The organism is Rhodanobacter sp. PCA2 (assembly GCF_013620825.1).
Classification (GTDB): domain Bacteria; phylum Pseudomonadota; class Gammaproteobacteria; order Xanthomonadales; family Rhodanobacteraceae; genus Rhodanobacter_A.
The window spans coordinates 131,334-189,004 of record NZ_NJIC01000019.1 but is presented as its reverse complement, the minus strand read 5'-3'; the positions used below and the strand labels follow the sequence as shown (position 1 = coordinate 189,004).

Annotated in this window: 45 protein-coding genes (1 of these 45 only partly in view); 27 read left to right on the top strand and 18 right to left on the bottom strand. The window is 65.7% G+C overall.

The window, feature by feature from the left end:
- The 7 genes from PCA_RS07875 to PCA_RS07845 all read right to left on the bottom strand — a co-directional run.
- Positions 1–965 carry the 5' end (the start) of a M3 family metallopeptidase gene (locus PCA_RS07875; RefSeq protein ID WP_181302037.1) on the bottom strand. Its footprint begins 1,060 nt before the window's first position, so 965 of the gene's 2,025 nt are visible here — the first part of the coding sequence; its start codon is at positions 963–965; the stop codon falls past the left edge of the window.
- Positions 966–1,039: 74 nt separating this feature from the next.
- Positions 1,040–2,164 (bottom strand): PLP-dependent cysteine synthase family protein, encoded by a 1,125-nt coding sequence (locus PCA_RS07870; RefSeq protein WP_181302036.1) that lies wholly within the window; start codon positions 2,162–2,164, stop codon positions 1,040–1,042.
- Positions 2,164–4,947, bottom strand: coding sequence for a S9 family peptidase (locus PCA_RS07865; RefSeq protein ID WP_219918618.1), 2,784 nt, complete (start codon positions 4,945–4,947; stop codon positions 2,164–2,166). The genes PCA_RS07870 and PCA_RS07865 overlap by 1 nt, the downstream gene beginning before the upstream one ends.
- 120 nt (positions 4,948–5,067) lie before the next feature.
- Positions 5,068–5,961 carry a hypothetical protein gene (locus PCA_RS07860; RefSeq protein ID WP_219918616.1) on the bottom strand — a complete coding sequence of 298 codons (894 nt, stop codon included), beginning with the start codon at positions 5,959–5,961 and terminating at the stop codon, positions 5,068–5,070.
- Position 5,962: 1 nt separating this feature from the next.
- Positions 5,963–6,295 (bottom strand): thioredoxin, encoded by a 333-nt coding sequence (gene trxA, locus PCA_RS07855; protein WP_181302034.1) that lies wholly within the window; start codon positions 6,293–6,295, stop codon positions 5,963–5,965.
- A 67-nt stretch (positions 6,296–6,362) separates the two neighbouring features.
- On the bottom strand, positions 6,363–8,093 hold the full coding sequence (locus PCA_RS07850; protein WP_181302033.1) for an ABC transporter ATP-binding protein/permease: 1,731 nt from the start codon (positions 8,091–8,093) through the stop codon (positions 6,363–6,365).
- An 89-nt stretch (positions 8,094–8,182) separates the two neighbouring features.
- Positions 8,183–10,591, bottom strand: coding sequence for a TonB-dependent receptor (locus PCA_RS07845; protein WP_181302032.1), 2,409 nt, complete (start codon positions 10,589–10,591; stop codon positions 8,183–8,185).
- A 319-nt stretch (positions 10,592–10,910) separates the two neighbouring features.
- Here PCA_RS07845 and PCA_RS07840 point away from each other — a divergent pair, with 319 nt between their 5' ends.
- Complete coding sequence (locus tag PCA_RS07840) at positions 10,911–12,383, top strand: PLP-dependent aminotransferase family protein (protein ID WP_181302031.1); 1,473 nt, start codon at positions 10,911–10,913, stop codon at positions 12,381–12,383.
- A gap of 125 nt (positions 12,384–12,508) precedes the next feature.
- On the opposite strand, the gene PCA_RS07835 is transcribed toward PCA_RS07840, so the two are convergent.
- The gene (locus PCA_RS07835) at positions 12,509–13,783 is read right to left on the bottom strand and encodes a cytosine permease (RefSeq protein WP_181302030.1); all 1,275 of its coding nucleotides are present in this window, start codon (positions 13,781–13,783) and stop codon (positions 12,509–12,511) included.
- Between the two features lie 251 nt (positions 13,784–14,034).
- Here PCA_RS07835 and PCA_RS07830 point away from each other — a divergent pair, with 251 nt between their 5' ends.
- The 23 genes from PCA_RS07830 (at position 14,035) to PCA_RS07720 (ending at position 43,595) form a co-directional block, all read left to right on the top strand.
- Positions 14,035–16,722, top strand: a complete 2,688-nt coding sequence (locus tag PCA_RS07830; RefSeq protein ID WP_181302029.1) for a LuxR C-terminal-related transcriptional regulator — start codon at positions 14,035–14,037, stop codon at positions 16,720–16,722.
- A 215-nt stretch (positions 16,723–16,937) separates the two neighbouring features.
- The gene (locus tag PCA_RS07825) at positions 16,938–19,244 is read left to right on the top strand and encodes a TonB-dependent receptor (RefSeq protein WP_181302028.1); all 2,307 of its coding nucleotides are present in this window, start codon (positions 16,938–16,940) and stop codon (positions 19,242–19,244) included.
- A gap of 115 nt (positions 19,245–19,359) precedes the next feature.
- On the top strand, positions 19,360–21,447 hold the full coding sequence (locus tag PCA_RS07820) for a hydantoinase/oxoprolinase family protein (RefSeq protein ID WP_181302027.1): 2,088 nt from the start codon (positions 19,360–19,362) through the stop codon (positions 21,445–21,447).
- On the top strand, positions 21,444–23,114 hold the full coding sequence (locus tag PCA_RS07815; RefSeq protein ID WP_181302026.1) for a hydantoinase B/oxoprolinase family protein: 1,671 nt from the start codon (positions 21,444–21,446) through the stop codon (positions 23,112–23,114). Before PCA_RS07820 ends, PCA_RS07815 begins: the two co-directional genes overlap by 4 nt.
- Positions 23,114–23,896 (top strand): avidin/streptavidin family protein, encoded by a 783-nt coding sequence (locus PCA_RS07810; protein WP_181302025.1) that lies wholly within the window; start codon positions 23,114–23,116, stop codon positions 23,894–23,896. Before PCA_RS07815 ends, PCA_RS07810 begins: the two co-directional genes overlap by 1 nt.
- Positions 23,897–24,321: 425 nt before the next feature.
- Positions 24,322–24,855 carry a VC1465 family Xer recombination activation factor gene (locus tag PCA_RS07805; protein ID WP_255436727.1) on the top strand — a complete coding sequence of 178 codons (534 nt, stop codon included), beginning with the start codon at positions 24,322–24,324 and terminating at the stop codon, positions 24,853–24,855.
- Positions 24,856–25,174: 319 nt separating this feature from the next.
- Positions 25,175–27,706 (top strand): cation-translocating P-type ATPase, encoded by a 2,532-nt coding sequence (locus PCA_RS07800; protein WP_181302023.1) that lies wholly within the window; start codon positions 25,175–25,177, stop codon positions 27,704–27,706.
- Between the two features lie 367 nt (positions 27,707–28,073).
- Positions 28,074–30,383: an FdhF/YdeP family oxidoreductase gene (locus tag PCA_RS07795; protein WP_181302022.1), complete on the top strand. Its 2,310-nt coding sequence runs from the start codon at positions 28,074–28,076 to the stop codon at positions 30,381–30,383.
- 103 nt (positions 30,384–30,486) lie between these two features.
- A complete protein-coding gene (fdhD, locus tag PCA_RS07790) occupies positions 30,487–31,266 on the top strand; it encodes a formate dehydrogenase accessory sulfurtransferase FdhD (protein WP_255436726.1) in 780 nt (259 codons plus the stop codon).
- A 234-nt stretch (positions 31,267–31,500) separates the two neighbouring features.
- The gene (locus PCA_RS07785) at positions 31,501–32,526 is read left to right on the top strand and encodes a hypothetical protein (RefSeq protein WP_181302020.1); all 1,026 of its coding nucleotides are present in this window, start codon (positions 31,501–31,503) and stop codon (positions 32,524–32,526) included.
- Positions 32,526–32,723 carry a hypothetical protein gene (locus PCA_RS07780; RefSeq protein WP_181302019.1) on the top strand — a complete coding sequence of 66 codons (198 nt, stop codon included), beginning with the start codon at positions 32,526–32,528 and terminating at the stop codon, positions 32,721–32,723. The genes PCA_RS07785 and PCA_RS07780 overlap by 1 nt, the downstream gene beginning before the upstream one ends.
- A 5-nt stretch (positions 32,724–32,728) precedes the next feature.
- Entirely contained in the window at positions 32,729–32,950 is a 222-nt protein-coding gene (locus PCA_RS07775) for a hypothetical protein (protein ID WP_181302018.1), read from the top strand.
- A 15-nt stretch (positions 32,951–32,965) separates the two neighbouring features.
- The gene (locus PCA_RS07770) at positions 32,966–33,859 is read left to right on the top strand and encodes a NifU family protein (protein ID WP_181302017.1); all 894 of its coding nucleotides are present in this window, start codon (positions 32,966–32,968) and stop codon (positions 33,857–33,859) included.
- A 3-nt stretch (positions 33,860–33,862) separates the two neighbouring features.
- On the top strand, positions 33,863–35,050 hold the full coding sequence (locus PCA_RS07765; protein WP_181302016.1) for an NHL repeat-containing protein: 1,188 nt from the start codon (positions 33,863–33,865) through the stop codon (positions 35,048–35,050).
- The gene (gene hypF, locus PCA_RS07760; RefSeq protein WP_181302015.1) at positions 35,047–37,416 is read left to right on the top strand and encodes a carbamoyltransferase HypF; all 2,370 of its coding nucleotides are present in this window, start codon (positions 35,047–35,049) and stop codon (positions 37,414–37,416) included. The genes PCA_RS07765 and hypF overlap by 4 nt, the downstream gene beginning before the upstream one ends.
- Positions 37,417–37,428: 12 nt before the next feature.
- Positions 37,429–37,713: a HypC/HybG/HupF family hydrogenase formation chaperone gene (gene hypC / locus PCA_RS07755; protein ID WP_181302014.1), complete on the top strand. Its 285-nt coding sequence runs from the start codon at positions 37,429–37,431 to the stop codon at positions 37,711–37,713.
- The gene (locus PCA_RS07750) at positions 37,710–38,432 is read left to right on the top strand and encodes an SIS domain-containing protein (protein WP_181302013.1); all 723 of its coding nucleotides are present in this window, start codon (positions 37,710–37,712) and stop codon (positions 38,430–38,432) included. The genes hypC and PCA_RS07750 overlap by 4 nt, the downstream gene beginning before the upstream one ends.
- Positions 38,429–39,556 carry a hydrogenase formation protein HypD gene (gene hypD, locus PCA_RS07745; protein ID WP_181302012.1) on the top strand — a complete coding sequence of 376 codons (1,128 nt, stop codon included), beginning with the start codon at positions 38,429–38,431 and terminating at the stop codon, positions 39,554–39,556. Before PCA_RS07750 ends, hypD begins: the two co-directional genes overlap by 4 nt.
- Positions 39,553–40,611: a hydrogenase expression/formation protein HypE gene (gene hypE, locus PCA_RS07740; protein WP_181302011.1), complete on the top strand. Its 1,059-nt coding sequence runs from the start codon at positions 39,553–39,555 to the stop codon at positions 40,609–40,611. The genes hypD and hypE overlap by 4 nt, the downstream gene beginning before the upstream one ends.
- Positions 40,611–40,853: a hydrogenase maturation nickel metallochaperone HypA gene (locus PCA_RS07735; protein WP_181302010.1), complete on the top strand. Its 243-nt coding sequence runs from the start codon at positions 40,611–40,613 to the stop codon at positions 40,851–40,853. Before hypE ends, PCA_RS07735 begins: the two co-directional genes overlap by 1 nt.
- Positions 40,844–41,827 (top strand): hydrogenase nickel incorporation protein HypB, encoded by a 984-nt coding sequence (hypB, locus tag PCA_RS07730; protein ID WP_181302009.1) that lies wholly within the window; start codon positions 40,844–40,846, stop codon positions 41,825–41,827. Before PCA_RS07735 ends, hypB begins: the two co-directional genes overlap by 10 nt.
- Positions 41,827–43,374, top strand: coding sequence for a sigma-54 dependent transcriptional regulator (locus PCA_RS07725; protein WP_219918615.1), 1,548 nt, complete (start codon positions 41,827–41,829; stop codon positions 43,372–43,374). The genes hypB and PCA_RS07725 overlap by 1 nt, the downstream gene beginning before the upstream one ends.
- On the top strand, positions 43,371–43,595 hold the full coding sequence (locus PCA_RS07720) for a hypothetical protein (RefSeq protein WP_181302008.1): 225 nt from the start codon (positions 43,371–43,373) through the stop codon (positions 43,593–43,595). The genes PCA_RS07725 and PCA_RS07720 overlap by 4 nt, the downstream gene beginning before the upstream one ends.
- A gap of 167 nt (positions 43,596–43,762) precedes the next feature.
- On the opposite strand, the gene fba is transcribed toward PCA_RS07720, so the two are convergent.
- The 7 genes from fba to PCA_RS07685 form a co-directional block, all read right to left on the bottom strand.
- On the bottom strand, positions 43,763–44,776 hold the full coding sequence (fba, locus tag PCA_RS07715) for a class II fructose-bisphosphate aldolase (RefSeq protein ID WP_181302007.1): 1,014 nt from the start codon (positions 44,774–44,776) through the stop codon (positions 43,763–43,765).
- Positions 44,777–44,882: 106 nt separating this feature from the next.
- A complete protein-coding gene (gene tkt / locus PCA_RS07710) occupies positions 44,883–46,943 on the bottom strand; it encodes a transketolase (protein WP_181302006.1) in 2,061 nt (686 codons plus the stop codon).
- A 9-nt stretch (positions 46,944–46,952) separates the two neighbouring features.
- Entirely contained in the window at positions 46,953–47,828 is an 876-nt protein-coding gene (locus tag PCA_RS07705; protein WP_181302005.1) for a phosphoribulokinase, read from the bottom strand.
- Positions 47,828–48,919 carry a class 1 fructose-bisphosphatase gene (locus tag PCA_RS07700; protein WP_181302004.1) on the bottom strand — a complete coding sequence of 364 codons (1,092 nt, stop codon included), beginning with the start codon at positions 48,917–48,919 and terminating at the stop codon, positions 47,828–47,830. The genes PCA_RS07705 and PCA_RS07700 overlap by 1 nt, the downstream gene beginning before the upstream one ends.
- On the bottom strand, positions 48,916–49,851 hold the full coding sequence (gene cbbX / locus PCA_RS07695) for a CbbX protein (protein WP_181302003.1): 936 nt from the start codon (positions 49,849–49,851) through the stop codon (positions 48,916–48,918). The genes PCA_RS07700 and cbbX overlap by 4 nt, the downstream gene beginning before the upstream one ends.
- A gap of 9 nt (positions 49,852–49,860) precedes the next feature.
- A complete protein-coding gene (locus tag PCA_RS07690; RefSeq protein ID WP_181302002.1) occupies positions 49,861–50,277 on the bottom strand; it encodes a ribulose bisphosphate carboxylase small subunit in 417 nt (138 codons plus the stop codon).
- A gap of 14 nt (positions 50,278–50,291) precedes the next feature.
- Positions 50,292–51,791, bottom strand: coding sequence for a form I ribulose bisphosphate carboxylase large subunit (locus PCA_RS07685; RefSeq protein WP_181302001.1), 1,500 nt, complete (start codon positions 51,789–51,791; stop codon positions 50,292–50,294).
- 105 nt (positions 51,792–51,896) lie between these two features.
- Between PCA_RS07685 and PCA_RS07680 the strand changes: the two genes are divergently transcribed.
- From PCA_RS07680 to PCA_RS07670, 3 genes are all read left to right on the top strand, one after another.
- Positions 51,897–52,826 carry a LysR substrate-binding domain-containing protein gene (locus PCA_RS07680; protein ID WP_181302000.1) on the top strand — a complete coding sequence of 310 codons (930 nt, stop codon included), beginning with the start codon at positions 51,897–51,899 and terminating at the stop codon, positions 52,824–52,826.
- Positions 52,827–53,023: 197 nt separating this feature from the next.
- Entirely contained in the window at positions 53,024–55,102 is a 2,079-nt protein-coding gene (locus tag PCA_RS07675; RefSeq protein WP_219918613.1) for a TonB-dependent receptor, read from the top strand.
- 148 nt (positions 55,103–55,250) lie between these two features.
- Positions 55,251–56,450, top strand: coding sequence for a HoxN/HupN/NixA family nickel/cobalt transporter (locus PCA_RS07670; RefSeq protein WP_219918612.1), 1,200 nt, complete (start codon positions 55,251–55,253; stop codon positions 56,448–56,450).
- 68 nt (positions 56,451–56,518) lie between these two features.
- On the opposite strand, the gene PCA_RS07665 is transcribed toward PCA_RS07670, so the two are convergent.
- The 3 genes from PCA_RS07665 to PCA_RS07655 all read right to left on the bottom strand — a co-directional run.
- Positions 56,519–56,830: a hypothetical protein gene (locus PCA_RS07665; RefSeq protein WP_181301999.1), complete on the bottom strand. Its 312-nt coding sequence runs from the start codon at positions 56,828–56,830 to the stop codon at positions 56,519–56,521.
- A complete protein-coding gene (locus PCA_RS07660; RefSeq protein ID WP_181301998.1) occupies positions 56,827–57,288 on the bottom strand; it encodes a hydrogenase maturation protease in 462 nt (153 codons plus the stop codon). The genes PCA_RS07665 and PCA_RS07660 overlap by 4 nt, the downstream gene beginning before the upstream one ends.
- A gap of 94 nt (positions 57,289–57,382) precedes the next feature.
- On the bottom strand, positions 57,383–57,671 hold a 289-nt coding region (locus PCA_RS07655), incomplete at its 5' end, for a hypothetical protein (protein WP_219918611.1).

The window sequence follows — 57,671 nt, the reverse complement described above, 5'->3', positions numbered from 1 at the left end:
CCAAGCGCATCGCGCGCGAATGCCTCCAGCTCTCTCCGTTCGGCTTGTGCATAAGGAAGCGCGTGCACGGCCAGATCCTGCAGGAACGCCAGTACCTGTTCGGGGCTGTCGGCCATCTTGGTGGCCAGCGAACACTCCGCGTAAGTGGCAAAGCCCAGCAGCTTGGCCAGTTCCGTGCGGAGCGCGAGGATGCGTTCGATCAGCGGGCCGTTGTCGTGCTCGGCCGGCCCCAGGTCGGAGGCGCGCACGATGCTGGCCAGGTAGAGCGTGCGACGCAGCTCGCGGTTCTCGGCGTGCACCTGTACGGGCTGATAACAAGGCATCTGCAGGCCGAGCCTGTAGCTGCTGCGCCCTTCCCTTTCCGCCGCCGCACGGCAAGCGGCGATGACGTCGGCTGGCACGCCGGCCAGCTCGGCCTCGTCGTCGATGTAGAGGGCGTATGCATCGGTGGCGTCGAGCACGTGCTCGGCAAAGGTCGCCGACAACGTCGACAGCTCCTGACGGATGGCGCTGAAGCGCAGCTTGTCGGCGTCCGCCAGGGCAACGCCGCTGAGGCGGAAATCGCGCAGGACAAGCTCGACGACACGGCGGCGCACCGGGTCGAAACCTGCGTATTCCGGCGAACGCACCAGGGCCTGGTACTGGGCATGCAGGGCCTGGTTTTGCCCGTAGCGTGTCCAGAACGCCGTGAGCTTCGGCAGGTTCTCGTTGTAAGCCTGGCGCAACGCCGGCGTGTTGACCACGGACTGGAGATGATTGACCACACCCCAGGCGCGTCCAAGACGCTCGGTGGCCGCTTCCAGCGGCACCACCAGGTTGTCCCAGGCAACGGGCGCCACTGCTTCGGCACGGGTCATGGCCTCCGTGGCCTCGGCGATCAACTGCTCCACGGCCGGCGTGATGTGGTCTGGGGTCACCGCATCGAAATGGGGCAGGCCTGAGAAGTCGAGCAAGGGGTTGGTCATGGTGGTGCTTCGTCACTCGATGAATAAAAAAACCGGCGGCCACTGCCAACCGGCGTGGGGAAATCGCGCGGGGCTCAAAGCACGCCTGCAACCTGCAAGCCGCGCAGTGGATCGCCCTGCAACGCGCGCATCCACTGTGCATCGGCTGCATCGATGTCGATGCCCTGGCGCACATACCAGTCGGGGTCGTAGTAGCTGTGCGTGTAGCGGTCGCCGCTGTCGCAGAGGATGCTCACGACGGAGCCCATGCGGCCTTCTTCGTACATCTTCCGGGCCGCGAGCAGCACGCCGACGAACTGGGTGCCAGTGGAACCGCCGACCCGGCGGCCGAGCACGGCGCTGACGTGGCGCATGGCGGCCAGCGACAATGCATCGGGTACCTTGACCATCGCATCCACACAACCGGCGATGAAGCTCGGTTCGACGCGCGGGCGGCCGATTCCCTCGATGCGCGATCCTTGCTCCAGCACCAGCGACGGATCGGCCGCCCCGGCGCATTCGCTGCGGTAGTAGTCGAATAACACCGAGATTTCCGGATCTGCGCACAAAACCCTGGTCGGGTGGCCGCAATAGCGGACGTAGCGCCCCAGCGTGGTCGCGGTGCCCCCGGTGCCCGGGCTGCAGACAATCCAGTCGGGCACGGGATGCGGTTCCGCCGCCATCTGCCGGAAGATCGACTCGGCGATATTGTTGTTGGCGCGCCAATCGGTGGCCCGCTCGGCGTAGGTGAACTGGTCCATGAAGTGGCCGCCGGTATCCCGGGCCAACTGCTGCGAAACGCCGTAAAGATCGCGAGCGCGCTCGGTGAAGTGGCAGCGGCCTCCCTGGAATTCGATGGCGGCGATTTTCTCCGGCGATGTCGTGGCCGGCATCACCGCAATGAACGGCAACCCGAGCAGGCGCGCGAAGTAGGCTTCCGACACTGCCGTCGAACCGCTGGAAGCCTCGATCACTGGTGTGCCCTCGCGCAACCAGCCATTGGCCAGCGCGTACAGGAACAGCGAGCGCGCCAACCGGTGCTTGAGGCTGCCTGTGGGATGACTGGACTCATCCTTGAGGTAGACGTCGATGCCGGGATATCCCGACAGCGGAACGGGGATCAGATGCGTGTCGCCCGAACGGTTGAAGTCGGCCTTGATCCTCGCGATCGAGGCCGACTCCCACTCGCGTTGCCCGGCTGTGGAGACACCGGTCTGCATCACGCTGCCCTGCGCTCGTCGTCCTCGACGATCTTCAAGGACGTTCCAGGGAAATCCTCCGGCGACCATGGCTCCTCGCGGCCGCCCAGATGCCGGGCCAGGAAGCTTTCGCACAAGGCGTTGAACGACATGCGGTTGGCTTCGCGGATGAAACCATGGCCCTCGTCCGAGTACAGCGCGTAGGTCACCGGAATGTCGTTGCGCTTGAGCGCGGCCACCATCTGTTCGGCTTCGGCCTGCTTGACCCGCGGATCGTTGGCTCCCTGGGCGATCAGCAGGGGCGAACGCACCGAGGCGGCGCGATGGAGCGGCGAACGGTCATGCAGCAGCGCCCGCCCGGCCTCCGTTTCCGGATTGCCGATGGCGCGGTATTGCGCTGCTCGCGCCGCCTCCCAATAGGGAGGAATCGAGGCCAGCAGCGTTTCCAGATTGGACGGGCCGACGACGTCGATGCCGCACGCGTAGCGCTCGGGGTAGCGGGTCAGTGCCGACAGCACGGCGTAGCCGCCATAACTTCCGCCGAAGATCGCCAAGCGCGCCGGGTCGGCCAGGCCTCGATCGATGGCCCATTGGACGGCGTCTTCCAGATCCTCGTCCATCTTCCGGCCCCATTCGCCGTCCGCGGCGACGGCGAATGATTTTCCAAAACCCGTGGAGCCGCGGAAGTTGACGCTCATCACCGCGTAACCACGGTTGGCCAACCATTGATGCATGGTGTTGTAGCCGAAGCTGTCCCGTGCCCACGGTCCGCCATGCACGATGAGCACCAGGGGCAGCGGGCAACGAGACTGAAGTTCGCCCTCCTCCTGACCCACGGGCAGCGTCACGTACGACACCAGCTCCAGGCCATCCCGGGCCGGAATGACCGCGGATTGCATGCGCGCCAACGGCGCGCCCGCCAGCTCGGGGCGGAGATCGAGCAACTTCGTCAGCGCGCGATTGGAACGGTCATACAGATAAGCGGCGTTCGGGCGGATGTCCGACGAGGCATTGATCACCCAGAACATGTCGTCTTCCGTGCGGCTGCCACGGTGCCATTCGCCGATGTCCTGCGCATCCAGGTAATCGATGTCCGCGCGGATGCTCTCGTCGATCACGTGCAGCCTGTACCGGTCATACAGCACGCCATAGGCGAGCGGCCGATAATCGACGCGGTCGCTGAGCACGTCGCCGATATCGGCCTTGGCGTCCGTCGCCAGCACGGTCAGGTGACCGCTTTCGATGTTGATGGCTGTCAGCGCCGCCTTGTCGCAGCCGCGGCTGTCCCGGAAATAGAGCGTCTTGCCATCGGCACTGAAATGGGTGGGGCCGGAATTGCGCGCGTCGTCCGGTGAAAGCGAGATCCACTCCTCCCACTCGCCGTCCGCATTCCGGCACAGTAGCTCGCTGCCGCCATCGGGCATGCTCCGACCCGCCAGTCGTACCGAAAACTCCTCGTCGGCCATGTAACCCGAGAAACCGGGGTTCTGTTCGAGCAGCGTCAGTGCGCCGCTCTTCAGATCCAGCAGGTAGAGATCGGGATAGCGCGGGTCGCGCTGGTTGATGGTGACCAGTGCTTCGTCGCGCCGGACCCGGCTGATGCCCTGGATGCTGGTGCGCACGCCTGGTGCCGAGGGGCTGAGTTCACGCGCGATTCCGTTCGATGCGTCGACGCCGAAGAGCCGCCAGTTCTCGTCGCCGTCGCGATCCTGCGAATAGAGCAGGAGGCCAGGCACGTAGGTCCAGCTGAAGCCCTGCAGGCCGCGATGGCGGTCGAAGGTGAGCTGGCGGGCGTCACCCGGCGCATGGGCCGGCGCGGCCCAGATGTTCATCACGCCGCTGGCATTGGACAGCCACGCCAGCCACTGCCCATCGGGGCTTATGGCAATACCGGCGCGTGCCGGATTGGCGAACAGGTGTGCCCGGGGAATCAGCGGCGGTGCGCCCTCGCATGGTTCCCTGACCGCGCTCTCCAGGATGTTGCCCAGCTCGAGCCAACTCTCGATGGTTCGTTCCCTGGTTTGCGCGTGGTCCAGATCGATGTGCGACTTCAGGATGCTCCACTCATCGGGGTGCCGCCGCCTGAGCTCGGCAAAGACGTCGATGCGCGCACCGGAGTCGCCTGCCTCCGCCTTGGCCTCGCCGTAAACTTGGCTGAGTAGCGCCTGCATACGATCCCTGTCCGGGCCCTTCCATTCATTCCGGGCCTTCATTGCCGCCATCATGGCCATGGCCCAGCGATGGAAGGTGTCCGTCACCAGCGTCCGCGACGTCGCAGGGTCCCAGGCAGCTGCCTCGACGCACAAGGCGACCTCGGCGTCATACTCCGTCAACCCCGTGGTTTCGGCAAAGGCGGTCGTGTTGCGCCGGGCCTGACGCCATTGCGCAGGCGCGACCGCATCGCCCTTCAAGCGTTGCTGGTGCAGAGCGGCAACCTCGTGGATCACCTGGCGCAGTCGCGCATCCGTCACCACGGCTGCAGCTCCGAACTGTTTGCCATCGAGGAAGTCCAGCACGATGCGACTTGCCGCACGCTGCAGGTCGACGCCCACCGGCAGCGCCGCCATGATCTCGATACCTCTCCGGACTCCGTCTTCGATGGAAGGCGCCGCGATCAGGACGTGATCGATCGCGACGGCCAGCCACTTGGGCAGCCCGAAGTCGTCTTCCCATGCATCCAGGTCCTCGCCGCGCAGCGCGGTACCGACCAGGCTGCCGGCTTCGCCGGTCCAGCACGCCGAGCGTGCGACCCAATTGCCCGCCGCCTCGGCGGCACGAAGCCGCTCCATGATCTGCAGCTTCAAGGAAGGATCGTTTCGAAAGGAACGCATGTCCACGTCTATCTCCGCCAGATTCACGCCAATCCCGCCATCACGGCGCGCCGGCGGCGCTTCCGTGTTCGCTGTCGCTCTTTGCAACCGGGGTTACGCCGCCTTGACTGCCCCGCCCGCCTCGGTGGCAACACGCAGCAGAAGGTCGGTTATCTTTCGCCACTGCGCTCCGCGGCACGCATGCTCCAAGGCGATGTGCGCCTTCAGCTGCCGCGCCTCTTCGGGATGCTTTTCATCCAGCAGCTTGAATACATCGATGAACCCGGTGGCGCCCGCCGCCTTCGCATCGGCATGAAGACGGTCGAGCAGAGCCTTCATCCGTTCGTCGTCATGAGCGCACCAACCGGATTGGCGAGCCACTTCCGCATCGCTGGTCGCCTTGATCCAGACCCTGCCCGTATCGGACACCGCGGTTCGCGACGTCCGTGGATCCCATGTGGCGGCTTCGATGCAGGCACCAACGTCGGCATCGACACTGCCCCTTTCGACCGCGTCCGTCTGGGCTACCGCGCGCCGGCGCACCGCACGCCATTCGGCGGCATCCACGTCGCCTCCATCCGTGATGCGGCGGTGGAGCGATGAAACCGAGATCAGTGTTTCAGTCATCGCGTGCATCGAGACGATCGGCAACAAGCCACACGGCAGACCTTCCAGCAGTTCGATCACGACGCGGCTGCCGACGGTGCGCATATCGGCACCCACGGGAATCGCGTCAAGCAAAGCGATGCCGAACTCAAGGCCCGCTTTCAGGTCCGGCCCGGAGGCGAAGAGGTTGTCGATCGCGAGTGCCAGCCACTTCGGCAAACCGAACAGGCGCTCCCACTCGTCGAGGTTTTCCCCCTGCAGCAGGCTGCCGACCAAGCTGCCCGTACGCCCGTCCCAGTAAATCGGGCGCATTGCCCACGTGTCCGCTTTCTGCAGCGACAAGAGGCGCTCGAGTACTTGCCGCTTGCACAGGGCGTCGCCCAGATATGCCGGAGAATACATTTCAGCCTTCCACATATCGGTCCAGGAGCGCAGCTATGCGCGTCTTGGACACGAGGCCGAGGATGCGCTCCTTCTCCTCACCGTCCACGAACAGGATCATCGTCGGCAGGCCGCGGACGTTGTACCGACCAGAGGCCTCCTTGTTTTCGTCCGCGTTGATCTTGCGGATCCGGACGGCATCGACATAGTCGTCGGCAATGTCGTTGAGAACCGGGGCAAGCGCCTTGCAAGGCCCGCACCATTCGGCCCAGAAATCGACGAGTACGGGGCCGCTCGTCCCGGTAACTTCATCGTTGAACGTGCTGTCGGTGATGTTTTTTACGTGTTGGGACATGTCGCGATTCCTTGTGGTTCTTGGGGTGACGCCCGCAGCAACTGGACCAGCGGGTCGCTGCATGGGCTCAAGCCGTGGCAGTTGAATACGGCGACGAGGCCGTGTCGTCCGGTCGCTGGATGACCAGCACATGGTCATGGAAGGTTTCAAGCGCCTCGCGATGAGCGACGCTGATCACCGCACTGTTTGGCAGGCGCTCGATGAGCAGCGAGTACAACCGGCTTTCAGACTCTCCATCCAGCGCGCTGGTGGCCTCGTCGAGGAACACGAAGGCCGGCCGATGGAGAATGACTCTGGCGAACGCCAGGCGTTGCTGCTCCCCGCCGGACAACTTCTGCTGCCACCGGTCCTCCACATCGAGGACTCCTGCATAATGGCCAAGCAGGCATTCCTGGAGGGCGTGGCGGCATTCCTCATCGGAAAAACGGTCCGATTCGGACGGGTAACACAGAGCCGCTTTCAGCTTCCCGTACGGGATATAGCTCCGCTGGGGCAGGAACATCAGCGACGCCACTCCGGGCAGGCTCACCGTGCCGGAGCCATACGGCCACATGCCGGCGATGGCCCGGAGAAAGGTACTCTTGCCGACGCCCGACCTGCCCCGGATCAGCCATCGCTCGCCCTGCTTGATACGCAACGAGGGCACCTTGGCCATCAGCTCGCCATCGGGAAGCGCCAGCACGACCGGGCTGGTTTCGATTTCGCTGCCGGGATGTCGACGCACCTCGATGTTGCGAGGAAGGTGTTCCGCCCTGGAAAGCGCCCACGAGAAGTCCTGAAGCCGATGCCCCAGCGCCAGCCACTCGCTGAACGTGGTGTAGGCCTGCGTGAAGAAAGACAGCGCGCTCGTCAAACTGTTGAACGCACCGGTGATGCGCGTGACGTCCCCCAGCGTGATGGCGCCGATCAGGTAGCGCGGCAGTGCGGACAAGGTCGGCACCACCAGCCCTACGGCCTGCACGTAGGTGTCGCGGAAAAACATCATCCGGCCGGTGCAAAAGATGATGTCTTTCCAGTTGTGGAGAACGTCGCCGAAGTGCCCCCGCAGTTGCTGGCGTTCCCGCTCGCCGCCGCGATAGAAGGCGATTTGCTCGGAGTTTTCCCGCAACTGCATGCCCAGATAGCGGAAGTTTGCCTCCACCGTCTGCTTGTGCGACAGCAACCGGATCAACGCACGGCCGCTGTAGTGCGTAATCGTGAACGAGATGATCTGGTACAGGAACGCTATGTAGACCATGTACCCGGGGATGGATACATGCCAGCCGTGCACGGTGAACGACAATGTGCCCGAGAGTTGCCAAAGCACCACGGTGAACGAGATTATCGTGACAACGACATGGATCACGCCAAACGAAAGCGTCAAGGTATCCTGGATGAACATCTGGATATCCTGGGAGAGGCGCTGATCCGCATTGGTCAGCAAGCCCTCCCGCTCGATTTCGTAGTAGGCACCATGTTCCGCCCAGGCGTTCAGGTAGCGGTCGGTCATCCAGGCCCGCCACTCGAGATTCAACAGCTGCGACGCAACGTAATTCGTCAACGTCGCCACCACCCCCGCAACACCCACGCCGACCGTCGTGAGCAACACGGGCCACAGTTGCTCCCAGTCGCGTTTCACCATGGCGTCGACGACTTCGCCGGTAAGGCGATTCGCCCACACGGCCAGATAGACGCCGCCAAACGAGTAGGCCAGCAGACAGGCGACGAGCAGCCAGGATTTCCAGCTCCTGTTGGATACCCAGTAGGGGTAGATCAGCTGGAACAGTCGAGGGCGGTGGCCGCCAGCGTCGTTACTCATGCATCGGGTTTCCACATGTTTGCGCATGGCGGCAGCTCTTTGGCGGCCGCCACACGCTTCACCTGGGCCAGGACAAGGGTCACTTCAGGTCACTTCAGGAAGTCGTACTTGACCGTGAACATCATGGTGCGACCAGTATTCACCGGGATGTAGATCGGTGTGGTCGCCACACCGTAGAGCGTCCGATCGAACACGTTCTTGACACCCAGCGTGAACGACCAATGCTGCATCAACCGGTAGTACGCGCTCAGGTCCACACGGGCACCACCCGGCTCCTCGGGGGAGTCGCGCACGTAATCCGTATAGCTGCGGCTGTAGGCGGTAATGCCGCCGCCGATTCCAAACCCATGGAGAGGACCATCCGGAAAATCGTAGGTCGTCCACAAGTTGAAATGGTTTCGCGGCTCGCCGGCAATGATCTGTCCCGGTACTCCCACATTGGTGTAATTGCTATGCGTGAAGTTGGCAATCAGGTTCCAGCCTTTGGCCAGTTGCCCTTGCGCGTCCACCTCGAAGCCTCGCGTGCGTTGCCCCAGAATGAGCTGGTTGCAGCGCAGGGCGTTGTTGTACTTCAGAACGTTCTGCTGGGTGAGATTGAAGGCGCTTGAGGTCAACGAAAACAGTCCGTCCGATGACGACAATTTGACGCCGACTTCCTGGTTTCGCGAGGTTCTCGGAGGAGAGGCCAACCCGCCACCGCACAATTGCGTCGTCGTGAAGTTCGGGGCAAAACCCTGGGACCAGGCGCCATACACCGACACGTTCGGGGTGACGTTGTAAACGAGCCCAGCTCCTGGCGTGTTCTTGTAGATGGATTTTTGCGGCGTATTTCTGATCGAGTTGAATTGGACAAAATTGATTTGCACAGGTCCCTGCTGATAGTACGTACGCCGGAAATTCAGCATGGCGTGAAAATTGCCCCAGGTGACGAGATCCTGGGCGTACCATCCCAACTGCTTCTGCTGGATTTGATTGATGCTGTAAAGACTTGCCGCATCGCGCACCGGATGTGGGAAGTCGATCTGCTGTGGGGCATATGGTTGCCCGGCCAGGAAGGACGGAAACTGGTATTCGCTCTGGGTGTAGCTCATGGCTGTTGTGTTTACACCCGTCGACAACACATGTTGCAAAGCCCCCGTTCGGAAGGTGAAGCGCAAGTAGTTGTCGCTGCTCGTGACGCCATACCGGCTGCTGGAATTCGTGGGCAGGAAGGCCAGCGTCATGCTGGGTATGTCCAGCGGAAACTGAGCCTGCCAAACACTCAGATCCTGCTTGGTCAGATCACGGCTCACTCGGCTGACAACACTGAGCCAAGGGGTGAACTTGTGCTCCAGACTGTAAAACAGCGACCTTGTCTTGACTTCGATTCCGTTGCTCTTGTTTCCCAGAAGCATGGACGGAATGGGGCTTATCGAGTTTTGCAGCGCGAACGTATAGCGCCCGATCGGATCGAACTCGTCGTCGTAGGAAGCCCCAAGGATGAAATCGGTGCGGTCGTCCTTCCAGCGGATCTGGGGCATGAAGTAATTTTCGCGTCGGCCATCGAAGCCTGCATCGCTGGATGCTGCGCGCGTCCATGAACCCAGGACACGGCCACTCAACTTCTTGTCGCTGCTCAGCGCATCCGAAAAGTCCGCGCTGGCGGTCTTGTCGCCAAAGGTCCCATCCTGGAACGAAAGATTCGCGACGGGATCCGCGGACGGTTTTTTCGTCACGATGTTGACGGCGCCGCCCAGCGAATCGCCACCCGAGAGAATTGCCTGCGGCCCCTTCAGGACCTCCATGCGTTCCACACCCACGATATTCGTGTTGGTCGCGAACGGGCTGGCGATGCCATTGGACAGGCTGGTCACGGTCAGTCCACGAATACTCGCGCTTGCGGGCCCCTGAGAGGCTGCGGCCGACGTCTGCACCCCGCTCACATCCTGCAGGACATCCTGGATGCTGAGAGCCTGCTGGCTCCTCATGACGTCACTGGTGATGATCGTCATCGATTCCGGCGTGTCCATCAGGTCGGCACCACTGCGCGTGGCGGTGTCGGAGCGCGTAGCCTGAAATCCTGTTTCGGCCTCGTTCAAACTCGCAGTTACCGTAACGACGCCCAGGTTCTGGGCCTGCGGGACAAACACCACCCAGCCGCCGTTCGACCCCGAGGTCACGGTGACCCGACTGCCGGCAACCGCTTCCTGCAATGCCGCCGCCACGGTGTAGTTGCCATGCAGAGGCGGCGCCTGGATACCCTCCACATCGCCGGGATTGAACTGGACGGGCCGCCCGCTCTGCTGGCTGATGGCGCGCAAGGTGGTGGCGAGCGGCTCGGCGGGCAATGAAAAACGGAGCTTGACGTCATCGTGCCCCACGGTGGAACTCGGGGCCTCTGCAGCGGCAGCCTGCGTCGGCGCCGGGGCCATCATGCTGAGGAGCAACGTGGCACCGCACAGCGTGACCGCGGAATGCCGGACATGTTTTTGCCAGTGTATTGCTTTGCGATTGGACATAAATCCCCTCCCCTTGCTCGGTTCTTGTAGGAGCCTGGCTGTACCGGAGAATCGAACCGCGACCCGGTTCTTGCCGAGACCATCGATGCCCGGCGCCATGCGGGTACGCCCTCCGCGAGCGGCATGACAATCGGCGGGACCTGTCTGCGCAGGCCTCCACCGCAGGCATCGCCAAGCTAGCAGTTCATTTTTGCTTCAACCCGTACACTGTGGCAAAAATTTGACAACACTGTCTTGATGCATCGACCATGACACTTTCGAGCACTGACCAAGACAATTTCATGCATCGCCAGCTCTTTCCAGACAACATCGAGCAGCCATGAGAAAAAGCCGGAACAACGTATCCGACCGCACGCCTATGGCTCGAGGCGAGAACGGCAATCGCCCGGCCGTCCCGCTGACGGACAGGATCTTCACGCTGATCCAGCAGCAAATACAGAGCGGCAAGCTGCCACCCAGCAGCCGCCTTCCGTCGGTCCGACAGTTGGCCATCGACCATCAGGTCAGCAATGAAACGGCCCATCGCGCCTACGACAAGTTGGTGGCACACGGCTATGTCGAGCCACGTCGCGGATCGGGCTTCTATGTCAAGGCGGGATCGTCCGCAGGCAACCATCCCTCTGCCTCCCACTGGGCGCAGCAGACGGATGACGAATACGACTGGAGGAAATTGCTCTGGTCGGATTTGCCCTATGAACGAAGGCCGGGCTACGGCTTCTTGCCAGAGGCATGGATGGATCGGGCCACCTTGTCCAGCGCCCTGCGCAGCCTCACTCGCATACCTTCCCGCGCCCTGGCCGAATACGAATCACCGCGGGGCTACCTGCCGTTGCGGCAGCAATTGCAGGTCAAGCTGGCCGAACAGGGTATCCACACCCAGGTTGAACAAATCGTCACCACGGCCGGTGCAGCGGATGCCCTCCATCTGGTGCTGTGGTCGCACGTCAATAGCGCCCGCAACTATGTGCTGGTCGAGGACCCGGCGCCTCCCATGCATATCCAGCGGGCGCTGGCCAGTGGCCTGGAGATCGCCCGGGTCGCCCGCGAAAGCGACGGCCCGGACATCGAGGCCATGCGTGCGATATGCAGCAAGCACAGACCACGGGCCTTTCTATGCAGTTCGATACTGCAGAACCCCACCTCGACCAACCTTTCCCCGCACAAGGCATTCCAGATACTGAAGCTGGCGGACGAGTTCGACTTCATCGTCATCGACGACGACACGTATGGCGACCTCCTTTCCCCCGTGGAAGCCAACCTTGCCGCCCGACTGGCGACCCTGGACCAGCTGAAGCGCGTGATCCATATAGGCAGTTTCTCGAAGACGGTGGCCCCCGGCCTGCGCGTCGGCTTCATTGCCGCCAGCCCCGGGCACATCGAGCGCATCGCGCTCTACAAGTCCGCCGGGCCGATCAGCAGCACTTCGCTGAGCGAACGTGTCATCCACCAGATACTTTCGCAGGGAAAATATCGACACCATTGCGAGTCCTTGCGTGCCCGGCTTCTCGATATCAGGGGGCAGGCGATGGCGCAGCTCGTCGGCGCCGGATGCACATTCGACTCTCCCCCGGCGGCGGGCATGTACCTGTGGGGTTCGCTTGGCGATGGTGTGGATGCCACGGCCATGGCAAAAATCATGCTCGACGCGGGTTACCTCATGGCCCCGGGAATATTTTTCACCTTCACCGAAGCCGCTCGCTCCTATATGCGTTTCAACATCCCTGCCACTTTCCAAAGCCCGGCGGTGGGCGCGCTTCGTGACGCCATACGCGTTTACCGACGAAACCGTTGATTCGGTGCGCGCCGGGAGCAACCAACTTGGCGGCCTGGAGCGCCATCATCATCCCGTGCCACGACATTCCGCCGTGATCCGATGCGGAGGGTTGCACGTACTCGCATGGACCAAGCCTGCAGAACCTAGTCGTTGGAACCACGCCGTACAAGTAGCCTGCCTATACCCATCGCCATCAGGGTGCCCAGGATGGCATCAAGTGTCGCGATGCCTGTTGCTTCAAACACATGATGTTCGCCGCCAAGCCCGATGGCGCTGCCGACGATCCATGCAGTGATCGATACACCGGTTTCCAGTGAACTTCTATTCCACACGGAACCATGTCGGCCCGCCCAAAGCACATCAAAGCACTGCACCGTGGCGACAGGTGGAAGTGTCACGCTCAGCAACTGCAGGAACGGCATGAAGTGGCGGTCGATATGCAGCAAGGCCAGTAACGCCCCAAGGCTCCCCGCCCCGACCACTACCCAGTTCATCTTCAGTCGTGGAAGCAGGTTCGCCAACGACAGGCTTCCTGAATACAGACAGGCCGCCGCTCCCATCCAGGCGCCCAGAAAAAGCAACAAAAGAGCTGGCAGGCCGATCCCCATGGATATCAATGCGACGCTGAAATCCGGCTGGTTCAATGCGGCGGCGGGAACCGCCGACAGGAACAGGCTGATCGGATAAACCAGGCCAAGGGCCCACAACACCGCCAAGGCTGCTCTGGACGGCGAACGAACGAATCGACCGTAGTCGGGCTGGATGACGATACCCACGATGTACGAGCCCACCACGGCCGACACCGCTTCGCCGAAGGTCAGCGAGCCGGATCCGTGGTCGAGACCTGCAGGACCGAGCGCATGCCACGTCATTGCGACACCGACAAGCAGCAGTACAACCGTGAGCACGACAACGACCTGCCCCAATCGTTCCAGGCCGCTTACGCCCTTCAGCACCACCAACGTAATCAGGAAACTCAGCGGTATCGAGATGCAGGGTGCGGCTACATCCCAGCCAAGCATGTGCCGCACCAATTCCGAAGCTGCCGCCCCAAGCTGGCTGACGATGACCGCGAACCAGCCGATCAGGGAAAGCGCAACCACCAGCCGGACGGCCTGGGCGCCCCATGCCCCGAAGGTGTGCCGCACCAGCAAGGCAAACGAGAGGCGTGTGCGTGATCCCACGTAGACGCTGATCGCGCCGAGCACTCCGCTGATCAGCGACCCGGCGATGAAAGCCCATAAAGCACGGAGCAACCCCAAGCCGTGGGCAACCTCTGACGCCAGGATGAAAACCGTCAGGCCACTGCAACTGCCGGCCACGATGTAGAACACCTGGCGGGCCGGCCCCGTCGCCTCATCCGGCACGATGTCGCGCGCAAAATCCTGTTCTGGAGCAGCGGACGCGGATTTACTCATGAAGTCTCCCCTGTATCCCCACATGCCGCATGGGCTTGGCTCCGCCCCGTGCAAGCGTGAAACGAAACGAGCCACGAAGGTAGTTCGGACAATGCCCAGGACAAAGTCCGTCCGAGGGTGAGCGTTCAACCGCACGTCCGGGCCACCCACCCAAAAGGGTAGGTACATGCAGTGCCCTTTCCAGTTGTTTCGACCTTGACCAGGTGTTACATAAACGTTGCGCCTATATGTCTGTAGGAGGGGGGAAGGTCATGAAGTCACCCATGCCGACAACAAGCATTCTTTCGATCGGCAAATTCGAGCCGCCCAGCCAGAGGGTGGCCCTCACTCCCCGCCTGGCACTGCTCGATCGCCTTCAAGCCTGGCGCGAATATGCCCTCACGCTCGTTATATCGCCGCCCGGTTTCGGCAAAACCACCCTGCTGACCCAGTGGCACGAGCAACTGAACCTTCAACGCGATGTGGTCGCGGCTTGGCTCACGCTCAGCGAGGATGGCGTCGAACCGGCCCGGTTCCTGGCCGACATGATCCTTTCCCTGCAACGCGCCGGGCTGGATGTCGGGGAACTGGAATCCATCGCCGAAAACGGCTTGCTGGAAGCCTCTGCCAAGGCGGTGCTTTCCAGCCTGATGGGCCAGATCGTCACCAGCAAATCGGCCGTCATCCTGATTCTTGACGATTACCAACTGGCGCAGTCCAACGGAACCAACGAAATCATCGAGACCATGCTGCGTCATGGCGCGCACAACCTGCACCTGGCGATCAGTTCGCGCGATCCGCCTTCGATTCACCTATCCACACTCATTGCACGTGGCGTAGTCCAGACCATCAGTGCGTCGGATCTGATGCTGTCGCTGGACGAGTCGGCCGTCTTGTTTGCAGGACTGCTGTCGGCCGATGAACATGCTTCCCTGTACGCACGCAGCGAAGGCTGGGCTGTCGTCTCGCAACTGGCGCGCATCTGGATGCAGCACCAGGCCGACCGCGAACACTCGCTCAACGATTTCAGCGGTCGTCATGTGGACGTCGCCAATTACTTGAGCGAGCAGGTCTTGCAGGATCTTCCGCAAGCGCTGCAGGACTTCCTGACGGATGCGTCCGTGTTCGAGCGGTTTTGCGCCGCATTGCTGGACGAGGTGCGCGAGTGCAATGACAGCGCCAGGCTGCTGAACCAGCTAAACCACTTGGATGCCCTGCTCATCCCGCTCGATCACAAGCGCAAATGGTTCCGGTTCCATCCCCTGTTCGGGGATTTCCTGCGAAACCATCTACGCATGCACAGACCCGAACGCATGTCGCCGCTTCGGCTTCGTGCGTCACAGTGGTTCCTTCGCCAGGGCGATCTGCTTGAAGCGGTGAGGCAAGCCGTCCATGCCAAAAGCCTGGCGTCCGCCGTTGAGTTGATCGATCAAGCGGGTAGCTGGCAGTTGATCATGAGTCACGGCATCGGCTTCGTGAGCAACTTGCTGCAACTGTTTCCTCCATCGACCATCGACCAGTACCCCTTGCTGCTTATCGTCAAGGCGTATCTGTGCATCAAGCGCGGTGAGTGGTCGGAGGTACACCGCTGCCTGGACCTTGCGCGCGCAACCATGGTTTCGGACGAGAGCAGCACCCGGAACGCCTACACCATCATCAATGCCTTGCGGCAAGGCTATTGCGATGAATCGGACAACCGCGCGCAGATCGAAAAGCTCGACTGTTTTACCCGCTCTCTGGACGCCAGCGACCGTGTGACCCGTGCCACGGCTTATGCGGTATGCGCCGTCTGCGCCATTGCCCTCGCCGAATTTTCGTTGGGCGAGCGCTACAGCCAGGATGGCATCTCGGACATGCGTGCAGGCAATTGCATTGTCGGCATCACCTATTGCCTGTTCCACCTTGGCCAGAGCTTTTATTACCGGGGCGACTGGAAGCGCGCCGAAAGCGTTTTCGCCGAATCGCTGGAAATGGCCGAGGCCAACTTCGGCAAGGACAGCATGCTCAAGGCCGTGGCCGGCAGCCTGATGGCCAAGCTGCTCTACGACCGCAATCGCCTGACCGAAGCCAGTGCGTTGATCGATGCCTCACTGGATGTGATCGAACACCAGGATGGCTGGTTCGACATCTACGCACTGGCGTGCGAAACATCCGTGCGCATCGCATTCGCGGAACAGGGCCACAAGGCGGGCATCGCCAAGCTTCAGCACGTACGAACCTACGCGAAGTTGCGTGATTTGCGCGAACTGGAGTACCTGGTCGACGCCTGGCAATACGAATACGAAGTTGCCGAGCATGATGGACCGTCCTCGACTTGCGCCAAGACGTGGCCGGAAGGACACTTCCCGGACAAGCAGGGCAGCGATTGGCGTTTGCGCCACGCATGGGCCATTGCCAGGATCAGGCGCGCGTTGGCCAGTGCGCAGTACTCGCGGGCCTTGCAATGGGCCGAAAGCGAACTGGCCTCGTGCACCGCACACGGGCGACGCGCCCATGCCGCCATGTTCCATGCGCTGTCGGCACTGGCCCTGAAGGGACGCGGAGAGTTGCCGCAGGCAATGAGGCGTTTTATCGAAGCCCTCGGTTTCGCGGCTGAAGCCCAGGCCACTCGCATGTTTTTCCAGCTTGGCCCGGCCATCGAATCCTTGATTCGGGACTTGCTCGGCGATACGAGGAACCTGCCGCTCATCGACCCGCGACGCGAATTTCTCCTTCGAGTGCAACGCGAGCTGCACGCCGATCAAGACGCCGAGACAGGACACCTGAGCCACCGCGAGTTCGAGGTGCTTCGAGAGCTTTACCGCGGGCATTCGAACAAATCGATCGGCCGCATGCTTGGCCTCTCGGAAAACACGGTGAAATTCCATCTGAAGCAGATCTACCGCAAGCTCAACGTCGATTCGCGTACCGCCGCCCTGTCCGAAGCGCGGCGATTGTCGTTGCAGCCGGACGCCGATTGATTCGTTCCACAGACGTTTCCCGCCACCAGCGTAGTGGCGGCGGTCTGCTGCGCGCATCCATTTCCGACACTTGCCCCGGTCCTACCCACCCGATTGGGTATGCGCCAGTCGTGCGCAGAGGGGCCCTACCCCCCATGGCTGTGGACGAAGTGCTGCAAGCGTCATAAACCTGAAAGGGAGCAAGACACCGTCTTACCAACCACGGAGGCACCGCGATGACCCGATTGGCCCGGCCTGATGGCTCCCGATGCTCGCCCGCATCGCCCTGGCGAAAGCTGACCTGCCTGAGTGTCAGCGTTGCCGTGGGATTGTATGGCATGCCGTTCTTCGCCTCCGCACAGGAAACAGCGACGAACTCGGACACGCCTGCGAACCAGGCGCCGCCCCCTCCCGCACAAGGCACGCAGACCAAGGCATCGAAGAAAAAAAATGCCGTGACCCTCACCGAGGTCACCGTGACGGCGCGCCAGCGCTCCGAATCCATCAAGGACGTACCGATTGCGATCACGGCGTTCACCGATCAGCAGATCGAGGATGCGGGCATTCAATCGCCAGCGGATTTCGTGCAGCTGACGCCCAACGTGAGCATGGTGCAATCGCAGAACGCGGGCACCGACTTTCTCACGATTCGCGGCATCACCCAGGTACGCAACGGCGACCCGCCGGTGGCTACCGTGGTGGACGGCGTGCAACAAGTCAGCCCCAACCAGTTCAACCAGGACCTTTACGACCTCGACAGCATCGAGGTGCTGAAAGGCCCACAAGGCGCGCTCTACGGCCGCAACGCACTGGGCGGCGCGATTCTGATCAATACCAAGCTGCCTTCCGATACTCCTGCCGGCTGGATCCAGGTTGGTGTTGGCAACGGCCACTATCGAGACGGGGCTTTCAGCTTCAGCGGCCCGATCGGCAACGGCAAGGTGCGCTATCTGCTGTCGGGCATCGACAACTTCCTCGGCGGCCTGATCCAGAATGATTACCTGCACAGGCCCGTGGACAACGCACGTAACCGGGGACTTCGCCTGCGCGTGCTGGCCGATGTCACCGACCACTTCACGCTCGATACGCAGGCCAGCAGCTCCCGCACGATCGGCGGCTCCCTGAACTACGTGTACCAGCCGCTCTACGGCGTCGACGACGTCAACAACACCTCGATTCCGATCACGGCCAACAACAAGGGCTATGACATCCGGACCATCGATCATTTCTCGATCAAGGGCGACTACCAGACCAGCGCGGGTACCTTGACTGCCATCGCTGCACTGGATCACATCAACGAGTATTCCGACGGGGACAACTTCCCCTACACGCCGGCCATTTCCGCGAATTCACCGTTGGGCCCGGGAACTGATGGCACACAAGCCCAGTACCTGGACACCAACGCCAGGCAGGTCGAACTGCGATTCACTTCGCCCTCGGACGAGCCCCTGCGCTGGATCGCGGGAACTTCGTTCCTTCATACGGACAGCTATCTGTCCAACACCATCGGCCTGGATCTTGGCCGCGGCATCATTCGCGTCAAGAAGACGCCGGCACCCGCCAACAGCCGGAATCCGACTTCATCCTTCCTCGCCGATCGCGCCAGCGAGAACAACTCGTCGATTTTCGGACAGGTGGCCTACGACATCACCCCGAAGCTGGAAGCGGATCTGGCGTGGCGCTACGACCGCTTCCAGCTCACCCAACGCGATGTCTCCATGCCCCAATTCGACCCCTTTGCCGGGCAGGTCCGCCATGGCACATTCAGCAAGTCGCAACCCAAATTCACCCTTACCTACAAGGCGAACACGGACTTCACCTTCTACGGAAGCTGGGGTGTGGGGTTCCGCAGCGGCGGGTTCAACCAGAACGGTACCGGTGCGGATGCGGCAAGCGTGGGGTTGATCGGCGTCAGCGATCTTTACCAGCCTGAAACGGCCAAGAGTGCCGAACTGGGGTTCAAGAGCTCGCTGGACGACAATCGGCTGCAAATCAACGGCAGCATGTTTGACACCCGGGATCGCAATCAACTGTATTTCGTCTTCGTCGGGGCGCTTGGCGCGCAGGTGCTGACCAACATCGACAAGGTGGATCTGCGTGGCTACGAACTGGATGCCAAGTTCCGCGTCCTCGACGACCTGACCGTGTATGGCGCTTATGGCTATACGCATAGTCAGATCAAAAAGTTCGGGCTCGATCCGAGCAACGTGGGCAATGCAGCCCCCTACATCCCGCGCTACACCTCGAACATCGGCTTCCAATACTCGCCAGCATTGGGCAGCCGCCTCAATGGCCTGTTGCGCCTGGACTACGAAGTCATCGGTCCCCAGTTCTGGGATCCGGGGAATACCACCGAACGCAAGGCTGTCGACCTGCTCAACCTGCGACTCGGCGTGGAAAGCTGGGATGGCAAATGGACCGCGACGCTCTGGGCAAAGAACGCCACCAACTCACGCTACAACGCCGAGTACGTACTGGGTGGCTTCACGCAGATCGCCGAGCCACGCAGCTACGGCATCGACTTCCGCTACAACCTGTACTGATGCCTTTCTTTCGTAGGGACGTCGATTCGATCGTCCCCCGACTGCGGCGGCACCCTCCCCTCGATGTTTTCCCCGAGGCCATGGATGGCCATCTTTACCTTTCCCGGAATCGCCCATGAGTTCGAAAGCATCCCTGCGCGTTGCAACCGACATCGGTGGCACATTCACTGATCTGGTCTGTTTCTATACCGACGAAGCCAGTGGCGCGCAGCACATCGTGACCGCCAAGGTCGATACCACTCCGCCTCAATTCGAACGCGGCGTACTCAATGTGATGCGGAAGGCCAACGTTTCCATGCCGGACGTGGTCTTTCATGCGCACGGAACGACCGTTGTCATCAACGCGCTGACTGAACGAAAAGGCGAGAAGGTCGCCCTTGTCACGACCGAAGGCTTCCGCGATTCGCTCGAAATCGCACGCGGCAACAGGCCGGATTTCTTCAATCTTTCCTACCGCAAACCCGAGCCCTTCGTACCCCGCCATCTGCGCCGGGAAATCCCGGGACGACTGGCGCCTGACGGACACGAACGCGCGCCGCTCGATCTCAGTGTCCTGCCCGGGATCCTCGACGACTTTCGCAAGGAACAGGTGCAAGCCATTGCCGTGTGCCTGTTGCATGCCTATGCCAACCCTGTCCACGAACAGCGTGTACTCGAAGAGGTGCGTCGGCTCTGGCCGGAAGTGCCATTGGTGGCCTCGCACCAGATCACCCGCGAGTGGCGCGAATACGAACGTACCAGCACGACGGTCTTTTCCGCCTACGTGCAGCCGACGGCCGCCCGCTACCTGACCGGTCTGAAAAGCGGATTGCTCGCCGACGGTTTCGGCGGGCAGCTCTACGTCATGCAGTCCAACTGCGGCGTGGACTCCATCGAGCACGCCATGGAGACTCCCATCACGATGGTCGAGTCCGGGCCGGCCAGCGGCTTCTGGGGCGCGGCGGAACTGGGGTTGCTGATCGGCGAACCCAATGTACTTGCATTGGACATCGGCGGCACGACGGCCAAATGCAGCCTCATCGAGAATGGCCAGGTCAAGATCATGACCGACTACTGGATCGAACGCAGCGGGCAATCGGCCGGCTATCCGATCATGGTTCCCGTGGTCGATCTGGTCGAAATCGGCAACGGCGGCGGCAGCATCGCCTGGCTCGATTCCTTCGGCAAAATGCACGTGGGGCCGAAGTCGGCGGGTTCGGTGCCGGGTCCGGCGGCCTACGGCAATGGCGGCACCCAGGCGACGACCACGGATGCCAACGTACTGCTGCGCCGGATCAATCCGGAATTCTTCTGTGGCGGCGCCATTGCCGCCGACCTCGCCGCCGTGGATCGCGCGCTGGCCCCTCTGGCGGCCGGCCTGCAAATGACCCCGGTTGAAGTGGCACGGGGCATCGTGCGCATCGCCAACAACAACATGGTGAACGCGCTGAAGCTCGTTTCGATGAATCGCGGCCACGATCCGCGCGATTTCGTGCTGGTGGCATTCGGCGGCGGCGGCCCGATGCATGCGGCAGCGCTGGCGGCCGAACTCAACATACGCAAGGTCGTCATTCCCCGAGCAGCGGATGTGTTCAGCGCGTGGGGCATGCTGATGAGCGGGCTGCGCCGCGATTACTTCATCAGCCATCTGGAAAGCCTGGATGCGTCGCACGCCCCCACGATCGACCGGTTGGTCGTGGAAAACGAGAAGGCCGCACTCGAACAACTCGGCAAGGAAGGCGTCCCGCCAACCCAAGTACGGTTCCTGCGCTACGCCAAGCTCCGCTACGAGAATCAGGAGCACCACGTCGAAGTGATCATGCCCGCAAGGGCTTTCGATGCCGCCGGCGTCGACGAGATCAGCAAGGCATTCCATGTCGCTTACGAACACGAGTACACCTATCAACTGAACGCCGCCATCGAGTTCGTCGGCCTGCATATCGTCGCCTTCGCCGACATCGGCAAGCTGACGCCGGGGCGGCTACCTGCCACGGGCCGATCGTTGACCGATGCGCTGAAGGGAACACGCAGGGTCGATTTCGACACGCAAGGCGTCCACGATGCGGGCATCTACGACGGTCTGCTGCTCGAACCGGACATGCGTTTCGATGGCCCTGCGGTGATCGAGACCCCCGGCACCACCATCTTGATCCATCCGGGCAACCGTGTGTCCATCGACGATTACGGCAATGTGCACATCGACATCGAGGGAGCTGCGTCATGAACCGGGCCGCCGACACAATCACTTTGGAAATCATTCAGAGCTCGCTGCAAGCCATCTCCGACGAAATGTTCGCCGCGATGCGCAAGACGGCGATGAGCGCCATCATCTATGAAGTGCTGGACATGGGCACTTGCATCACCGATGGCCAAGGCAATCTGGCCTCCAGCGGTGCGGGCATCCCCGGTTTCGTGGGCGTTCTCGACAAGGCCGTCAAAAGCATCCTGGCGCTGCACGCCAAGCCCGGCGACATTCTTCCCGGCGACATCTTCATCACCAACGATCCCTATTTCGGCGGTGTTACCCACCTGAACGACAACGTGTTGCTGATGCCGGTTTTCGCCGACGACGAGCTGATCGCCTGGGCCGCCAACATCGCGCACTGGAACGATGTCGGTGGTGCGGCGCCCGGCTCGTTCTCGCCGGACGCGAAAGAGATCTTTCAGGAAGGCATTCGCCTTCCCGCCGTGAAGCTATTCGAACGAGGGGATCTGATTCGCCCCGTATTCGACATCATCAAGACCAACAGCCGCCTGCCCGACTTTCTCGAAGGGGACCTATGGGCCGGCGTGGCCGCCGCACGCATCGGCGCGCGGCGCATCGCGGAACTGGTTGCGAAGTACGGCAAGCCCATTTTCCTCGAAGCAATGAAGCACTTCATGGATTACGGCGAACAGGTCGCCCTGGAAGGTCTGAAAGCCCTGCCGAAGGGGCGCTTCACCATCGAAGAGGCGCAAGACAATGGCATGACCTACAAGGCCACCATCGACATCAGGGATGACAGCTTTGTCGTCGACCTGACCGACAACCCGCCGCAAGACAACGGGCCGAACAACTGCAGCCAGGATGACAGCCTGGTATCCGTCCAGATGATGTTCAAGAACATCACCGATCCGTATGGCGTTACCAATGGCGGCACGTTCCGTCCGATCCAGTTGAAAACCCGGGAAGGTACCGTGTTTCATGCCAAGCCACCGGCGGCCATCGGCATCTACTACGAGGTAGGCATGCGTTTGTATGACCTGCTGTGGCGCTGTCTCGCTCCCCATATGGGCGACACGCTGCCAAGCGGCCACTTTTCAAGTATCTGCGGCACCGTCATCGGTGGCGTGCATCCGGACACGGGACGGCATTTCACCATCGTCGAGCCTGAAATCGGCGGCTGGGGCGGCAGCCACGATGCCGACGGCAACAGCGCCATGTTCAGTGCCATGCATGGGGAAACTTTCAACTGCCCCGCAGAAATCGCCGAAACGCGCTACGGCCTCTACGTGGATCGACTCGCCCTCAACGACGAGCCGGGCGGTGAAGGTCAGCACCGCGGCGGCAAGGGCATCGTGCTCGATTACAGGGTACGCAGCGACGGTTGCTTCCTGACGGCTTCGTACTCGCGCAACAAGCATCATCCCTGGGGCTTGCAAGGCGGCAGGGAAGGTTCCTCGAACTACGTGCGCGTGATCCGGGCCAACGGTGAGACCCGGGACTTCGCCGTAGTCACCTCGCTGGAGGTCAATCGAGACGACGTCATTCGTATCGTCACGGCCAACGGCGGCGGCTATGGCGACCCAGCCAAGCGATCGCGAGAAGCCATCGTCTCCGACCTCAAGAACGGTTACCTCGATGCTCGCCGGGCGGCTGATGTTTACGGCTACCGCCACGAGGCAGGCTGATGGTCAGTGAAACCACGTGGCGAAACGAATACGGGTCGCTCATGCGCCTTCGCGAAGGCACCGATGGATGTGTGCGGGGGCTTTACCGTTCCACGACCGGATCCAGCGGCGATTATCACGTCACCGGGTTCATCGAGCCCGCCGCGATCGACGGTAACCATGCCCGTGCACTGTCCCTGGGCATCAGTTGGCGAGCCATTGATGGCGATGATGAAGAACCCGGTTCGCAATGGGTGTCCGGGCTGAGCGGGCAGCTTCTGCACACGCCGCAAGGCCCTCGCCTGCTGTTGATGCACAACCTGGTCGTCTCGACTCATGCCCCTGCACCGAAAGGTACCGGGTTTCACCTGGACAAGTTGCAATACGAACCAACGGGAGAATCCCTTCCCCTTCTTTCGTTGTCCGCAAACGGGACAGCCATCGACCCGACGCACTTGCTTGGCGGAGCATGGGTTTCTACGCACGACGATTCGTTGCGACTTGAATTATCCGTCACGAAGGAAGGGGAGGTCCTGGGCGCCATGACAGAAGGCGATGCCGAGCCCGGCCCTATTCGGGGCTATGCCGACGCACTGGCGTCGAACAATACCCCCACCTTGCACGGCGTGAGTCTCACCGGCTGGTCTGCACAAAGGCGATGCGCGTACAGCCTTGCGGGTTGGCTGACAGTCGAAGGAACCGAACTTTGTCTGCTCGATTTGAGCAGCTCTGCCACGAATCATGGCAGCCGCTATTTGCAAACCCAGGCGCAAGGCATGCGATTCCGACGTCTCCGTACCTGAGGTATGTCTGGTTGATCGACTGCCTGCCCGTCATTCCTGGGGAAGCAGGAATCCAGTGCCTTCGCGAAGGCAGCCGGGGTGAAGGTCGGGACGATCCGCTTCTACCAGCACAAGGGATTGCGTCGCGACGTCTAGAAGGTCCGGAAAAAGTGAAGCGCCAGACCTGAGCGCAACCATCGCGGCGACTTGTCGATCGCGGCTGCGAGTTTGGGGTGGTTTGTTGGCTGGACCTGCATTTCAGCGGCAGGTTGTCCGCTTGGCGTGAAAAATGCGGCGGGTTGTCGGTCTGTAGTCTGTACGTCAACTCGCCGCGTCATATCGAAATATCTATTTATATTCAATTACCTAGAAATTCGGCAGTTTCACATCGTCAGACACCTGCAAGCGTCTGAACACAAAGGCACTGGATTCCTGCGTTCGCAGGAATGACGAGCAGGCAACCGATTAATCAGACATTCCCCAAAGCACGGGCCAGCCGTCGCCGGGTCCGCACCTGGTACGTCTCCGCCGAGGGCTTCCGGGAACTCCGGCGCAGCTGCTTCTTGAGCCTCAAGGCGTGCGCCAAGTTCCTGGGCGTCTCGGTGCGGACGGTGCAGCATTGGGACACTGGCCGTTGCCGGGTGCCGTGGTCAGCGGTCCGGCTGCTGCGCCTGCACCGGCTGGGCGACGTGGGCGCGCTGCATGATCGCTGGGCCGGTTGGATCGTCAACAGCCGCACCGGCGAGCTGATTAGTCCCAGCGGCTACAGCTTCCAGCCTGGGCGGCTGGCGAACTGGACCGTCGTCTATGCCGAGGCACGGCTCTGGCACGAGGAATACGAGCGGCGCGCGGCTGGGGGTGTGGGGGCCTTGGCCCCCGCGAGGCCGCAGGCCGTGACGCTTCAACCCGAAGTCTGGAAGGCGGAGGTGACCACCGAGGCTTTGCCCTCCCCTCCGCCGGAGCCACTCCCCGCCGAGTAGATGTTGACCAAAGTCAACCGGACCTGGGAGGGGCCGACCTATAGTCGCGGGCACGCCGCAAGCGCGGCATGCATGTCCACCTGCCTTGCATGCGCGAGCCTGCAGTTCTCGTGGCTGGTGTGGCATGACCCGGCTGCTGCCGGGCGACGAGACACGGAAGGTGTTGTTGCAAGATGAGGTGCCGGTGCCGGTTTGCCACTGATCGACGCGGCGCGAGCACTCGACGCACCACGTTGCCTGTTCGCCGCCCCACTCGGCGACGAACGCGAGGCCTGCAAGCTTGTGCGAGCCTGGTGTGCACCAGGCTGAAGGACATGACATGAGTGTGTCGAAGCCGCCTCGCCCCGCCGCCCGGTTTGGGCTGGACCCCGCCGAAGCCGCACGTCGACTGGCCGAGCATGGCCCGAACCTGTTGCCGAGCAGCGCCCCGAAGACGCTTTGGGCGATCATCGGCGGCGTACTGCTCGAGCCGATGTTCCTCATGCTGCTGGTCGCAGGCGGCCTGTACCTGGCGCTGGGCGACCGCGCCGAGGCAGCATTCCTGCTGTCGTTCGTGTTCGTCGTCATCGGCATCACGCTGGCGCAGGAGCGCAAGACCCAGCGGGCGCTGGAATCGCTGCGCGAGTTGTCCGCGCCACGCGCGCTGGTGATCCGCGGTGGCGAGGAAGTCCGTATCCCCGGGCGCGAGGTGGTGGTCGGCGACCTGCTGGTGCTGCACGAGGGCGACCGCATCGCCGCCGATGCGCTGCTGCTGGACGGTCACCTGGACGTCGACGAATCGCTGCTGACCGGCGAGGCGGTGCCGGTGACCAAACTCCCCGGCGAAGACGCCGGCCAGCTGTTCGCCAGCACCGTGGCGACCAAGGGCGTCGGCGTCGCCGAGGTCCGTGCCATCGCCGGCGCCACCGCGGTCGGCCGCATCGGCCAGGCGCTGGCCGATGCCGTCGAGCCCGTGTCCGGCCTGCAGCAGGCTTCACGCCGGCTGATTCGCAACCTCACCGTCGGCGGCCTGCTGCTGGCCACGGCCTACGCCCTGCTCGGCTGGCTGTGGGACGGCCACGGCCTGCTGGAGAGTGTGCTGGCCGGCATCGCGCTGACCATGGCGATCCTGCCCGAAGAGATCCCGGTGATCCTCACGGTGTTCCTCGCACTGGGCGCGTGGCGGATCTCCAAACACAAGGTGCTGACCCGCCGCGTGCCGGCGGTGGAAGCGCTGGGCGCGATCTCGGTGCTGGCGGTCGACAAGACCGGCACGCTGACGCAGAACCGCATGCAGGTGGCCGAGCTGCGCCTGGTCGACGACAGCTGCCACGACGAGGAGGCCGCCGAACTGCCTGAGCCGTTCCACGAACTGGTCGAGTTCGCCATGCTGGCCACACCGGCCGACCCATTCGACCCGATGGAGAAGGCGATCCAGCGGTTTGGCCTGCACTGGCTCACCGACACCGGGCACGTGCACGCCGAGTGGTCGCCGGAATTCGAATATGCACTGTCGCCGGAGATCCTGGCGATGACCCGCGTGTTCCGCGGCGACGCGCGCGACGCGCACCTGCTGGCGACCAAGGGCGCGCCCGAGGCGGTGATCGATCTGTGCCACCTCGAGGCCGCCGACGCCGCGGCCATCCTGCGCCAGGTCGAGGCGATGGCCGAGCGCGGCCTGCGCGTGCTCGGCGTGGCCCGCGGCGAATGGCAAGGCGAAACGTGGCCGCGCAGCCAGCACGATTTCGACTTCCGCTTCCTTGGCCTGGTCGGCTTCGTCGACCCGCCGCGTCCGGAAGTGCCGGCGGCGATCGCCGAATGCCGCGGCGCCGGCGTGCGCATCGTCATGATGACCGGCGACCACCCCGCCACCGCGCGCGCGATCGCCCGCCAGGCAGGCCTGAGCGAACGCGCCGAGGTAATCACCGGCGCGGAGATGGCCTTGCTGGACGACGCCGCGCTGCGTGAGCGCCTGCGCCGCGTCGACCTGTGCGCGCGGCTCAAGCCCGAGCAGAAGCTGCGCCTGGTGCAACTGCTGCGAGAAGACGGCGAGGTGGTGGCGATGACCGGCGACGGCGTCAACGACGCGCCCGCGTTGAAGGCCGCCGACGTCGGCGTGGCGATGGGCGAGCGCGGCACCGACGTGGCGCGCGAGGCGGCCGCGCTGGTGCTGCTGGACGACAGCTTCGCCAGCATCGTCGGCGCGATCCGCCAGGGCCGGCGCATCTACGACAACATCACCAAGGCCACCCGCTTCGTGTTTGCCGTGCACATGCCGATCATCGCGCTGGCGCTGGTGCCTACCCTGCTGCACTGGCCGGTGCTGCTGATGCCGGTACATATCGTGCTGCTGGAGCTCTTGATCGACCCGGCCTGCTCGGTGGTGTTCGAGGCCGAGCCCGCCGGCGGCGACATCATGCGGCGGCCGCCGCGCGCGCCGTCGGAGTCGCCGTTCGCCGCCGCCAACCTGCGCCATGCGGTGGCCCAGGGACTCGGCATCGCCGCCATCCTGCTGCTCGGCTACAGCGCGCTGCTCGGCCATGGCCTCGACGCCGCGCAAAGCCGTGGCGCGGTGTTCATCGCGCTGGTGCTTGGCCTGTTCCTGCTGACCCTGGCCAACCGCGACCTGTCCCGCCCCGCACTGGCCCGCCTGCCGGCGAAGAACCCCTGGCTGGTGCGGATGTTCGGCGGCGTGGCGCTCATGCTGGCGGCGGTGCTTGGGGTGCCGTTCCTGCGCGGCGTGATGGGCCTGGCAATGCCGGGCGCGACCGCGCTGCTCGTCGGCGCCGGGATGCTGGTCGCCGCCATCGTCTGGCTGGAACTGCTGCGTCGCACGGCGCGCGGAAGCCCGCGCCAGACAGCCATGCCCTGAAGCCCGCGCCCGCATCGGGTGCCGCGAACGACCGGATCGGCGTACAGCGCCCCCGGTGCCGCCCCCGCGCGGCGAGCTGGTCGGCGAGAACGGCTACGGGTTCCAGCCGGGGCGGCTGGCCTTGCGGTCCATGCCGAGCAACCGTTTCAGGCGAGCGTTCTCCGCCTCCGGTTCCCTCAGTCGGCGGGCATCGGATACACCGCATATTGCGGGCGCGTCGCCCTCATGCAGGACCGTGATGGTCTGCTTTTCGATGAATCACTTCTTCATGAATTCTTCTTGCCGGTTGGGGTATAGAACTCAGCCTGCAAGTGGCTGCACGTTTCGGCTTGCGAACCTCACCACGCTGACGACGGGTCAATTCATCATGGCTGACAAGGAGATCCCCGGCATCCACCCCTACGATCAACCTGCGGGTGGTTGGGGTGCGCTACGCGCCACGGCCAAGGCAGTCTTCGAACAGATGAACGCTCCGGAGGCGGCGGTCACGCTGTTCCGGACCAACAAGCCCTACGCCCTGCGCTCCAAACGTCCCGAGGGGTTCGATTGTCCCGGCTGCGCGTGGCCCGACAAAAAGCACACTTCCACCTTCCAGTTCTGCGAGAACGGCGCCAAGGCCGTCACTTGGGAGGCGACCAGGAAACGCGTTCCGCCGGAATTCTTCGCTGCCCACACCGTGACCGAACTGCTGGGCTGGAGCGACTACCAGCTCGAGGACGAAGGGCGCCTGACCCACCCGATGGCCTACAACGCGGAGAAGGACATCTACGAAGCGGTCGACTGGGACGTGGCCGTGGCGCGCATCGGCGAGATCCTGCGTAACCAGGCGGATCCGGACACGGTCGAGTTCTACACCTCGGGCCGCGCTTCCAACGAGGCCGCGTTCCTCTATCAGCTGTTCGCCCGCGAATATGGCACGAACAATTTTCCGGACTGTTCGAACATGTGCCACGAGGCCACCAGCGTGGGCCTGCCGCAGGCTATCGGCATCGGCAAGGGCACGGTCTCGCTGGACGACTTCGACCACTGTGAGCTCATCATCGCGATGGGGCACAACCCCGGCACCAATCATCCCCGGATGATGGGCACGCTCCAGGAAGTGGCCCGCCGCGGCGCGCCTATCATCGTGTTCAATCCGCTCAAAGAGCGCGCGCTGGAACGCTTCACCGATCCCCAGAACCCGGTGGAGATGGCCACGTTCGGTTCGACACCCATCGCGTCCACCTACCTGCAGGTCAGGATCGGCGGCGACGCGGCCGCGCTCAAGGGGGTCATGAAGTCGCTGCTGGAAATGGACGATGCCAGCGCGCCCGGCTCCGGCGTACTCGACCATGCGTTCATCGCCGAGCACACCCGTGGTTTCGAGGAGTTGGCCGCCGACGTGAGGGCGACCTCCTGGCAGGACATCGAAGCCAGGTCCGGCCTGCCGATGCAGGCATTGCGGGATGTCGCCGCCGCATACGCCAAGTCGAATGCCACCATCATCACCTACGGCATGGGGCTGACGCAGCACCACCAGGGCACGCAGAACGTGCAGCAGGTCGCCAACCTGCTGCTGATGCGCGGCAATTTCGGCAAGCCGGGCGCAGGCATCTGTCCACTGCGTGGCCACTCCAACGTGCAGGGCGATCGCACCGTCGGCATCACCGAAAAGCCGGGTGCCGACATGCTCCGGCGCATCGAGGAGACCTTCGGCTTCAAGCCGCCGGACACGCACGGCCATGATGCCGTCGCAGCCATGCAGGCGATCAGCGAGGGGCGGTCGAAGGTGCTGATCTGCCTGGGTGGCAACCTCGCCGTCGCCATGCCGGACCCGCAGCGCTGTTTCCCGGGCATGCGCGGCCTGGAGCTGTCGGTGCATATCGGCACCAAGCTCAACCGCTCGCACCTGCTCACAGGCAAGCACTCCTTCATCCTGCCCTGCCTGGGGCGCACGGAACGCGACCTGCAGGCAGGCGGCCCGCAAGCCGTGACGGTGGAAGACTCGATGTCGATGGTTCATGCATCGCTGGGCAAGCTGCCCCCGGCCTCGCCGCACCTGCGTTCGGAGCCGGCGATCATCGCGGGCATGGCCGCAGCCACCCTGCCCCACAGCAAGGTGCCGTGGATGAAGTTCATCGAGGACTACGACCTCATCCGCGACGCCATCGAGGCCGTCTTCCCGAACTTCGCGCAATACAACGAACGCATCCTCGTCCCGGGCGGTTTCAGGTTGCCGCTGCCGCCCACGGAGCGGATCTGGAACACGCCGTCAGGCAAGGCGGAATTCCTGCGCATGAAAGGGTTGGACGAAGATCCCCTGCCCGCCGACCCGACGATCCTGACGCTGACCACCGTACGCAGCCACGACCAGTACAACACCACCATCTACGGCCTCGACGACCGCTACCGCAGCGTCTTCGGGCGACGCGACGTGGTGTTCATGAACAAGGACGACCTGGCCGAACGCGGCATCGAGCCCGGCGACGAAATCCTCGTCGAAACGGCCATCGGCCAGGGGCCGGAGCGCCAACTGGCCAAGGTCATCGCCGTTGCATACAGCATCGCCAGGGGATCCGTGGCGACCTACTACCCCGAAGCCAACTGCCTGGTGCCGCTCGACTACAACGACCAGGCCAGCGGAACGCCATCGTACAAATCCATTCCCGTGCGTATCGTGCGTGCACATGCGGAATGACGATTGCTCGAGCACGAATACGGGCAAGGCGCCGGAAATGGCCTCGATGAGTCCCGATGCGTTGCCTTCCGGGTCCGTTTCATCCGGCTATGTCGGCCGCCGCATGGAGCGATGGCGCCAGGGGCATGGCGAACAGGTCGAGGATTGCATCGCCGAGGAAATGCCCATCGCCATGCAGTACAACGGCGTGTCCTTCGCGGTGATGATGGCAACGCCGCGCGATCTGGAGGACTTCGCGCTCGGCTTTTCGCTCAGCGAACGGCTGGTCGCCGAGCCGGCGCAACTTGAATCCATCGTGCAGGCCGAACTGCTCGAAGGCATCCGCCTCTCCATCACGGTGGCTCCCGCTGCTCCCGCTGCACGTCTCGACGGCGCGACCCAGCGCCTGCTGCCCGGGCGCGGAAGCTGTGGCATCTGCGGCGCGCGCGAGCTGGAGGATGCGGTGCGCCAACCCGAGCGCATCCGGCACGCCGCCACGTTCCGTACCGGAGCGCTGGAACGCGCCCTGGCCCAGTTGCAGGCCAGGCAGCCGATGAATGCCGCCACCGGTGCCATGCATGCCGCCGTCTGGGCCGACGCCGAGGGCAACGTGATGCTGGTGCGCGAGGACGTAGGCCGGCACAACGCACTCGACAAGCTGATCGGCGCCATGGTCCGCGCAGGCATGGCGCCTGGCTCCGGCATGTTGTTGCTGACCAGCCGCGCCAGCTACGAAATGGTCGCCAAGGCAGCCTGTGCCGGCATCGGTTTCATGGCGGCGATTTCCGCACCCACGGCACTGGCCGTGGAATTGGCGCGCAGCGCCGGCGTATGCCTGGTCGGCTTCGCCCGGCCGGGTAGCCACAACATCTACACGCATCCTGAGCGGCTGGTTTCCGGGTAGACGATGGACCATCGGCGTCGGCGCCGTCGATGCGGTCTGCTCCACACCGTTCGATCGCCTTCGGCGCGATGGTCAGCCCACCAGTGTGCCGGCTGGCAGGACGGCGGATTCCCTGCACGCATGCAAACAACATTTGCAATGGCGCAACGCGGGTTGACAACCCGCAGGCCCGGTAAGAGGGTCGCCCCCTAGATGCCGCCTGTCCGGGCGGCACTGCAGAAGCAGGGGCCGCCGATGCTGGTGCAATCCTCAGATGAAACCTCTCGCGGGCTGGCCGACGCCGAGGTGCGCGCTGCCCTGGCGGCGGCCGAAGACCCTTCCGTCGACCCGGTCGAACGTGCCGAGATGCTGGTGGAGATCGCCCGCGGCCTGCAGCTGAAACCGCGGAATCCGCAGCAGTTGCACGATGCCGTGACTCTGTACCGGCGTGCGCGGGCGCTGGTGCCGGAGGGCGAGAGCCTCCTGGCGGCACGCACCCTCGCCCGCGAGGGCACCGCCCACCAGGCCCTGCCCGACGGCGGCGCCGGATCGCTGCAGGACGCCCTCGCCTGCTTCGAGGCGGCGCGGCCGGTACTGGACGAACTCGGCCTGCCGGAAGAGACCGCCGAGGTCGACCTGAACCTGGGGCTGGTCGCGCAGTCGCTGGCCGCTGCCGGGCTGGCGCGCATCCAGGACGCGATTTCGTACTACCACCGCGCACTGAAAGTGTTCAGCGAAACCGCGTTTCCGCGGGAACACGCGGTCGTCCACAACAACCTGGCGATCATCTATCTGTCGTTGCCGGCCAGCGACAAGGCCGGCGAATTGCGCGAGGCGATGGCGGTGCAGTCGTTCGAGCAGGTGCTGAAGGTGGTGAACCTGGTTGACCACCCGGTCGAATACGCGATGGCGCAGAACAACCTCGGCAACGCCCTGCAGTACGCACCGGGCGGCAACCGCATCGCCAACTTGCTGCGCGCGGTCGAGGCCTACGACGAGGCGCTGAAAGTGCGCAGCTCGCGCGACACGCCGGCCGAGTACGCCAACACCATCGCCAACAAGGCGAATGCGCTGGCCAACCTGCCCGACGATCCAGCCGACCCGCTTTCCGGCCAGCAGCGCAACCTGCGCGAAGCGCGGGCGCTGTACCGCGAGGCACAGGCACTGTTCGTCGAACGCGGCCTGCCCGGCCACGCCGACGCGGTCGCCGACGCGCTGGCCATGCTCGGCGACGACGCTGGCCACACACCCGACTCCACTGCACTCCAAGGAATCCAATGATGGCATCCACCCTGCTGCTGTTCCCGCTCGTCACCATCCTGTTCGGCGCCGTCGGCGGCGCGCTCGGCGGCCTCAAGCTGGCCGGAGCCGAACTGGGCAAGGAACTTGCCTCGCTGATGGGCGCGTTCTACGGGCTGGTCGCCGCGGTTCCGGCCGCGCTGGTCGCCGCCATCGTCCTCCATCTGGTTCGGAGCTGACCGCCATGTTCGACATGTTCCTCAACTCGGCCAAGCTGTTCCTGCGCGGCAAGCTTTTCCAGAACTCCAGCCAGGTGCTGAAGCAGTGGCTGGTCGGGCTGGCGATCACCCTGGCCGTGCTGCTCGCGCTGGCGTTGCTGGTCAACCCGCTGATCGCGGCGATCAGCGGCGGCCTGCTGGGCGGCGCGCTGATGCCGTACCTGTTCAAGGACCTCAAGTACCGCTGATCGGATATCGCCGACATGCCAGCAGACGCCAGTATCCAGACGACCCCGGACAACGCCGCCGAACGGCTGGCGAAGCTGGCCAGCGACGTAGCGATGCTGGAGGCGATCGGAGCGGCATGGCCGCCGGATCAGCAGGCGACGCTCGCCCGCCTGAAGGACGCGATCGAGGCGCTGCACCGCGAGGCGCTGCTGCGCATCGTGCAGGGCTTGCGCGAGGACCCTGCCGCCGCGCAGCAATTGCGCAAGGTCGTGCAGGATCCGCTGGTGTTCGGCGTGCTGCGCCTGCACGGGCTGGTGCGCGATCCGCTCGAGTCGCGGGTGCGCGCGGCGCTGGAGTCGGTGGCGCCGTTCCTCGCCGAGCACGGCGGCGGCGTCCAGCTGGTCGCGATCAAGCCGCCGGATACGGTCGAAGTGCGCCTGACCGGCGCCTGCAACGGCTGCCCCGCCGCCGGCATGACCCTGCACCAGGGCGTGGAGAAGGCGATCCGGGAGTACGCGCCGGAGATCACCCGGATCGCCGCGGTCAAGGGCGCCGAACCGGCGAACGACGGCAAGAAGATCCCGCTGCACTTCGTCAGCCCGTTCGCGAGGGAAAACGACGGCGGCTTCGTCGACGCCTGCGCGCTCGACGAGTTGCCGCTCGGCGTTGCGACCGCGCTCGCCGTCTCCGGCCGCGAGGTGCTGTTCTGGCGCGACCACGACAGCGTCAGCTGCGTGGACAACGCCTGTGCCCACCTCGGCATGCCGCTGGATGGCGGCGAGGTGGTCGATGGCATGATCGAATGCCCGCACCACGGCTTCCAGTACCGGCTCGACACCGGCGAATGCCTGACCGTGCCTGAAGTGCAGCTGGTGGTGCACGCGGTGCGCGTACGCGACGGTCGCGTCGCGGTGAAGCTGGAGGCCTAGCGTATGAACGCGCAGGTGTTTCATGTTTCGCTGGCGCGGCAACGCGAACGGACGGCGGCGCCGGAGGCATTGGCGCGTGGTGGCGCACGCGTGATGCTCGGCGCGCGCGCCGAGACGCTGGACGACATCCTGCTCGCGACGGCGTCGATCGTGCCGGCGGCGGATACGCTGTTCGGCCCGCGCGGCGCCACGATCACCCGCGACGGCGCGCTGTGGGTCTGCGACACCGGCCACCATCGCCTGCTCGGCTGGCCTTCGCTGCCGGATCGGGACGGCGAGGCGGCGACCTGGCTGTTCGGGCAGCCGGACTTCGACCGCGAAGGCCGCAACGCGAACGGGCCGGTGTCCGCGCAGACATTGAACGTGCCGACCGGGATCTGCGCGGTGGGCGACGGGCTGGCCGTCGCGGACGCATGGAACCATCGCGTGTTGATCTGGCTGCGCTCGCCGGCTTCGAGTCATCAGGCGCCGGACGTCGTGCTCGGGCAGGCGGATCTCGATTCGGGCGGGATCAATCGCGGCTGCGACGGTCCCGCCGCCGACACCTTGTACTGGCCGTACGGCGTGCATTTCGACGGCGAACGCCTGTGGGTGGCCGACACCGGCAACCGCCGCGTGCTGCGCTGGGACCGGGTGCCGGAGCGCAACGGCCAAGCGGCCGACGGCGTGCTCGGGCAACCCGACTTTCTCCATCGCGACGAGAACGCCGGCGGGATCGATGCCGGCAGCCTGCGCTGGCCGCACGCGATCGCGCACTGGAACGGCGGACTGGCCGTCGCGGATGCCGGCAACAACCGCGTGCTGTTCTGGCGCGACGCCGCACCGCGCGACCATGCGCCGGCCGACATCGTGATCGGCCAGCGCGACGCACAGGCCGTCGACCACAACCGCGGCGAATACTGGCCGACCGCAGGCAGTTTCAACATGCCCTATGCCGCCGCCGTGCACCGCGGCCGGCTGCTGGTGGGCGACACCGCGAACTCGCGCATCCTGCGCTACGACGCGCCGGACGACGCCGAAGCCCTGGCGCTTGCCGGGCAGTTCTCGTTCGCCGACAAGGGCGACAACCGCTGGCAGCCGGCAACGCGCGAATCGATCTGCTGGCCGTACAACCTGTCGGTGCACGGCGACCTGTGCGTGATCGCCGATTCGGGGAACAACCGCGTGCTGCTGTGGGAGATCGCCGGATGAGCCCGCAATCGGTTGCCGTCGCGAATGCCGAAGGCCTGCGCCTGAATGTCCGCGGCATCGTCCAGGGGGTGGGCTTCCGCCCGGCGACGCTGCGGCTGGCGCGCGATCACCATGTCACCGGCACGGTACGCAACGAAGGCACCGCCGTCGTCATCGAAGCCTTTGCCGCGACCGACGACCTCGCCGCCTTCGTCGACGCGGTGCGCTCGCTGCACCGCGGCGGCGCCCGTGTCGACGCATTGCAGACCGAGCCCCTGCCCGGCGCCGGTGCGCCGGCCGATTTCCGCGTCGTCGCCAGCACCTCGGCGCAACCCGGCCTCGGCATCGCCCCCGACCTCGCGGCCTGCCCGGACTGCGTCGCGGAAACGCTGGACCCGTTCTCGCGCCGCTATCGCTATCCGTTCACCGCGTGCACCGACTGCGGCCCGCGCCTGTCGGTGTTCGTGCACACGCCATACGACCGCAACAACACCACGCTCGCCGCTTTTCCGTTGTGCAAGGACTGCGCGAAGGAATACGCCGACATCGACGACCGCCGCTTCCACGCCGAAGCGACGGCCTGCCACGCCTGCGGCCCGCGGGCGACGTTGCGGCGCATGGACGGCAAGGCCTTCGCGCTGGACGCGCTGAGCTTCCTCGACGAGGTCGATGCAGCGACCTCGCTGCTCGGCAAGGGCGAAACGGTCGTGGTGAAGGGCCTGGGCGGCTACCAGCTTGCCTGCGACGCGGCGAACGAGGCGGCCGTCGCGAAGCTGCGCGCGACCAAGCACCGCGAAGCCAAACCGTTCGCGCTGATGGTCAAGGACCTCGACATGCTGCGCGAGTACTGCGTCATCGACGGGGAATCCGAAGCCGCATTGACCAGTCCGCAGGCGCCGATCGTGCTGCTGCCGCGCCGCGACGACGCGCCGCCGCTGGCGTCCGGCATCGCACCGGGCCTGTCGACGCTCGGCGTGATGCTGCCGAACACACCGCTGCACCACCTGCTGATGCGCCGCCGCCGCGCGCCCATCGTGCTGACCAGCGGCAACCTCAGCGACGAGCCGCAGGCGATCGACGCCGAACAGGTCGCGTCGCGGCTGTCGCACTGCGCCGACTGGGTGCTGGACCACAACCGCCCGATCGCCCGCCGCGTCGACGACTCGGTCGGTCGCGTGGTCGCCGGCGGGTTCCGCGTGATGCGCCGCGCCCGCGGCTATGCGCCGGCGCCGCTGCTGCTGCCGCGGGGCTTCGACGCCAGGACGCAGGTGCTGGCGCTGGGCGGCGACCTGAAGAACACCTTCGCCCTGCTCCGCGACGGCCAGTGCGTGCTGTCGCAGCACATCGGCGACCTGCACGACGCCGCATGCCATGCCGACTGGGAACGCGCGCTGGCCGATTACCTCGGCTATTACGACTTCGAACCCGACCTGGTCGCCTGCGACCTGCACCCCCAGTACGCCAGCACGCAGCTGGCCGAACGCCGATACGCGTCGCGCCGCGTGTCCGTGGGACACCACCACGCGCACATCGCCGCCTGCCTCGGCGAGCATGGCTGGCCGCGCGACGGCGGCAAGGTCCTGGGCATCGCGCTGGACGGCCTCGGCATGGGCGAAGACGGCGAACTGTGGGGCGGCGAGTTCCTGCATTGCGACTATGCCGAATGCACCCGCGTCGGCACGCTGAAGCCGGTGGCGCTGATCGGCGGCGACCTCGCCTCGCGCGAGCCGTGGCGCAACACCTACGCGCACATCATGGCCGAGATGGGGTGGGCGCGGTTCGCCATGAACTTCTCCGGGCTGGAGCTCTGCCGTTTCCTCGAATCCAGGCCGCGCGACCTGCTTTCCGCGATGATCGGGAACCGCGCCAACGCGCCGCTGGCCAGCAGCGCCGGGCGCCTGTTCGATGCCGTCGCCGCGGCGATCGGCATCTGCCGCGAACGGGTTGCCTACGAGGGCGAGGCGGCGATCCGGATGGAGGCGACGATCCGCGACGAGCACCTGGCCGAGGATGGCGAACTCGACTACCCGTTCCAGATCCCGCGCCTCGACAAGGGCAAGGGGCTGCCGTACATCGAGCCGCTGGCGATGTGGCAGGCGTTGCTCGGCGACATGGTCCTCGGCACGCCGGCGGCGCTGATGGCCGCGCGCTTCCACCGCGGTTTCGCCAACGCGGTGGCGATGATGGCAAGCAAGTTCGTCGACGAACTGGGCTACGACACCGTGGCCCTGTCCGGCGGCGTGTTCCAGAACAAGGTGCTGGCCGAGCGCGTGGTCGCCTGCCTGCGGGAGCGCGGCCTGCGCGCGCTCCTGCCCGGCCGGCTGCCGGCCAACGATGGCGGGCTGGCGTTCGGGCAGGCGCTGATCGCGCTGGCCAGAAACAACTAGGAGGGGGTGGACATGTGCCTTGGAATCCCGGGACAGATCGCGGAAGTCACCAACACGGAAGCGAAACTCGCGCTGGTGGACGTGCTCGGCGTGCGTCGCGAGGTCAACATCGCCTGCGTGATCCGCGACGGCGAGACAGCGGAGGACGTCGTCGGCGCGTGGGTGCTGGTCCACGTCGGCTTCGCGATGAGCCGGATCGACGAGAAGGAAGCACAAATCACCCTCGATCTGCTGCACGCGCTCGGCGAGGCTCAGGCCGAGGCGGCGGCGCTACGTGGAGTGGAGGCAACGACATGAACACGACTTCCGGACAACTCGCTTCGTTCTATCCGCACCTGGCCCCGCACGCCACGCCGGATCCGCACGCGATCGACGCCGCGCTGCTCGACTCGGTGCGGCAGAAATCCGGCGAAAGCCTCGTCGTGAAGCAGGCCTTCTTCGAGGCCCACGGCGCCGACGTGGTCCGCGCCGCGCACATCGTCGCCGATTGCTACCGCAACGGCGGCCGCCTGTTCACCCTCGGCAACGGCGGCTCGAGTTGCGACGCCGCGCATATCGCGGTCGAGTTCTCGCACCCGGTCACCGCCGGCCGGCCGGCGCTGCCGGCGCAGAACCTGGCGCAGGACATGGCGATGATCACCGCGGTCGGCAACGACGTCGGCATCGACAACATCTACGAACGCCAGGTGCTGGGCCTCGTCAGCAACGGCGACTGCGCCATCGGCGTGTCGACCAGCGGCAACTCGCGCAACGTGCTGCGCGGGCTGGAGGCGGCAAAGCAGCTCGGCGCCGGCACCATCGCGCTGACCGGAAGCGACGGCGGCGAGATGGCGCGCGCCGGCTACGTCGACCTGTGCCTGTGCGTGGGCAGCGACAGCATCCATCGCATCCAGGAAACCCATGTGGCGATCTACCACATCCTCTGGGACCTGGTGCACACGCTGCTCGCCAGCGATCGCGGGCCGGCCGGGGGCGCGGCGGCGCGAACCGAAGCGCAAGACGGAGGTGCGGCATGAAATTCGTCGACGAATTCCGCGACCCTTCGACCGCGAAGGCGTTGCTGCGCGAAGTCACCGCCTGCCTGGACCAGCTCGGCGCGACCGAGCAGAACCCGGTGCAGGTGATGGAAGTCTGCGGCGGCCACACCCATTCGATCTTCCGCTATGCGCTGAAGGACCTGGTGCCGAAGTCGCTGGAATTCGTCCACGGCCCCGGCTGCCCGGTCTGCGTGCTGCCGATGGGCCGCGTCGACGACTGCATCGCGATCGCGCAGCGGCCGGAGGTGATCTTCACCACCTTCGGCGACGCGATGCGGGTGCCCGGCTCGAAGCTCAGCCTGCTGCAGGCGCGCGCCAACGGCGCCGACGTGCGCATGGTGTATTCGCCGCTGGACGCGCTGTCGCTGGCGCAACAGCATCCGGATCGCGAGGTGGTGTTCTTCGGCCTCGGTTTCGAGACCACGATGCCGTCGACCGCGATGACCGTGCTGGAGGCGAAGCGCCGCGGGTTGAAGAATTTCTCGCTGTTCTGCAACCACATCACCATCGTGCCGACGATCAAGGCGGTGCTGGATTCGCCGGGCATGCGGATCGACGGCTTCATCGGCCCCGGGCACGTCGCCATGGTCACCGGCAGCGCCCCGTTCCGCTTCATCGCCGAGCGCTACCACCGCCCGCTGGTGATCTCCGGCTTCGAACCGAACGACATCCTGCAGTCGCTGTGGATGGTGCTGAGGCAGTTGCTGGAGAAGCGGCCGCGCGTGGAGAACCAGTACGCGCGGCTGGTCGACCCGGACGGCAACCGGGTCGGCATGCAGGCCATCGCCGAGGTGTTCGAACTGCGCGAGTTCTTCGAATGGCGCGGGCTGGGCTCGATCGACCATTCCGGCGTGCGCATGCGCGCGCCCTACGCCGCGTTCGACGCCGAACGCAAGTTCACCGTGCCGAACGCGAAGATCGCCGACCCGAAATCGTGCCAGTGCGGCGAAGTCATCAAGGGCGTGCTGAAGCCCCAGCAGTGCAAGGTGTTCGGCAAGGCCTGCACGCCGCGCACGCCGCTCGGCGCGCTGATGGTGTCCAGCGAGGGCGCATGCGCGGCCTATTACCAGTATTCGACGCATGCGGTGGAGGAAGTCGCATGAACGCGGTCGCCAAGCCCCGGGCCGTCGACCACTGGCGCGACCAGCACATCACCCTCGCCCACGGCGCCGGCGGCCGCGCGATGCGCGAGCTGATCGAGGAGGTCATCGTGCCGGCGTTCGACAACGGCCTGCTCGCTCCGCTGGAGGACCAGGCGCGGATCGCCGGCAGCCTGCTCGGCCACGGAGAGAGCCTCGCCTTCACCACCGACAGCTTCGTGGTCTCGCCGTTGCGCTTCCCGGGCGGCGACATCGGCCGGCTCGCGGTCTGCGGCACGGTCAACGACCTCGCCGTCGGCGGCGCGGTGCCGAAGCATCTGAGCTGCGCGCTGATCCTGGAGGAAGGCCTGCCCGTCGAAACGCTGCGCGAAGTGCTGGCGAGCATGGCGCGGGCGGCCGAAGAAGCGGGCGTCAGCATCGTCACCGGCGACACCAAGGTGGTCGAACGCGGCGCGGCCGACGGACTGTTCATCACCACCGCCGGCATCGGCGCGATCCCCGCCGGCCGCGACACCGGGCCGCGGATGGTGCGGCCCGGCGACAAACTGATCGTCAACGGCACGCTTGGCGACCACGGCATCGCGGTGATGGCCGCGCGCAACGACCTCGCCCTGCAGATCCCGGTGCAGAGCGATGCCGCGCCGCTGAACGGGCTGGTCGAGGCGATGTTCGCCGCCGCACCGGGGCTGCGCTGGCTGCGCGACGCCACCCGCGGCGGGCTGGCGACGATAACGAACGAATTCGCCCGCGAGGGCCGCTTCGGCATCGTCCTGGACGAAGCCGCGATCCCGGTCGCCGATGCGGTGCGCGGCGCCTGCGAGATCCTGGGCTTCGACATCCTGTACCTGGCCAACGAAGGCAAGCTGGCCGCGCTGGTGCCGGCGGAGGAAGCCGACGGCCTCCTTGCGGCGATGCGGTCGCACCCGCTGGGCCGCAACGCCGCAGTGGTCGGCGAGGTGCATGCGGAACGCCCGGGGCTGGTGACGATGCGCTCGCGCTTTGGCGGCGAGCGCGTCGTGGACCTGCTGCTCGGCGAACAGCTTCCGAGGATCTGCTGATGCACGAACTCGGCCTCACCCGCAACCTCGTCGCCATCGTCAGCGAGCATGCCGCGGGCAGGCGCGTGCGCAGGGTGTGGCTGGAAATCGGTACCCGGAGCGCGATCCTGCCGGACGCGGTGCGCTTCTGCTTCGACGTCTGTTCGAAGGGCACCCCGCTCGAAGGCGCGCAACTCGACATCCTCGAACACGAGGGCGACCGGCTCAACATCAAGGCAATGGAGGTGGAACCATGTGCCTGACCTGCGGCTGCAACCAGAAAGACGGCGTGCGCATCGAAGGCGCCCATGGCGAGCACGTGCACGTGCTGCCCGACGGCACCCGCGTCGTGCACAGCCACGACCATGACCATGGGCACGACCAGCCGTTGCCTGTCGTCATGCTGCCGGCGCATTCCGGCTCGCATGCCCATCCTCACCACGCGGCTCCATCCACGGAAATGGAGGGTGCGGCAAGGCGTTCCGCATCCGCCGTGAGCCCGCCCTGGTCCCTGCCCTCCAACGGGGGGAACCACCACCATCACCACCATGATGCGCTGCGCAGCGGCCGCGAAAGCGATGCCGAACTGATCGAACTCGAAGCCTCGCTGCTGGGCAAGAACGATGCCATCGCAGCCTCCAACCGCGCGAGGCTGGCCGCGAGCGACGTATTCGCCGTCAACCTGATGTCCAGCCCCGGCTCGGGCAAGACCACGCTGCTGGTGCGCACGCTGTCCGAACTCGGCGCCGAACTGCCGATGACGGTGGTGGAAGGCGACCAGGAAACCAGCGCCGACGCCGAGCGCATCCGCGCCACCGGCGCGAAAGCGGTGCAGGTGAACACGGGGGCGGGCTGCCACCTGGAGGCCGACATGCTGGAACGCGCGATCGATATCCTCGATCCCGTCGCCGGCAGCCTGCTGTTCGTCGAGAACGTCGGCAACCTGGTCTGCCCTGCCCTGTTCGACCTCGGCGAAGGCGCGCGCGTGGTGGTATTGTCCTGTACCGAGGGCGACGACAAACCGTTGAAATACCCGCACATGTTCCGTGCCGCGGAGCTTATGGTGCTGACCAAGACCGACCTGCTGCCGTACGTGGACTTCGACGCCGACAAGGCGGAAGCGAACGCGCGCGCGATCAACCCCGGCATCGCCTGCCTGCGCGTTTCCAGCCGCAGCGGGGACGGCATGCAGGCCTGGTACGACTGGCTGCGCGCCGGGCGGGGGGGACAACGATGATGCGCACGAACGACATGGCGGCACGGGCCACGGTCCCCTTCGACGAGGCGGCACAGGCGCAGTCCGGGCTCGCCCGCGAGTGGCGGGTCGTGCTGGTCGGCCCGCGCCTGCGCAACGACGCACGGCTGCGCCGGCGCCTCGGCGCCGAGTACCGCGTCGATACCCACGACCGCGCGCGAGAGACGATGGCGGCGATGGACGAAGGCGACAGCGCTGCCGACCTGGTGATCGTCGAGCAGGTGCTGCTGGACGGCCGCGGCGTCGATCTGCTGCGCGAACTGCGCGTTCGTCACCCGAACACGGTGCGCCTGCTGGTGCTGGACAACGCCGATACCCAGGTGGTGCGCGACGCGATCAACGACGCCGCGGTGTATCAGGTGGTGATGACGCCGTGGCAACCGGAGCAGGTGCACCTGATGGTGCGGCGCGCGCTGGAATCGCGGGAGCTGGCGCGCATCCACCGCTACCTTTCGCGCGAGCTGAAGTTCGCCGACAGCGTGGTGCACCGGCAGAACGAGTCGATGCGCACCGCGCTGAAGGAAGTGTATTCGTTCGACAAGCTGGTGTTCGCCAGCACCGCGATGGCGGAAGTCTGCAACCTGGCGCGCAAGGCCGCGTTCACCGACCTGCCGGTGCTGATCGAGGGCGAGACCGGCACCGGCAAGGAGCTGATGGCGCGGGCGATCCACCTTTTCAGCCAGCGCCACAAGCTGCTGTTCATGCCGGTCAACTGCGGCGCGTTCAGCGACGAGCTGCTGCAGTCGGAGCTGTTCGGCCACCGCAAGGGCGCCTACACCGGCGCGTTCGCCGATCGCCTTGGCCTGTTCCAGGCCACCGACGGCGGCACCGTGTTCCTCGACGAGATCTCGGAGATCTCGCTGGCGATGCAGGTCGCGCTGCTGCGCTTCCTGCAGGAAGGCGAGGTGCGCCCGCTCGGTTCCGACCGCACCCTGCGCAGCAACGTGCGCATCATCGCCGCCAGCAATCGTCCGCTGCGCGACCTGGTCGCCAGCGGCAAGTTCCGCCAGGACCTTTACTACCGCCTGCGCGGCTTCGAACTGCGCATGCCGCCGCTGCGCGAGCGCAGCGAGGATATTCCGCCGCTGGTCCAGCACATGCTGGAGAAATACGCCGGCACCACCCCGCGCCACAACGCCGGGCTGGCCCCGGAAGCGATGGCGCGGCTCAGCGCCTACCATTTCCCCGGCAACGTGCGCGAACTGGAGAACGAGGTGCGGCGGATGATGGCGCTGGCCGAAGAGGGCGAGTTCATCACCACCCGGCACCTCTCGCCGGAGATCGCCAAGGCCTGGCGCCCGCCGCATGCCGCGCGCGACCACGACCCGTTCGAGGCGCTGCCGGGCAAATCGCTGAAGGACAAGGTCGAATTCCTCGAGATACGCCTGGTGCGCGACACCCTGGACCGCTGCCACTGGAACCACAGCAAGGCCGCGCGCGACCTCGGCCTGTCGCGGGTCGGGCTGGCGAACAAGATCAGGCGTTACGACATCCGCCGCTCCGGCGAGGTCGAAAACCTCGCGCCATGAACCAGGACGACTCCAGCCGGGTACTGCCCTTCCCCTGGTCGCGCGCTGCGCCGCCGCACAGCCCCGCCGGGGCGAAGGATCTCGGCATCGGCAGGATGGCGCAGCGCCTGGGCGTGGGCGACACCCATCTCAACGGTCACTGGTGCAGCCGTTGCCAGGGCATCTGGTACGGATTGATGCTGGAGACCGAGTGCCCTGCGTGCGGCAACCGCCGGGGCTGAATCGCGCTAAGGATGGTCTGATTTTTGCTCGTTATCCCAGCGAAGGCTGGAAGCGCTTCACAACAGCAAAGCTGGTCATCCAGTGCCTGTAAGCCACGGAACACAAAGGCACTGGATTCCTGCGTTCGCAGGAATGACAAGCAGGCAGCCGATTAATCAGACCTTCCCTAACGCTGCGCGCGGCGCAACCCCGCGGCGTGGCCCGCGCTGCCGAATGCGACGAAGCGCTGCCCGCACAGCGCGGCGGCCGCGGCCATGGCCGCCTTCAGGAAGGCGCGCGGATCGAACTCGTCGGGCTTCTGCGCCATCAGCTTGCGCATCGCGCCGGTCATCGCCAGGCGGATGTCGGTGTCGATGTTGACCTTCCGCACGCCGTGTCGGATGCCCTCGACGATCTCCTCGACCGGCACGCCGTACGTCTCCTTGAGGTCGCCGCCGAACTCGCGGATCGTCGCCAGCCATTCCTGCGGCACCGAACTCGAACCGTGCATCACCAGGTGCGTGTTCGGCAGTCTTGCGTGGATTTCCTTCAACCGCGCCATCGCCAGGGTTTCGCCGCTGGGCGGACGCGAGAACTTGTATGCGCCGTGCGACGTGCCGATGGCGATGGCCAGCGCATCGACGCCCGTCTTCGCGACGAAATCGGCGGCCTGCCCCGGGTCGGTCAGCAGTTGCGAGTGATCGAGCTCGCCGTCGGCGCCGGAACCATCCTCCTCGCCGGCGCGCCCGGTTTCCAGCGAGCCCAGGCATCCGAGTTCGCCCTCGACCGACACGCCGACCGCGTGCGCCATTTCGACCACCTTGGCGGTGACTTCGACGTTGTATTCGTACGTCGCCGGCGTCTTCATGTCCTCGCGCAGCGAGCCGTCCATCATCACGCTGGTGAAGCCGCTGCGGATCGAAGCCTGGCACACCGCCGGGCTGGCACCATGGTCCTGGTGCAGCACGATGGGGAGATGCGGGTACATTTCGGTGGTTGCCTCGACCATCCGCCGCAGCATGGGTTCGCCGGCGTACTTGCGCGCACCGGCCGAGGTCTGCAGGATCACCGGCGAATCGCAGCGGTCGGCCGCCTGCATGATCGCGTTGATCTGCTCCATGTTGTTGATGTTGAACGCGGGCACGCCGTAGTCGTGCTCGGCGGCGTGGTCCAGCAAGGTGCGCAAGGCGATCAGGCTCATGGTCGTCGGCTCGTGGTTCGGGAAGGGAAATGGTTGGCCGGCTGCGCAGGCAGGTCCGGCGATGCCGCGACGCCATCCTGCAGCGGCGCGGCGGCAAGGCGTTCTTTCAATCTCCGCCGCAGATGCGCAGTACCGCATCGACGACGGCTTCGGCGGTGATGCCGAATTGCCGGTACAACTCGCCGGCGGACGCGGAGGCACCGAACCGGTCGAGACCGACGACCGCGCCGCCGCGACCCACGTACTTCCACCAGCAGTCGGTCGCTCCCGCTTCCACCGCGACGCACGGAAGTCCCGGTGTCAGCACCTCGTTCCGGTAGCTCTCGGGCTGTTCGTCGAAGCGACGCGTGCACGGCATCGACACCACGCGGGTCGGGAGTCCGAAACTGGCCAGGCGCTCGTGCGCCGCTGCCGCCAGCGAGACTTCCGAGCCGGTCGCGAGGATGATCGCTTTCGCACCGTCTGTGTCGTGCAATACGTAGCCGCCGCGCAACACCCTTCGCCAGTCGCTGCCGCGCGTGGACAACTGCGGCAGGCTCTGCCGCGACAGCAGCAGCGCACTCGGTCCGCCGTCCTCGCCGGTGCGGCCGACCGCGGCGATCCAGGCGACCGCGGTCTCGGTGCGGTCGCAGGGCCGCCACACATCGAGGTTGGGGATCAGGCGCAGGCTGGCTGCATGCTCGACCGGCTGGTGGGTGGGGCCGTCTTCGCCCAGTCCGATCGAATCGTGGGTCAGCACGTGGATGACGCGCTGGCGCATCAGCGCGGCCATGCGGATGCCGTTGCGCGCATAGTCGGAGAACACCAGGAAGGTGCCCCCGAACGGCAGGTAGCCGCCGTGCAGGGCGATGCCGTTCATCGCCGCGGCCATGCCGAACTCGCGCACGCCGTAGTGCAGGTAGTTGCCGCGCTGCGCGGACGAGACGTCTTGCGCGCCGGGCCAGTTCGTCAGGTTGGAGCCGGTCAGGTCGGCGGAACCGCCCAGCAGTTCCGGCAGGCGTTGCGCGAGTTGCGCGATCGCCAGCTGGCTGGCCTTGCGCGTGGCGACGGGTGCGTCGTCGTACACGCCGTCGACGATGTCGTCCAGCGCCGTCTCCCACCCGGAGGGCAACGCGGCGGCGGACCCGCCGCCCTGGCCGGTGCGGCGGCGGAACTCGGCGGCGAGCTCCGGATGGCGCGACTCGTAGAGGGCGAAGCGCTCGCACCACTCCGCCTCGAGTTGCGCGCCACGCCCGCGCGCATTCCAGCAGCGGGCGATGTCTTCGGGCACTTCGAACTCGCCATGCGGCCAGTCGAGCGCGCGGCGCGTGGCCGCGACCTCGTCGGCGCCCAGCGGTGCGCCATGCACCGCCTCGGTGCCCGCCTTGTTCGGGCTGCCCTGGCCGATCCGGGTCTTGCAGCAGATCAGGCTCGGGCGCGCCCGCTCCATGCGGGCCTGCTGGATCGCAAGGTCGATGCTGGCGGCGTCATGGCCGTCGACGGCGGCAATGACCTGCCAGCCATAGGCCTCGAAGCGGCGCGGCGTGTCGTCGGTGAACCAGGCCTGCACCTCGCCGTCGATGGAGATGCCGTTGTCGTCGTAGAACGCCACCAGCTTGCCCAACCCCAGCGTCCCGGCCAGCGAACACGCTTCGTGCGAGATGCCCTCCATCAGGCAACCGTCGCCGAGGAAGACGTAGGTGTGGTGGTCGACGATGGTTGCGCCGTCGCGGTTGAACTCGGCGGCCAGGAGCTTTTCCGCCAGCGCCATGCCGACCGCATTGGCCAGGCCCTGGCCCAGCGGCCCGGTGGTGGTTTCCACGCCGGGCGTTTCGCCGTGCTCGGGATGCCCCGGCGTATGGCTGCGCCATTGGCGGAAGCGCTTCAGTTCGTCCAGCGGCAAGTCGTAGCCGCTCAGGTGCAGCAGCGCATAGAGCAACATCGACGCATGGCCGTTCGACAGCACGAACCGGTCGCGGTCAGGCCACTGCGGGTTGGCCGGGTTGTGGCGCAGGTAGCGCTGCCACAACACCTCGGCGATGTCGGCCATGCCCATCGGCGCGCCTGGATGGCCCGAGCTGGCGCGCTGCACTGCATCCATCGCCAGCACGCGCAGCGCATCGGCGCACCGGTGCGGCGCCGCCGTTGGCGCGGGAGGCACGGATTCGATGGCGATCTCGCGATTCATTCGACCTCCTCAAGCGGCGCGCTTCTTGCGATCCATCAACTGCAGGATCATCGGCGTGAAGATCAGCTGCATCGCCAGGCCCATCTTTCCGCCGGGGACGACGATGCTGTTCGGGCGGCTCATGAACGAGTCGTGCAGCATCGCCAGCAGGTACGAAAAGTCGATGCCCTTCGGCCGGGCGAAACGGATCACCACGAAACTCTCGTCCGGCGTGGGAATGTCGCGGGCGATGAACGGGTTCGACGTGTCCACGGTCGGCACGCGCTGGAAGTTGACGTGGGTCCGCGAGAACTGCGGCACGATGTGCTGCACGTAATCGGGCATCCGCCGCAGGATGGTGTCGACCACCGCCTCCTGCGAGTAGCCGCGCGTCTTCTGGTCGCGATGCAGTTTCTGGATCCACTCCAGGTTGATGATCGGGACCACGCCGACCAGCAGGTCGGGATGGCGCGAGACATCGGCCGCATCCGACTTCGCCGCGCCATGCAGGCCTTCGTAGAACAGCATGTCGGTGCCGTCGGGAATCTGCTCCCATGGCGTGAACGTCCCGGGCGACTGGCCGTACGGCGCGGCCTCGGCCTCGTCGTGCAGGTACTTGCGCGAGCGGCCGCGACCGCTTTCGCCGTAGTCGCGGAACAGCGCCTCCAGTTCGTCGAACAGGTTGGTCTCGGGGCCGAAGTGGCTGTAGTGCTTGTCGCCCTGCGCCTCGGCCGCCTTCATGTTCTCGCGCATCTGCAGGCGATCGTAACGATGGAACGCATCGCCCTCGACGACCTGCGCGCGGATGCCTTCGCGGCGGAAGATGTGCTGGAAGCTCTGCAGCACCGTGGTGGTGCCGGCACCGGAGGAGCCGGTGATGGCGATGATCGGATGCTTGACCGACATCAGCGTGCCTCCGGCAGGAACAGCGAGTTCTCGTGGAACAGCGGCGACGCGAACGGCCGGTCGCTGCCGTCGTCGGATTCCCGGTGGTAGCGCTCGATCCGCTCCACGTCGTTGCGCGCGCCGAGGATCAGCGGGATGCGCTGGTGGATGGCGTCGGGCAGCAGCTGCTGCAGTTGTTCGCGCCCGGTGCTGGCGCGGCCGCCGGCCTGCTCGACCAGCATCGCCATCGGATTGGCCTCGTACAGCAGGCGCAGGCGCCCCGCCCTGGCCGGAAGTTTCTCGTCGCGCGGGTACAGGTAGACGCCGCCGCGCATCAGGATGCGGTGGACTTCGGCCACCAGCGAGGCGATCCAGCGCATGTTGAAGTCGCGGCCGAAGTGGCCGTCGCGGCCGGCCTGGCAGTCCGCGACGTAGCGCTTCACCGCCGGTTGCCAGAAGCGCGCGTTCGATGCGTTGATCGCGAATTCGCCGGCGTCCGGGTCGATGCGCATCGCGGGGTGGGTCAGCACGAACTCGGCGCTGCCCGCGTCCAGGGTGAAGCCGTGCACGCCTTCGCCGATGCTCAGCACCAGCATCGTCGCCGGGCCGTACAGCGCATAGCCGGCGGCGACCTGGCGGTTGCCGGCCTGCAGGAAATCGTCTGCGCAGGGCGGCTCGTCGCCGGCGTGGCGCAGCACCGAGAAGATCGAACCGACGGTGACGTCGACGTCGATGTTCGACGATCCATCCAACGGGTCGAACGCCAGCAGGTAGCGCCCGCGCGGGTAGCGCTCGGGAATGGCGTACGGTTCGTCGAGTTCCTCGGACACCATGCCGGCGACCACGCCGTCGCGTTCGCAGGCGCGCAGGAAGATCTCGTTGGCGATCAGGTCCAGCGGCTTCTGCACCTCGCCGTGCACGTTGACCGCGCCGGCGCCCCTGCCGGCTTCCGCCAGCGCCCCGCGCGCCACCACGCCCGCGATGCTGCGCGCCGCGGCAGCCACCGCAAGCAGCAGCGACGCGAGGTCGCGGTCCGCCTCACTGGCGTACAGGCGCGCGCCAAGGAAGTCGCGCAGGCTTTCCCGGCGTACCTCGATCAGTGTCCCGGTCATGCGGTCCCCTCCCCGGCTGGCGATGCGTTGGCGAATACGCGACTGCTGCGGATGTCGGCGCTGTCGATGGAACGCAGCGCGTCGGCGTCGACTTCCCCGTCGCCGGCCAGTGCCGTCGAGAACAGGCGATTGGCCTGGCGCAGGCGCATGCGGTCGAGCGCGTTGCGGATCGAGCGCGCATTGGCGAAATGCGGCTGGCGCAGGCGCAGCGCGATGTATTCGCACAGCGCGGCGACGGCCTCGGCGTCGAGCCGGTAGTCCATGCGCCGCACCATCAGCCGCGCGATGGCAAGCAGCTCGTCCGGTGCGTAATCGGGAAAATCGATGTGGTGGGCGATGCGCGAGGACAGGCCCGGGTTGCTGCGGAAGAACACGTCCATGCGCGACTTGTAGCCGGCCAGCACCACCACCAGGTCGTCGCGCTGGTTTTCCATGGCCTGCAACAGGATCTCGATCGCTTCCTGGCCGTAGTCGCGCTCGTTCTCCGGTCGGTACAGGTAGTAGGCCTCGTCGATGAACAGCACCCCGCCCATGGCCTTCTTCAACACTTCGCGGGTCTTCGGCGCGGTGTGGCCGATGTATTGGCCAACCAGGTCGTCCCGGGTCACCGAGACCAGGTGGTTGCGGCGGATGTAGCCCAGGCCGTGCAGCAGTTCCGCCATGCGCTGCGCCACCGTGGTCTTGCCGGTGCCGGGGTTGCCGGTGAAGCACATGTGCAGGCTGGGCGGTTCGGCGTTCAACCCGAGTTGGCGGCGCGCGCGGTCGACCACCAGCAGCGCGGCGATCTCGCGGATGCGCGTCTTCACCGGCACCAGTCCGACCAGTTCGGCGTCCAGGCGCTCGAACACGTCCGCGATGCCGGCTTCGCGATACAACGCGGCAAGCGAGGCGCTGGCCACCGGCGGCGGTTCGAGGGTGCGGGCGACGTTCATCGCATGGCCTCAGTAACGCCGGCCGACCGGATGGTCCGTGGCGTAGGCGCGCAACGCATAGCGCTGCACGCGGCCCTGCGCCTCGGTGCGCAGCAGCTCGAAGCCGGGTTCCTCCGGCGGGCGGTTGACGATGAACGACAGGCGCACGGATTCGAAGCCGCGGGTCGAGTCGAACGCGTTGATCTTGATGTAATGGCGCGGGAACACCTTGCGGCACTCGCGCAGCTCGTGCACGACCGCGGCCGGGTCGGCCAGGTCGAACATCGGGTTGCCCCACATTTCCCAGTAGGCGTTGCGCGGGTGCGGATCGTCGGTGTATTCGACGGCCAGCGCCCAGCCCTGCCGCAGCGCGTAGGCCACCTGCAGGCCGATTTCCTCGTCGGTCAGGTCGGGCAGGAACGAGAACGTACCCTGGGTGATGCGCATGGCGGTTGCTCCGGTCAGGCGGTGGTCGGCGTCGGCACGAAGTCCGGCGTGTCGGTCGAGGCGTAGTCGAAGGTGACGTCCTTCCACGTCTCCAGCGCCGCCTGCAGCGGCGTGCACCAGCGCGCGGCGGCCTGCAGGATCTGCGGCCCTTCCCCGGCGATGTCGCGGCCTTCGTTGCGCGCCTTGACGATGGCTTCCAGCGCGACGCGGTTCGCGGTGGCGCCGGCCTGGATGCCGTGCGGGTGGCCGATGGTGCCGCCGCCGAACTGCAGCACGCAGTCGTCGCCGAACAGGTCGACGAGCTGGTGCATCTGCCCGGCGTGGATGCCGCCGGAGGCGACCGGCATCACCTTGCGCAGGCCGCCCCAGTCCTGCTCGAAGAAGATGCCGCGTTGCAGGTCGACCGCGTTCCTGGTTTCGCGGCACACGTTGTAATAGCCCTGCACCGTGTTCGGGTCGCCTTCGAGCTTGCCGACCGCGGTGCCCGCGTGCAGGTGGTCGACGCCGGCCAGGCGCAGCCACTTGGCGATGACGCGGAAGCTGACGCCGTGGTTCTTCTGCCGCGTGTAGGTGCCGTGGCCGGCGCGGTGCATGTGCAGGAGCATGTCGTTGTCGCGGCACCAGTTCGAGATCGACTGGATCGCGGTCCATCCGGCGACCAGGTCGACCATCACGATCACGCTGCCGAGTTCCCTGGCGAACTCGGCACGCTGATACATGTTCTCCATCGTGCCGGCGGTGATGTTGAGGTAGTGGCCCTTGACCTCGCCGGTTTCGGCGCTGGCGCGGTTGACACCCTCCATGCAATAGAGGAAGCGGTCGCGCCAGTGCATGAACGGCTGCGAGTTGATGTTCTCGTCGTCCTTGACGAAATCCAGCCCGCCCTTCAGCGCCTCGTAGACGACGCGGCCGTAGTTCTTGCCGGACAAGCCGAGCTTCGGCTTGGTCGTCGCGCCCAGCAGCGGGCGACCGAACTTGTCGAGGCGTTCGCGTTCGACCACGATCCCGGTCGGCGGCCCGCGGAAGGTCTTCACGTAGGCGACCGGAAAGCGCATGTCCTCCAGCCGCGCCGCCCTCAGCGGCTTGAAGCTGAAGACGTTGCCGATGATCGACGCGGTGAGGTTGGCGACGGAGCCTTCCTCGAACAGGTCCAGGTCGTAGGCGATCCAGGCGAAGTACTGCTGCGGCGTATCCGTGCCCGGCCCGGTGCCCGGCACCGGATCGACCCGATAGGCCTTGGCGCGGTATTGCTCGCAGGCGGTCAGGCGGTCGGTCCAGACCACGGTCCAGGTGGCGGTCGAGGACTCGCCCGCCACCGCGGCGGCGGCTTCCTCCGGGTCGACGCCTTGCTGCGGCGTGATCCGGAACAGCGCCAGTATGTCGGTATCGGCGGGCGCATAGTCCGGCGCCCAGTAGCCCATTTCCCGGTACTTGAGGACGCCCGGGTCATAGCGCTTGCGGGCGGGTGTGGCCGTGGCGGCCTGGGGGGTGGAAGTGGCGACCGTTGTGCTCATTACCGGACTCCGCGACTCGGGCATGGGGTGACCGTAGCCAGCGAAATACAAAAGGTAAATTCACAATTTGTTTGACTGGATTAAGCAATAGCTTATGCTTCAGCCATGATCCGCCACCTGACCCTCCGGCAGTTGCAGGTCTTCGTCGAAGCCACGCGGCTGATGAACTTCGCGCGCACGGCCGAAGCGCTGCACCTGACCCAGCCGGCGGTTTCGATGCAGATCCGCCAGCTTGAGGAGGCCGTCGGCCTGCCGCTGTTCGAACGCGTGGGGCGCAAGCTGGCGTTGACCGAAGCCGGCGCCCTGTTCCGCGGCCACGCCGCACGCGTGCTGGGCGAGCTGCAGGACGCCGGGCAATCGCTGCAGGCGTTGCAGGGACTGCGCGGCGGCATGGTCGTGGTCGGCCTGGTCAGCACCGCGAAGTACTTCACCCCGCGCCTGCTGTCGCGTTTCACCGAGCGTTATCCCGACATCGAGGTGCGGCTGTCGGTCGGCAATCGCGAGGTGCTGATCGGCCTGCTGGAGAACAACGAGATCGACCTGGCGGTGATGGGACGCCCGCCGGACAGGCTGGACGCGGTTTCCGAAGCCGCGGCCGAGAATCCGCACCTGCTGGTCGCCGCGCACGACCACCCGCTGGCCACGGCGAAGTCCTTCGACATCCACGAGCTGCGCCACGAGACCTTCCTGCTGCGCGAACCCGGCTCGGGCACCCGCAACGTGATGGAACAGGTGCTGAAGCAGCACCTGTTCGTGCCCGCGCGCACCAGCGTGATGGGCAGCAACGAGACGGTGAAGCAGGCCGTGATGGCCGGCATGGGCATCAGCCTGCTGTCGCTGCACACGCTGACGCTGGAGCGGCGCGCCGGCGAGGTGGCGCTGCTCGACGTGGTCGGCACGCCGGTCAAGCGCAACTGGCACGTCGTGCATATGCGCTCTAAGAAGCTGTCGCCGGCGGCGACGCGTTTCCGCCATTTCCTGCTCGAGGAAATGGCGCCGTTCCTGGCCGGATATTCCCCGTTGCCGGAAAAGTGATGCGGCTCCGGCGCACGCGGCGGCGCAAACGGGCCGGGGCGTCTTCCATCAAACCTGCATGGCAAGTTTGCACTTTCCACCCGGCCGGCCGGCCGGGCAGTCCATTCGCTGTGCAGTTCCGCAACGGGCGTTGATATCGGCCCCGTTCGCGGCGAGCTTGCGGCTACACGCAAACTGCTCGACAGCGGGGTCGATGCATGCCACGCAAGACCATGGTTGCCGCCGTACTGCTTGCCTGCCTGTCCCCTCCGACCTTCGCACAAGCCGTGCCGACGCCGGATTCCGACCCTGCGCCGGACGACAGGCATGCGACCGAACTGGAGCGCATCACCGTGCTCGGCCGCCGGCAAGACCTGGTCGGCAACGCCATCTCGGCATCGGAGGGTTCGGTCTCCGCCGACGACCTGGCCAGGCGGCCGTTGCTGCGCACCGGCGACCTGATCGAATTCGTGCCGGGACTGGTCGCCACGCAGCATTCCGGCAGCGGCAAGGCCAACCAGTATTTCCTGCGCGGCTTCAACCTGGACCACGGCACCGACTTCGCGACCTGGGTCGACGGCATGCCGGTCAACCTGCGCACCCATGCCCACGGCCAGGGCTACACCGACCTGAACTTCCTGATCCCCGAGCTGGTGCAGACGCTGACCTACCGCAAGGGCCCGTATCACGCCGACGTGGGCGATTTTTCCGCCGCCGGTTCGGCATCTTTCGAGCTGTTCGACAAGCTGGACCAGGGCCTGCTGGAAGTGGGCATCGGCGAGAACGGCTGGGGCCGCACCGTGTTCGCCGATTCGTTCGGCGCCGGCGGCGGCGATCTGCTGATCGGCGCGGAACTGCAGCGCGACGACGGGCCGTGGACCGACATCCACGAGGACGTGAACAAGCGCAACCTCGTGCTGCGCTACAGCCACGACGCCGGCAACGGCGTCTTCCGCGTCACCGCGATGGATTACCGGAATACGTGGAACTCCCCGGACCAGATCCCGCAACGCGCCGTCGACCAGGGACTGATCGACGCACTGGGTTCGCTGGACACCACGGTGGGCGGCGAATCCTCGCGCCACAGCCTGTCGGGCAGCTGGGACGGCAACGCTTTCGGCGGCCAGTTGCGCGTCAGCGCCTACGCGATCGGCTACAAGCTGAGCCTGTGGTCGGACTTCACCTATTTCCTCGACCATCCGGACACCGGCGACCAGTTCGAGCAGCACGACAACCGCCACGTCTACGGCTACAACGCGGTGCAGGAATGGAGCGACGACCTCGGCAAGTGGCAGTTCGGCGCGGAAGGCCGGCGCGACGACATCGCCGCGATCGGCCTGTACCACACGCAGCACCGCATGCGCCTGTCCACCATCCGCATGGACAGCGTGGTCGAAGACAGCATCGGCATGTTCGTTGCCCGCGAAACGCATTGGACGGACAGGTTCCGCAGCTATCTGGGCGTGCGCTGGGACCTCTACGACTTCGACGTGGACTCGCTGCAGCCGGAGAACGCCGGCCATGTCGGCGACAGTCTCGTTTCGGCGAAGGCCAGCCTAGCCTTCCGCGCCGCCGATGCGCTGGACCTCTACGCGAGCTGGGGCCAGGGCCTGCATTCCAACGACGCGCGCGGCACGACCACCCGCGTCGACCCGGTCAGCGGCGATCCGGTGAAGCCGGTCGATCCACTGGTGCGTTCGACCGGCCGTGAATTCGGCGCGCGATGGCAGCCGGGCAAAAAGCTCCACGCGACCTTCGCGCTGTGGGACCTGAAGCTGGACTCGGAACTGCTGTTCGTGGGCGACGCCGGCAACACCGAGGCCAGCCGCCGGAGCAAGCGGCGCGGCGCGGAACTGGGCATCTACTGGTTCCCGGACGAGCGCATCGCCGTCGACGCGGAACTGTCGTGGACGAAGTCGGAGTTCAGCGACAGCGCCCCGCAAGGCAACCGGATTCCCGGCGCGATCCCGTTCGTGGCCAACCTCGGCGTGCGCGCGAACTTCGACGGCGGCTGGTACCTGGGCGGCCGCCTGCGCCACTTCGCCGCCTACCCGCTGGTCGAGGACGGCAGCCACGAGTCCGCCGGCACCACCGTGGTCAACCTGCGCGTGGGCAAGGACTGGAAGCGCTTCGGCCTGGCGCTGGACGTGCTGAACCTGCTGGACAGCGACGACCACGACATCGACTACTGGTACGCATCGCGCCTGCCGGGCGAGCCGGCGGCAGGCGTCGAGGACACTCATTTCCACCCGATGGCGCCGCGCAGCCTGCGCCTGACCGCGCGCTGGTCGCTCTGAACGGCGCACCCGTCCGGCAAACAGGTTTGCAGGTCGGCCCGGGGCGCCGCGAACCGCTGCCTACCAACTATGCAATTGCGCGCTGCGGGATGACAACGGCCCCGCGCCCAATCCAGATTCACGGCCAGACATCGCGCGGGACATCTTGATGAACCAGCTTGCGGACGCCGCCCGCCCTGCCCTTGCCGCGATGGACGCGGTGGTGTTTCGTCCGATGCCCGCCGCCAACGGCCGGTCGGCGCCGCTGCGGTCCGGCGGCGCGCTGCACTTCGACGCCGGCGAGCGGCTGTCGCTGCTCGGCCTGTACGGCTTCATCGCCTTGTTGCACGCCATCGGCATCGGCACCCTGCTGTACTACCGCGACAGCCACCCGGCCCTGCTCGGCCTCGGCTTCGCCGCCTACATGTTCGGCCTGCGCCACGCGTTCGACGCCGACCACATCGCCGCGGTGGACGACACTGTGCGCTACATGTTGCAGAACGGCCGCAACCCGCTGGGCGTGGGTTTCTTCTTCTCGCTGGGGCACTCGACCATCGTGCTTGCGCTGGCGCTTGCGCTGGCCTTCGCCGCGGCAACGGTCGCGAGCGAGCTGCCGCAGATGAGGGAGATCGGCGGCATCATCGGCATGAGCGTGTCCGGCCTGTTCCTGTGGCTCATCGGCCTGCTCAACCTGCGCGTGCTGCTGGACATGCTGCAGGTGTGGAAGCAGGCGCGCAGCGGTACCCACGACCACGCGCACCTGGAAGGGCTGCTGGCGCAGCGCGGGTTCCTGAACCGGTTGTTCGGCGGCAGGTTGACGAAGTTCATCCGCCACAGCAGGCAGATGTATCCGCTCGGCCTGCTGTTCGGGCTGGGCTTCGACACCGCCTCGGAGATCGGCCTGCTGGCGATGACCGCCGGCGCCGCAAGCGGCAACCTGCCGGTGCCGGCGACGCTGGCGCTGCCGGTGTTGTTCGCCGCCGGCATGTCGCTGATGGACACCACCGACGGCGTGCTGATGACCAAGGCCTACGACTGGGCCTTCGTCAACCCGTTGCGCAAGATCTTCTACGGCCTGGCGACGACGACGCTGTCCGTGGTCGTCGCGCTGGCGATCGGCTCGGTCGAATTGCTGCAGGTGGCGATCGAGCGCTTCGGCTGGCGCGGGCCGTTGCTGGACCGGATCGCGACGCTGGACTTCGGCGTGCTGGGCTACATCGTGGTCGCCATGTTCCTGCTCGCATGGGCGCTGTCGGTGGCGATCTGGAAATTCGGCCGCCTTGAACAGCGGATAGGGACGCCCGCGCTGCACGCGCACGAACACGTCCACGCCGACCACACCCGGCACCGGCACGAGCATTTCCATTGATCGACCGGCAACGTGCGCCAACGGGCTTCGGCCCGCTGTCGCGAGGCGCACGATGGACGAGAGGTGCCCTACGGGTCGAAGCGCATCGCGAATGCGGCTTCCCCGGGAACGTCGACGAGCAGCAGGCGCCGCGGCTCCGCCGAATCGTCGATCCCCTGGTTGCGGAAGAACTCCTGCGATTCGACCACGCGGTCGCCGCGCGCATTGCGCAGCTTGACCTGCAGGCCGCCGGCGCCGGCGCGCAGCGGCATCAGCAGCCAGCCGTCGCCGCGTGCCAGCAGGGCCACGTTCTCGCAGGCGAACAGCACGCGTTCGTGCACATCGCGGGCCATGTGCAGGCGGCCGTCGCGGAGGACGATCTCGGCGACCGCTGCGCTCATGCCAGCGCCGCCAGCTTTTCGATCTCGGCGACGACGAGGGCGACGCCGCGTTGCGCCGCGGCACCGAGTTCCAGTCCGTAGTCCAGGCTGCCGGCTTCGATCAGGAAGACCTCGGCGTGGTCGAGGAAATTCTCGCCGTGCATCTTCTGCCCCGCATACAGCGCATGGTCCCAGCGCAGGCCGTGCATGCCGTAGCGATGTTCGGTCGGCGTTGCCGCCTCCTTCGCCGGGAGGCGATAGACCGCGCCCGGCTCCCCGCCGCTGCTGCACGCGTCGACGATGACGGTGTGCGCGGCGCCACGGACCTGGAACATCACCTCCATGCCCGAGGTGCCCGCGTCGATCAGCTTCATGGGGCTTTCCGGGCCCGGGTGTCTTTGCGACAGCCGCCGCACGACCTCGATGCCGGCGCCATCGTCGCTGCGCGCCGGATTGCCGCAGCCGATCACCAGCAGCATCGCGATTCCACCTGCTTCTGCCGGGGCGGCGCGAACCGCGAAGCGCCTTCGACGAGCCGCCCGCGGCCGACGCCGCTGCTGCCATCGGGATCCGTCAGATGCGCCACAGGATGCACGACCACTCCGGTTCCGCGTAGAGATCCAACTCGGGCAAGGCGCAGTACTTCTTGTGCAGCTCATAGTACATGCAGGTGCTGCAGGCCTGCTCGATCTCCGGGTCTTCCTCCCCCACGTACGGGGTCAGCGTGAAGCCGCCGATCCGCAGCCGGCCTTCGAGGTCATCGGGCGCCAGCTTCTTCAGCTCGGCGACCACGCGCTGCACGTCGGCATCCTCGTAGGCGCGCTGCTTCCAGTCGGTCTCGAGTCCGCCGGCCAACAAGCGA

Excerpts from the sequence above, each read along its gene's own strand:
- PCA_RS07870 (WP_181302036.1), bottom strand. The coding sequence starts at position 2,164 with ATGCAGACCGGTGTCTCCACAGCCGGGCAACGCGAGTGGGAGTCGGCC.
- PCA_RS07860 (WP_219918616.1), bottom strand. The coding sequence starts at position 5,961 with ATGTATTCTCCGGCATATCTGGGCGACGCCCTGTGCAAGCGGCAAGTA.
- trxA (WP_181302034.1), bottom strand. The coding sequence starts at position 6,295 with ATGTCCCAACACGTAAAAAACATCACCGACAGCACGTTCAACGATGAA.
- PCA_RS07850 (WP_181302033.1), bottom strand. The coding sequence starts at position 8,093 with ATGAGTAACGACGCTGGCGGCCACCGCCCTCGACTGTTCCAGCTGATC.
- PCA_RS07845 (WP_181302032.1), bottom strand. The coding sequence starts at position 10,591 with ATGTCCAATCGCAAAGCAATACACTGGCAAAAACATGTCCGGCATTCC.
- PCA_RS07840 (WP_181302031.1), top strand. The coding sequence starts at position 10,911 with ATGAGAAAAAGCCGGAACAACGTATCCGACCGCACGCCTATGGCTCGA.
- PCA_RS07835 (WP_181302030.1), bottom strand. The coding sequence starts at position 13,783 with ATGAGTAAATCCGCGTCCGCTGCTCCAGAACAGGATTTTGCGCGCGAC.
- PCA_RS07830 (WP_181302029.1), top strand. The coding sequence starts at position 14,035 with ATGAAGTCACCCATGCCGACAACAAGCATTCTTTCGATCGGCAAATTC.
- PCA_RS07825 (WP_181302028.1), top strand. The coding sequence starts at position 16,938 with ATGACCCGATTGGCCCGGCCTGATGGCTCCCGATGCTCGCCCGCATCG.
- PCA_RS07820 (WP_181302027.1), top strand. The coding sequence starts at position 19,360 with ATGAGTTCGAAAGCATCCCTGCGCGTTGCAACCGACATCGGTGGCACA.
- PCA_RS07815 (WP_181302026.1), top strand. The coding sequence starts at position 21,444 with ATGAACCGGGCCGCCGACACAATCACTTTGGAAATCATTCAGAGCTCG.
- PCA_RS07810 (WP_181302025.1), top strand. The coding sequence starts at position 23,114 with ATGGTCAGTGAAACCACGTGGCGAAACGAATACGGGTCGCTCATGCGC.
- PCA_RS07805 (WP_255436727.1), top strand. The coding sequence starts at position 24,322 with ATGACGAGCAGGCAACCGATTAATCAGACATTCCCCAAAGCACGGGCC.
- PCA_RS07800 (WP_181302023.1), top strand. The coding sequence starts at position 25,175 with ATGAGTGTGTCGAAGCCGCCTCGCCCCGCCGCCCGGTTTGGGCTGGAC.
- PCA_RS07795 (WP_181302022.1), top strand. The coding sequence starts at position 28,074 with ATGGCTGACAAGGAGATCCCCGGCATCCACCCCTACGATCAACCTGCG.
- fdhD (WP_255436726.1), top strand. The coding sequence starts at position 30,487 with ATGGAGCGATGGCGCCAGGGGCATGGCGAACAGGTCGAGGATTGCATC.
- PCA_RS07785 (WP_181302020.1), top strand. The coding sequence starts at position 31,501 with ATGCTGGTGCAATCCTCAGATGAAACCTCTCGCGGGCTGGCCGACGCC.
- PCA_RS07780 (WP_181302019.1), top strand. The coding sequence starts at position 32,526 with ATGGCATCCACCCTGCTGCTGTTCCCGCTCGTCACCATCCTGTTCGGC.
- PCA_RS07775 (WP_181302018.1), top strand. The coding sequence starts at position 32,729 with ATGTTCGACATGTTCCTCAACTCGGCCAAGCTGTTCCTGCGCGGCAAG.
- PCA_RS07770 (WP_181302017.1), top strand. The coding sequence starts at position 32,966 with ATGCCAGCAGACGCCAGTATCCAGACGACCCCGGACAACGCCGCCGAA.
- PCA_RS07765 (WP_181302016.1), top strand. The coding sequence starts at position 33,863 with ATGAACGCGCAGGTGTTTCATGTTTCGCTGGCGCGGCAACGCGAACGG.
- hypF (WP_181302015.1), top strand. The coding sequence starts at position 35,047 with ATGAGCCCGCAATCGGTTGCCGTCGCGAATGCCGAAGGCCTGCGCCTG.
- hypC (WP_181302014.1), top strand. The coding sequence starts at position 37,429 with ATGTGCCTTGGAATCCCGGGACAGATCGCGGAAGTCACCAACACGGAA.
- PCA_RS07750 (WP_181302013.1), top strand. The coding sequence starts at position 37,710 with ATGAACACGACTTCCGGACAACTCGCTTCGTTCTATCCGCACCTGGCC.
- hypD (WP_181302012.1), top strand. The coding sequence starts at position 38,429 with ATGAAATTCGTCGACGAATTCCGCGACCCTTCGACCGCGAAGGCGTTG.
- hypE (WP_181302011.1), top strand. The coding sequence starts at position 39,553 with ATGAACGCGGTCGCCAAGCCCCGGGCCGTCGACCACTGGCGCGACCAG.
- PCA_RS07735 (WP_181302010.1), top strand. The coding sequence starts at position 40,611 with ATGCACGAACTCGGCCTCACCCGCAACCTCGTCGCCATCGTCAGCGAG.
- hypB (WP_181302009.1), top strand. The coding sequence starts at position 40,844 with ATGTGCCTGACCTGCGGCTGCAACCAGAAAGACGGCGTGCGCATCGAA.
- PCA_RS07725 (WP_219918615.1), top strand. The coding sequence starts at position 41,827 with ATGCGCACGAACGACATGGCGGCACGGGCCACGGTCCCCTTCGACGAG.
- PCA_RS07720 (WP_181302008.1), top strand. The coding sequence starts at position 43,371 with ATGAACCAGGACGACTCCAGCCGGGTACTGCCCTTCCCCTGGTCGCGC.
- fba (WP_181302007.1), bottom strand. The coding sequence starts at position 44,776 with ATGAGCCTGATCGCCTTGCGCACCTTGCTGGACCACGCCGCCGAGCAC.
- tkt (WP_181302006.1), bottom strand. The coding sequence starts at position 46,943 with ATGAATCGCGAGATCGCCATCGAATCCGTGCCTCCCGCGCCAACGGCG.
- PCA_RS07705 (WP_181302005.1), bottom strand. The coding sequence starts at position 47,828 with ATGTCGGTCAAGCATCCGATCATCGCCATCACCGGCTCCTCCGGTGCC.
- PCA_RS07700 (WP_181302004.1), bottom strand. The coding sequence starts at position 48,919 with ATGACCGGGACACTGATCGAGGTACGCCGGGAAAGCCTGCGCGACTTC.
- cbbX (WP_181302003.1), bottom strand. The coding sequence starts at position 49,851 with ATGAACGTCGCCCGCACCCTCGAACCGCCGCCGGTGGCCAGCGCCTCG.
- PCA_RS07690 (WP_181302002.1), bottom strand. The coding sequence starts at position 50,277 with ATGCGCATCACCCAGGGTACGTTCTCGTTCCTGCCCGACCTGACCGAC.
- PCA_RS07685 (WP_181302001.1), bottom strand. The coding sequence starts at position 51,791 with ATGAGCACAACGGTCGCCACTTCCACCCCCCAGGCCGCCACGGCCACA.
- PCA_RS07680 (WP_181302000.1), top strand. The coding sequence starts at position 51,897 with ATGATCCGCCACCTGACCCTCCGGCAGTTGCAGGTCTTCGTCGAAGCC.
- PCA_RS07675 (WP_219918613.1), top strand. The coding sequence starts at position 53,024 with ATGCCACGCAAGACCATGGTTGCCGCCGTACTGCTTGCCTGCCTGTCC.
- PCA_RS07670 (WP_219918612.1), top strand. The coding sequence starts at position 55,251 with ATGAACCAGCTTGCGGACGCCGCCCGCCCTGCCCTTGCCGCGATGGAC.
- PCA_RS07665 (WP_181301999.1), bottom strand. The coding sequence starts at position 56,830 with ATGAGCGCAGCGGTCGCCGAGATCGTCCTCCGCGACGGCCGCCTGCAC.
- PCA_RS07660 (WP_181301998.1), bottom strand. The coding sequence starts at position 57,288 with ATGCTGCTGGTGATCGGCTGCGGCAATCCGGCGCGCAGCGACGATGGC.